The 57671-nt window shown below is 54.6% G+C and carries 53 protein-coding genes and 1 pseudogene (1 of these 54 running past the window's edge); 20 read left to right on the top strand and 34 right to left on the bottom strand.

The genetic code is table 11. The features are described 5' to 3' along the window. From ispD to cysD, 6 genes are all read right to left on the bottom strand, one after another. Positions 1 to 306: the beginning of a 2-C-methyl-D-erythritol 4-phosphate cytidylyltransferase gene (gene ispD / locus V6944_RS10500; RefSeq protein WP_333498903.1), read on the bottom strand. Its footprint begins 390 nt before the window's first position; 306 of the gene's 696 nt are visible here — the first part of the coding sequence; it begins with the start codon at positions 304 to 306; its stop codon lies off the left edge, out of view. 19 nt (positions 307 to 325) lie between these two features. Then, positions 326 to 643: a cell division protein FtsB gene (gene ftsB / locus V6944_RS10495; protein ID WP_185668015.1), complete on the bottom strand. Its 318-nt coding sequence runs from the start codon at positions 641 to 643 to the stop codon at positions 326 to 328. Between the two features lie 161 nt (positions 644 to 804). Then, positions 805 to 1131, bottom strand: coding sequence for a DUF3561 family protein (locus V6944_RS10490; protein WP_333498902.1), 327 nt, complete (start codon positions 1129 to 1131; stop codon positions 805 to 807). A gap of 43 nt (positions 1132 to 1174) precedes the next feature. Continuing rightward, positions 1175 to 1780, bottom strand: a complete 606-nt coding sequence (cysC, locus tag V6944_RS10485; RefSeq protein ID WP_333498901.1) for an adenylyl-sulfate kinase — start codon at positions 1778 to 1780, stop codon at positions 1175 to 1177. Beyond that, positions 1780 to 3207 (bottom strand): sulfate adenylyltransferase subunit CysN, encoded by a 1428-nt coding sequence (gene cysN / locus V6944_RS10480; RefSeq protein ID WP_333498900.1) that lies wholly within the window; start codon positions 3205 to 3207, stop codon positions 1780 to 1782. The genes cysC and cysN overlap by 1 nt, the downstream gene beginning before the upstream one ends. Before the next feature lie 9 nt (positions 3208 to 3216). After that, a complete protein-coding gene (gene cysD, locus V6944_RS10475) occupies positions 3217 to 4125 on the bottom strand; it encodes a sulfate adenylyltransferase subunit CysD (protein ID WP_185668011.1) in 909 nt (302 codons plus the stop codon). Positions 4126 to 4455: 330 nt separating this feature from the next. Here cysD and V6944_RS10470 point away from each other — a divergent pair, with 330 nt between their 5' ends. Next, positions 4456 to 5502 carry an aminopeptidase gene (locus tag V6944_RS10470; RefSeq protein ID WP_333498899.1) on the top strand — a complete coding sequence of 349 codons (1047 nt, stop codon included), beginning with the start codon at positions 4456 to 4458 and terminating at the stop codon, positions 5500 to 5502. A 40-nt stretch (positions 5503 to 5542) separates the two neighbouring features. On the opposite strand, the gene V6944_RS10465 is transcribed toward V6944_RS10470, so the two are convergent. Together V6944_RS10465 and V6944_RS10460 are read right to left on the bottom strand one after the other, a co-directional pair. Further along, on the bottom strand, positions 5543 to 6322 hold the full coding sequence (locus tag V6944_RS10465; RefSeq protein ID WP_333498898.1) for an SDR family oxidoreductase: 780 nt from the start codon (positions 6320 to 6322) through the stop codon (positions 5543 to 5545). Further along, positions 6300 to 6632: a nuclear transport factor 2 family protein gene (locus V6944_RS10460; RefSeq protein ID WP_333498897.1), complete on the bottom strand. Its 333-nt coding sequence runs from the start codon at positions 6630 to 6632 to the stop codon at positions 6300 to 6302. Before V6944_RS10460 ends, V6944_RS10465 begins: the two co-directional genes overlap by 23 nt. A gap of 103 nt (positions 6633 to 6735) precedes the next feature. On the opposite strand from V6944_RS10460, the gene V6944_RS10455 reads away from it, so the two are divergent. After that, positions 6736 to 6882: a helix-turn-helix domain-containing protein gene (locus V6944_RS10455; protein WP_333498896.1), complete on the top strand. Its 147-nt coding sequence runs from the start codon at positions 6736 to 6738 to the stop codon at positions 6880 to 6882. Next, entirely contained in the window at positions 6883 to 7638 is a 756-nt protein-coding gene (locus V6944_RS10450) for a LysR substrate-binding domain-containing protein (RefSeq protein WP_333499048.1), read from the top strand. A 37-nt stretch (positions 7639 to 7675) separates the two neighbouring features. On the opposite strand, the gene cysH is transcribed toward V6944_RS10450, so the two are convergent. The 3 genes from cysH to cysJ form a co-directional block, all read right to left on the bottom strand. After that, positions 7676 to 8410: a phosphoadenosine phosphosulfate reductase gene (cysH, locus tag V6944_RS10445; RefSeq protein WP_333498895.1), complete on the bottom strand. Its 735-nt coding sequence runs from the start codon at positions 8408 to 8410 to the stop codon at positions 7676 to 7678. Positions 8411 to 8490: 80 nt separating this feature from the next. Next, positions 8491 to 10203 carry an assimilatory sulfite reductase (NADPH) hemoprotein subunit gene (gene cysI / locus V6944_RS10440; protein ID WP_333496654.1) on the bottom strand — a complete coding sequence of 571 codons (1713 nt, stop codon included), beginning with the start codon at positions 10201 to 10203 and terminating at the stop codon, positions 8491 to 8493. Beyond that, positions 10203 to 12005 carry an NADPH-dependent assimilatory sulfite reductase flavoprotein subunit gene (gene cysJ, locus V6944_RS10435; protein WP_333498894.1) on the bottom strand — a complete coding sequence of 601 codons (1803 nt, stop codon included), beginning with the start codon at positions 12003 to 12005 and terminating at the stop codon, positions 10203 to 10205. The genes cysI and cysJ overlap by 1 nt, the downstream gene beginning before the upstream one ends. 304 nt (positions 12006 to 12309) lie before the next feature. Between cysJ and queD the strand changes: the two genes are divergently transcribed. Both queD and agp read left to right on the top strand, forming a co-directional pair. Next, positions 12310 to 12675 carry a 6-carboxytetrahydropterin synthase QueD gene (gene queD / locus V6944_RS10430; RefSeq protein WP_163446301.1) on the top strand — a complete coding sequence of 122 codons (366 nt, stop codon included), beginning with the start codon at positions 12310 to 12312 and terminating at the stop codon, positions 12673 to 12675. Between the two features lie 166 nt (positions 12676 to 12841). After that, a complete protein-coding gene (gene agp / locus V6944_RS10425) occupies positions 12842 to 14083 on the top strand; it encodes a bifunctional glucose-1-phosphatase/inositol phosphatase (protein ID WP_220439938.1) in 1242 nt (413 codons plus the stop codon). 85 nt (positions 14084 to 14168) lie between these two features. Here the strand turns inward: agp and queE are convergent, their stop codons facing one another. Beyond that, on the bottom strand, positions 14169 to 14840 hold the full coding sequence (gene queE, locus V6944_RS10420; RefSeq protein ID WP_333499047.1) for a 7-carboxy-7-deazaguanine synthase QueE: 672 nt from the start codon (positions 14838 to 14840) through the stop codon (positions 14169 to 14171). A gap of 292 nt (positions 14841 to 15132) precedes the next feature. On the opposite strand from queE, the gene V6944_RS10415 reads away from it, so the two are divergent. Together V6944_RS10415 and V6944_RS10410 are read left to right on the top strand one after the other, a co-directional pair. Further along, entirely contained in the window at positions 15133 to 16470 is a 1338-nt protein-coding gene (locus tag V6944_RS10415) for a gluconate:H+ symporter (RefSeq protein ID WP_185668002.1), read from the top strand. 338 nt (positions 16471 to 16808) lie between these two features. After that, positions 16809 to 17918, top strand: a complete 1110-nt coding sequence (locus V6944_RS10410; RefSeq protein WP_333498893.1) for an SDR family oxidoreductase — start codon at positions 16809 to 16811, stop codon at positions 17916 to 17918. A 57-nt stretch (positions 17919 to 17975) separates the two neighbouring features. On the opposite strand, the pseudogene V6944_RS10405 reads toward V6944_RS10410, so the two are convergent. From V6944_RS10405 to rlmD, 9 genes and pseudogenes are all read right to left on the bottom strand, one after another. After that, positions 17976 to 18149: pseudogene (locus V6944_RS10405) on the bottom strand (IS256 family transposase); the annotation flags it as partial. Between the two features lie 233 nt (positions 18150 to 18382). Continuing rightward, positions 18383 to 18730 carry a hypothetical protein gene (locus V6944_RS10400; protein ID WP_333498892.1) on the bottom strand — a complete coding sequence of 116 codons (348 nt, stop codon included), beginning with the start codon at positions 18728 to 18730 and terminating at the stop codon, positions 18383 to 18385. Between the two features lie 4 nt (positions 18731 to 18734). Then, positions 18735 to 19502 (bottom strand): DUF4225 domain-containing protein, encoded by a 768-nt coding sequence (locus tag V6944_RS10395; protein ID WP_333498891.1) that lies wholly within the window; start codon positions 19500 to 19502, stop codon positions 18735 to 18737. Positions 19503 to 19531: 29 nt separating this feature from the next. Further along, complete coding sequence (locus V6944_RS10390) at positions 19532 to 19846, bottom strand: hypothetical protein (protein WP_333498890.1); 315 nt, start codon at positions 19844 to 19846, stop codon at positions 19532 to 19534. 198 nt (positions 19847 to 20044) lie between these two features. Then, on the bottom strand, positions 20045 to 21343 hold the full coding sequence (gene eno, locus V6944_RS10385; protein ID WP_035892853.1) for a phosphopyruvate hydratase: 1299 nt from the start codon (positions 21341 to 21343) through the stop codon (positions 20045 to 20047). A 79-nt stretch (positions 21344 to 21422) separates the two neighbouring features. Further along, the gene (gene pyrG / locus V6944_RS10380) at positions 21423 to 23057 is read right to left on the bottom strand and encodes a glutamine hydrolyzing CTP synthase (RefSeq protein ID WP_035892851.1); all 1635 of its coding nucleotides are present in this window, start codon (positions 23055 to 23057) and stop codon (positions 21423 to 21425) included. A gap of 223 nt (positions 23058 to 23280) precedes the next feature. Next, positions 23281 to 24072, bottom strand: a complete 792-nt coding sequence (gene mazG, locus V6944_RS10375) for a nucleoside triphosphate pyrophosphohydrolase (protein ID WP_035892850.1) — start codon at positions 24070 to 24072, stop codon at positions 23281 to 23283. Between the two features lie 60 nt (positions 24073 to 24132). Then, positions 24133 to 26370, bottom strand: a complete 2238-nt coding sequence (gene relA, locus V6944_RS10370; protein WP_185667999.1) for a GTP diphosphokinase — start codon at positions 26368 to 26370, stop codon at positions 24133 to 24135. A 50-nt stretch (positions 26371 to 26420) separates the two neighbouring features. Then, a complete protein-coding gene (gene rlmD / locus V6944_RS10365) occupies positions 26421 to 27719 on the bottom strand; it encodes a 23S rRNA (uracil(1939)-C(5))-methyltransferase RlmD (RefSeq protein ID WP_333498889.1) in 1299 nt (432 codons plus the stop codon). A 56-nt stretch (positions 27720 to 27775) separates the two neighbouring features. On the opposite strand from rlmD, the gene barA reads away from it, so the two are divergent. Beyond that, positions 27776 to 30529: a two-component sensor histidine kinase BarA gene (barA, locus tag V6944_RS10360; protein WP_333498888.1), complete on the top strand. Its 2754-nt coding sequence runs from the start codon at positions 27776 to 27778 to the stop codon at positions 30527 to 30529. Between the two features lie 81 nt (positions 30530 to 30610). Here barA and V6944_RS10355 read toward each other — a convergent pair whose 3' ends face one another. From V6944_RS10355 to syd, 6 genes are all read right to left on the bottom strand, one after another. After that, positions 30611 to 31750, bottom strand: coding sequence for a glycerate kinase (locus tag V6944_RS10355; protein WP_333498887.1), 1140 nt, complete (start codon positions 31748 to 31750; stop codon positions 30611 to 30613). Between the two features lie 33 nt (positions 31751 to 31783). Continuing rightward, positions 31784 to 33124 (bottom strand): glucarate dehydratase, encoded by a 1341-nt coding sequence (gudD, locus tag V6944_RS10350; protein ID WP_333498886.1) that lies wholly within the window; start codon positions 33122 to 33124, stop codon positions 31784 to 31786. Positions 33125 to 33346: 222 nt separating this feature from the next. Then, positions 33347 to 33790 carry a flavodoxin gene (locus tag V6944_RS10345; RefSeq protein ID WP_185667994.1) on the bottom strand — a complete coding sequence of 148 codons (444 nt, stop codon included), beginning with the start codon at positions 33788 to 33790 and terminating at the stop codon, positions 33347 to 33349. Between the two features lie 15 nt (positions 33791 to 33805). After that, positions 33806 to 34588, bottom strand: coding sequence for a tRNA pseudouridine(65) synthase TruC (gene truC / locus V6944_RS10340; protein WP_333498885.1), 783 nt, complete (start codon positions 34586 to 34588; stop codon positions 33806 to 33808). Continuing rightward, the gene (locus V6944_RS10335; protein ID WP_333498884.1) at positions 34588 to 34917 is read right to left on the bottom strand and encodes a YqcC family protein; all 330 of its coding nucleotides are present in this window, start codon (positions 34915 to 34917) and stop codon (positions 34588 to 34590) included. Before V6944_RS10335 ends, truC begins: the two co-directional genes overlap by 1 nt. Positions 34918 to 35550: 633 nt before the next feature. Beyond that, positions 35551 to 36096, bottom strand: coding sequence for a SecY-interacting protein (gene syd, locus V6944_RS10330; RefSeq protein WP_333496643.1), 546 nt, complete (start codon positions 36094 to 36096; stop codon positions 35551 to 35553). A 69-nt stretch (positions 36097 to 36165) separates the two neighbouring features. Here syd and queF point away from each other — a divergent pair, with 69 nt between their 5' ends. The 5 genes from queF to xni all read left to right on the top strand — a co-directional run bounded on the left by queF (position 36166) and on the right by xni (position 42580). Next, positions 36166 to 37011 (top strand): NADPH-dependent 7-cyano-7-deazaguanine reductase QueF, encoded by an 846-nt coding sequence (gene queF, locus V6944_RS10325; protein WP_333498883.1) that lies wholly within the window; start codon positions 36166 to 36168, stop codon positions 37009 to 37011. 115 nt (positions 37012 to 37126) lie between these two features. Then, on the top strand, positions 37127 to 38491 hold the full coding sequence (gene ppnN, locus V6944_RS10320) for a nucleotide 5'-monophosphate nucleosidase PpnN (RefSeq protein WP_035892831.1): 1365 nt from the start codon (positions 37127 to 37129) through the stop codon (positions 38489 to 38491). A gap of 501 nt (positions 38492 to 38992) precedes the next feature. Beyond that, entirely contained in the window at positions 38993 to 40282 is a 1290-nt protein-coding gene (locus tag V6944_RS10315) for an HAAAP family serine/threonine permease (protein ID WP_185667989.1), read from the top strand. 53 nt (positions 40283 to 40335) lie between these two features. Then, positions 40336 to 41703 (top strand): L-serine ammonia-lyase, encoded by a 1368-nt coding sequence (locus tag V6944_RS10310; protein WP_333498882.1) that lies wholly within the window; start codon positions 40336 to 40338, stop codon positions 41701 to 41703. Positions 41704 to 41824: 121 nt separating this feature from the next. Beyond that, on the top strand, positions 41825 to 42580 hold the full coding sequence (gene xni / locus V6944_RS10305) for a flap endonuclease Xni (protein WP_333498881.1): 756 nt from the start codon (positions 41825 to 41827) through the stop codon (positions 42578 to 42580). A 70-nt stretch (positions 42581 to 42650) separates the two neighbouring features. Here the strand turns inward: xni and fucO are convergent, their stop codons facing one another. Next, positions 42651 to 43799, bottom strand: coding sequence for a lactaldehyde reductase (fucO, locus tag V6944_RS10300; RefSeq protein WP_333498880.1), 1149 nt, complete (start codon positions 43797 to 43799; stop codon positions 42651 to 42653). 27 nt (positions 43800 to 43826) lie between these two features. Then, entirely contained in the window at positions 43827 to 44474 is a 648-nt protein-coding gene (fucA, locus tag V6944_RS10295; RefSeq protein ID WP_333498879.1) for an L-fuculose-phosphate aldolase, read from the bottom strand. Positions 44475 to 45006: 532 nt separating this feature from the next. Here fucA and fucP point away from each other — a divergent pair. The 5 genes from fucP (at position 45007) to fucR (ending at position 50844) form a co-directional block, all read left to right on the top strand. Then, positions 45007 to 46317 (top strand): L-fucose:H+ symporter permease, encoded by a 1311-nt coding sequence (gene fucP, locus V6944_RS10290; RefSeq protein WP_333498878.1) that lies wholly within the window; start codon positions 45007 to 45009, stop codon positions 46315 to 46317. A gap of 31 nt (positions 46318 to 46348) precedes the next feature. Next, positions 46349 to 48124, top strand: coding sequence for an L-fucose isomerase (gene fucI, locus V6944_RS10285; RefSeq protein ID WP_333498877.1), 1776 nt, complete (start codon positions 46349 to 46351; stop codon positions 48122 to 48124). 100 nt (positions 48125 to 48224) lie between these two features. Further along, on the top strand, positions 48225 to 49643 hold the full coding sequence (gene fucK / locus V6944_RS10280; RefSeq protein WP_333498876.1) for an L-fuculokinase: 1419 nt from the start codon (positions 48225 to 48227) through the stop codon (positions 49641 to 49643). Position 49644: 1 nt separating this feature from the next. Further along, entirely contained in the window at positions 49645 to 50067 is a 423-nt protein-coding gene (fucU, locus tag V6944_RS10275) for an L-fucose mutarotase (protein ID WP_333498875.1), read from the top strand. Positions 50068 to 50124: 57 nt separating this feature from the next. Next, on the top strand, positions 50125 to 50844 hold the full coding sequence (fucR, locus tag V6944_RS10270) for an L-fucose operon activator (protein WP_333498874.1): 720 nt from the start codon (positions 50125 to 50127) through the stop codon (positions 50842 to 50844). Positions 50845 to 50955: 111 nt separating this feature from the next. Here the strand turns inward: fucR and rlmM are convergent, their stop codons facing one another. From rlmM to gcvA, 3 genes are read right to left on the bottom strand one after another with little or no spacing between them, the layout of a single operon-like run. Further along, positions 50956 to 52056, bottom strand: a complete 1101-nt coding sequence (gene rlmM, locus V6944_RS10265) for a 23S rRNA (cytidine(2498)-2'-O)-methyltransferase RlmM (protein ID WP_333496639.1) — start codon at positions 52054 to 52056, stop codon at positions 50956 to 50958. Further along, positions 52049 to 52444, bottom strand: a complete 396-nt coding sequence (locus V6944_RS10260; RefSeq protein ID WP_123650616.1) for a DUF423 domain-containing protein — start codon at positions 52442 to 52444, stop codon at positions 52049 to 52051. Before V6944_RS10260 ends, rlmM begins: the two co-directional genes overlap by 8 nt. 19 nt (positions 52445 to 52463) lie before the next feature. Beyond that, positions 52464 to 53381 carry a glycine cleavage system transcriptional regulator GcvA gene (gcvA, locus tag V6944_RS10255; RefSeq protein WP_185667985.1) on the bottom strand — a complete coding sequence of 306 codons (918 nt, stop codon included), beginning with the start codon at positions 53379 to 53381 and terminating at the stop codon, positions 52464 to 52466. 419 nt (positions 53382 to 53800) lie between these two features. Between gcvA and csdA the strand changes: the two genes are divergently transcribed. After that, positions 53801 to 55006 (top strand): cysteine desulfurase CsdA, encoded by a 1206-nt coding sequence (gene csdA, locus V6944_RS10250; RefSeq protein WP_333498873.1) that lies wholly within the window; start codon positions 53801 to 53803, stop codon positions 55004 to 55006. Beyond that, the gene (gene csdE / locus V6944_RS10245) at positions 55006 to 55455 is read left to right on the top strand and encodes a cysteine desulfurase sulfur acceptor subunit CsdE (RefSeq protein ID WP_333498872.1); all 450 of its coding nucleotides are present in this window, start codon (positions 55006 to 55008) and stop codon (positions 55453 to 55455) included. The genes csdA and csdE overlap by 1 nt, the downstream gene beginning before the upstream one ends. Here the strand turns inward: csdE and tcdA are convergent. Together tcdA and mltA are read right to left on the bottom strand one after the other, a co-directional pair. Further along, positions 55440 to 56252 (bottom strand): tRNA cyclic N6-threonylcarbamoyladenosine(37) synthase TcdA, encoded by an 813-nt coding sequence (gene tcdA / locus V6944_RS10240; RefSeq protein WP_333496635.1) that lies wholly within the window; start codon positions 56250 to 56252, stop codon positions 55440 to 55442. The two genes, csdE and tcdA, sit on opposite strands and share 16 nt — an antisense overlap. A gap of 64 nt (positions 56253 to 56316) precedes the next feature. After that, positions 56317 to 57414 (bottom strand): murein transglycosylase A, encoded by a 1098-nt coding sequence (gene mltA, locus V6944_RS10235; RefSeq protein WP_333498871.1) that lies wholly within the window; start codon positions 57412 to 57414, stop codon positions 56317 to 56319. Positions 57415 to 57671 lie beyond the last annotated feature (257 nt).

The raw sequence follows: 57671 nt of genomic DNA, 5'->3' as shown, positions 1-57671 counted from the left end.
CACCCATTCGGCGTCATCAATCACCCGCAGACCAGCCAGAACGGAGTCGGCACGTTCGGCGCCGCCTTCAACGACGGTAATCTGTGGATGTTGCGCAAGCGGGAGCTGCTGGAAGCGTTCGTCTCCGGCGGAGACAGCAATGATCACTCGCTGGACGCAGGCATTAGTCAGCAGCGCATCCACCGAGTGTTCGAGAATCGTTTTGTTACCGATTGAGAGATATTGTTTTGGGCAGTCCGTTTGCATGCGGCGGCCAAATCCGGCTGCCGGCACCACGGCGCATACGCCCGGAAAAGTTACGGCCATGTCGTCATCCTGGGACTGTTTATCGATTAGTTTGTGTTTGCCCCGCACCCTGGCTGCGTTTAGACGCATCCGGAACCAGACGATAGAAAGTTTCGCCCGGACGGGTCATGCTGAGTTCGTTACGTGCGCGTTCCTCGATCGCCTCCTGGCCACCATTGAGGTCGTCAATTTCAGCAAAGAGCTGATCGTTGCGCGCTTTTAATTTCGCGTTGGTTGACTGTTGTACGGTCACATCATCACGGACCTTGCTGAAGTCATGAAGACCATTTTTTCCGAACCACAACGAATATTGTAGCCAGACCAGCAAAGCCAGTAATAGCAGCGTTAATTTACCCATCCTGCCCCCTGAAAAACGGCACTATCATCCCATAACTTGCCGTCATACTCCACTCCGGCCGCAGGGGATACCGCATATCGCTGGAAATGTACCATATTTCAAGCACAGAAAGGCACGTCGGGTTATCGCTCACATAACCGGTATATGCTAATACAAAAGCATCAACTCATAATCCATGTGAATAACAAACCACACAGAATAGCGACCGTCACCAGGGTTGCAACAATTGTGTAGCCTAGTTTGCCTTTCACCAATGAGTGAAACGCAACACCGATAACTACCGCAACGGGCATCAGAGCGAGGAAGAAAGGCCAGGTGTACAAAAAGAAGAACAGCGTGTTATTGCCGTAATGCAGATAAGGAATACCCAGCGCCATCAGCCATGCGACAAAGCCGACAAAAGCCCCTGATAAAGACCATGTGGTTTCATCATTGGAAGGGGCGAGTGACTCGGATTCGGCCACGTTGATGTTCTGAGTATTACGCATAAATAATCCTGTTAGGCCGGAGCCAACAAACTCCGGCACGTTTTCAGGATCTGATAATATCGCTCTGCTTGAGTAGATCTAATAATTGCGCAACCAAATTTGTTACTAATTGTTCACCATCAAGGCGGATCGCAGGCTGCTCGGGGGATTCATATGATGAATCAATCCCGGTAAAATTCCGTAGCTCGCCGGCACGCGCTTTTTTGTAGAGCCCTTTCGGATCGCGCGCTTCACAGGTCGCCAACGACGTATCAACAAACACTTCAAAGAAGCGATCATCGCCGACGCGTTCGCGAACCATTTGACGCTCCGCCCGATGTGGCGAAATAAACGCGGTCAGTACCACCAGCCCGGCGTCTACCATCAGTTTCGCCACTTCACCAACGCGACGGATATTTTCCTTACGGTCCGCGTCGGTAAAGCCTAAATCGTTACACAAACCGTGACGCACGTTATCGCCATCCAGCAAATAGGTGCTGACACCGATTTGATGCAGCGCCTCTTCCAGCGCCCCAGCCACGGTGGATTTCCCCGAGCCCGAAAGCCCGGTGAACCACAGCACAACCCCACGGTGACCGTGGAGCTGTTCACGCTGCTGCGCAGTGACGGGATGGGCGTGCCAGACGACGTTTTCGTCATGCTGAGCCATTACTTGCCTCCCAGCAGATCGCGCGCACCCCAGTGTGGGAAGTGTTTACGCACCAGCGCATTCAGCTCCAGCTCGAAGGCGCTGAATTCAGAGGTGGTCACGGTATCCTGGGTATTTGGCTCGTGCACCATACCGGCACCGACAGTGACGTTGGTTAAGCGGTCGATAAAGATAAGACCGCCGGTCACCGGGTTTTCCTGATATTTGTCGAGCACCAGCGGCTCGTCAAAGGTCAGATCCACAAGACCGATGCCGTTCAGCGGCAGTGCATCGACGTTACGCTGGGTCAGGTTGTTGATATCCACCTGATACTGAATGCCGTCCACGCGGGCGCGGGTTTTCTTGCCTGCGACTTTGATGTCGTAGCTCTGCCCTGCCGCCAGCGGCTGTTCGGCCATCCACACCACGTCAACGGCGGCACGCTGTACCGACGGCAGCGCATCCTGTGCATCCAGCAGCAGGTCACCGCGGCTGATATCGATTTCATCTTTCAGCACCAGCGTCACCGCTTCACCAGCGTAGGCTTCCGGCAGGTCGCCATCAAAAGTGACGATACGAGCAACCGTGGACTCCACGCCTGATGGCAGCACTTTAATGCGCTGGCCGACCTTCACGCTGCCCGAGGCAACGGTGCCGGAGAAGCCCCGGAAGTCGAGGTTCGGGCGGTTGACGTACTGTACCGGGAAGCGCATTGGCTGGCTTTCCACCGTACGGCGGATCTCCACGGTTTCCAGCACTTCCAGCAGCGTCGGGCCGCTGTACCATGCGATCTTGTCGCTGCTGCTGGCCACGTTATCGCCTTCCAACGCGGAGAGCGGTACGAAGCGAATATCGAGGTTGCCAGGCAACTGTTCGGCGAAAGTCAGGTACTCTTCGCGAATGCGGTTAAAGGTCTCTTCGCTGTAGTCGACGAGATCCATTTTATTGATCGCCACCACCAGGTGTTTGATCCCCAGCAGCGTCGAGATAAAGCTATGACGACGGGTTTGATCGAGCACGCCTTTACGGGCGTCGATCAGCAGGATCGCCAGGTCGCAGGTGGACGCCCCGGTCGCCATGTTGCGGGTGTACTGCTCGTGACCCGGGGTGTCGGCAATAATAAATTTGCGCTTCTCGGTGGAGAAGTAACGGTATGCCACGTCGATGGTAATACCCTGCTCACGCTCGGCCTGCAGACCGTCCACCAGCAGCGCCAGATCGAGTTTTTCGCCCTGGGTACCGTGACGTTTGCTGTCATTATGCAGCGAGGAGAGCTGGTCTTCATAAATCTGGCGGGTGTCGTGCAGCAGGCGGCCAATCAGCGTACTTTTGCCGTCATCCACGCTGCCGCAGGTCAGGAAGCGCAGCAGGCTTTTGTGCTGCTGGGCGTGCAGATACGCTTCCACTCCGCCTTCATCAGCGATTTGTTGTGCAATAGTGGTGTTCATGGCGGCTCCTTAGAAATAACCCTGACGTTTTTTAAGCTCCATGGAGCCAGCCTGGTCGCGGTCAATCACGCGGCCCTGACGTTCACTGGTGGTCGAGACCAGCATCTCTTCGATAATTTCCGGCAGCGTCTGCGCGTCGGACTCTACCGCGCCGGTCAGCGGCCAGCATCCCAGGGTACGGAAGCGCACCATCCGTTTTTTAATCACTTCACCCGGCTGCAGGTCGATACGGTCGTCATCGATCATCATCAGCATGCCATCGCGTTCCAGCACCGGGCGCTCGGCGGCCAGGTACAGCGGAACAATATCGATGTTTTCCAGGTAGATGTACTGCCAGATATCCAGCTCGGTCCAGTTGGAGAGCGGGAAGACACGGATGCTTTCGCCTTTGTTAATCTGGCCGTTGTAGTTATGCCACAGTTCCGGACGCTGGTTTTTTGGGTCCCAGCGGTGGAAGCGGTCGCGGAAGGAGTAGATACGCTCTTTGGCGCGCGACTTCTCTTCGTCACGGCGCGCGCCGCCGAACGCGGCATCAAAGCCGTATTTGTTCAGCGCCTGCTTCAGCCCTTCGGTTTTCATGATGTCGGTATGCTTAGCGCTGCCGTGCACGAACGGGTTAATCCCCATCGCCACCCCTTCCGGGTTTTTATGCACCAGCAGTTCGCAGCCATAGGCCTTCGCGGTACGGTCACGGAACTCGTACATTTCGCGGAATTTCCAGCCGGTATCGACGTGCAGCAGCGGGAACGGCAGCGTACCAGGATAAAACGCCTTGCGCGCCAGGTGCAGCATTACGCTGGAATCTTTACCGATGGAGTACATCATCACCGGATTAGCGAATTCGGCGGCCACCTCACGGATGATATGGATGCTTTCCGCCTCCAGTTGCCGCAGGTGAGTAAGTCGTTTTTGGTCCATAACCGTTCCTTAAGCCTGATTCATTGCACGTCTGTTGTGTTGATGCCGGATTGTGTCGTGTCGTCGGGCGCTTTTTTTGTTGTTGCGGGTGTCGTGCTACAACTCGCTAACAATCAGCAATAGAGGGACTATAGGGGGTGGTTTAGACCAAATGAAATTACGAAAAGGAATGAGTTGTTACTCAAAGGAATAACGAGCTGAAAAAGCAAATATCAAAAAGTGCTTAACGCCCGCTATTTCCGGCATTTAGGAGGTTTTGAAATTGTGTAATCCCCTTCACGGTTTCATACTACTCCCGACTATTTTTTTGCATCGTTGTAAGGACTTCCTATGTTCTCCGCACTGCGCCACTGTCTGACAGCCATGGCGCTCGGCGTCTGCACTCTTCTTCCAGCACAGGCGGCCACCACGCCTCTGGGAACCATCGCTAACACGCAAGCTCGCTATATCGCCACCTATTTCCCAGGCCGTATCACCGGTACACCAGCCGAAATGCTCTCCGCGGACTACATCCGCCAGCAGTTCTCGCAAATGGGCTACCAGAGCGATATCCGCACCTTTAACGGCCGTTATATCTACACCACCAAAGATAACCGTAAGAACTGGCACAACGTGGTCGGCAGCACTGTGATTGCCGCTCATGAGGGGAAGTCACCGCAGCAGATTATTGTGATGGCGCATCTGGACACCTACGCGCCGCACAACGACAGCGACGTGGAGAAAAACCTTGGCGGCCTGACGCTTCAGGGGATCGACGATAACGCGCTAGGGCTGGGCGTCATGTTAGAGCTGGCTGAACGCTTTAAAGGCGTTCCGACGCAGTACGGCATTCGTTTTATCGCCACCAGTGGCGAAGAGGAAGGCAAGCTCGGCGCAGAGAACCTTCTTAAGCGCATGAGCAGTGAAGAGAAGAAAAACACCCTGCTGGTTATCAATCTCGATAACCTGGTGGTCGGCGATAAAATCTATTTTAACAGCGGCGTGAAAACGCCCGCCTCGGTGCGCAAACTTACCCGCGACCGCGCGCTGACCCTTGCGCATAGCCGCGGTATTGCGGCGGCCACCAACCCCGGCCTGAATGCGCAATACCCGCAGGGAACCGGCTGCTGCAACGACGCGGAGATTTTCGATAAAGCCGGGATTCCGGTGCTGTCCATTGAGGCGACGAACTGGTCGCTCGGTAAAAAAGATGGCTACCAGCAGCGCGCGAAAAGCGCGAGCTTCCCTGACGGCACCAGCTGGCACAACGCCCATATCGACAATCAGCAGTATCTTGATAAAGCGCTGCCGGGGCGTATTGAACGCCGCAGCCGTGAAGTGGTGAGGGTGATGATGCCGCTGATGCGTGAGCTGGCGAAGGCGAAAACGCGTAGCTGATATCATCAAGGTCAGGCGCCTTGCCTGGCCTTTTTTCTCATTACACCGTAGGGATCGTCCCACCATCAATGACGTATTCGCTGCCGGTAATCGAACCGGCTCGCTCAGAGGCCAGGAAGGCGATCAGGTTCGCCACCTCATCCGGCGTTGACGGCCGACCGAGCGCAATGCCGCCCAGTGAATCCATAATGATCTTTTTACTGCCTTCGTAGTCAATCCCCTTCTCAACGGCAAGCCGCTCGGCAAAACGAACCGCAGCCTCGGTTTCAATCCATCCCGGCGACACCGTTACAACACGCACGCCTTTTGGCGACACCTCTTTGGACAGGCTTTTGCTGTAGGTGGATAGCGCCGCTTTCGCCGCCGCGTAGGCCGTGGTGGACTCCGGCAACGGCAGCGTGCGTTGAATAGACGAGACGTGAACCACTACGCCTTTCCCATTAGCGACCATTGCAGGCAGCAGCAGTCGATCCAGACGGACGGCGGGATAGAGGTTCAACGCCAGCTCCTGCTGCCAGATATCGTCGCTGAGCACGGCGTAGCCTCCAGCCGGCGATGACGACCCACCTAGCATATGGACGACAATATCAACGCCGCCAAGCTGCGTCTGTACCGCATCGGCCAGCGTCGCGCAGCCTTCTGCTGTAGTGAGGTCAGCGGCGACAAACAGCGCTTCGCTGTGGGCCTCCGGCTGATGTCTGGCACTGATCATCACCCGTGCCCCCTGCGCTAAAAACAGCGCCGCCGTCGCCGCCCCAGCGCCTTTGGTCCCTGACGTGACCAGCACTCGTTTCCCCTCAAGCCCCAGGAAGCTCGGCATAGCCAATCTCCAGTTCAACAATACGGTTCATCATGAGACGAAAATCGTAGTCCAGCACCACCGGGCTCCCCGGAAAGTTACCGCTGACGTTGGCGCGATTCGTTACGATATCGCCGCGTGAAATCATGTCGAACGGCTCGGAGACAAAATCATATTGTTCTCTTGAGGCAACCCGCCATACGCGGATCGCCGTGCGGCCGGTGTAAGTATTCCCCTCGTCTTTGACCACCGCATATTCGGCAAAGGCGCTCATCGCCGTATCGAGACTCTCTTCATTAAAGAAATGCTGTATTGCCATTGGCATGTTCATGCTGCCGATCCTCTTAAATAAACGTTACGGGTTTACTTTAAGGAGCCGCTATAATTTAAACAATCAGGACAAATATTGATGAAGTAATGAAGGAAACGGGATAATGTCGCGCGTTACGCTCACCGATTTAGAAGCCGTTATGGCCATTGCGCGTCGGGGTACTTTCCGCGCGGCGGCGGTCGATTTAGGCGTCTCCACCACGGCGTTAAGCCACACCATTGCCAAATTTGAGTCCGGGCTTGGCGTCTGACTGTTTAACCGCACCACCCGTAGCGTCAGCCTTACCGATGCAGGCCGCCTGTTTATTGATAACGTCGGCCCGTCGCTACAGGGAGTTTATGACGCCCTAGAGGTCGTCCGCGCCCGTCGCGAAACGCCATCGGGCCTGCTGCGGATTAACACGCCGCCCTTTGCGGCACGCACGATCCTCTCTTCGCTGGTGCTGAAATTTCTGCAGCGCTATCCCGAAATGCAGGTGGATATTGTCACCGATGGCCGCCTGATTGATATCGTGGCGGAGGGCTTTGATATGGGCGTCCGCGTGGCGAAGCTTATCCCCAATGACATGATTGCCATTTCATTAGGCCAGCCGCAGCGTCACGCAATTGTCGCCTCGCCGCATTATCTGGCGCAGCACGGCAGCCCAGAAACGCCCCTCGACCTTCTTCAACACGCCTGTATCCGGGTCAGGCTGCCAGACGGCACGATTTATCGCTGGTTCCTGGAGAACGCCGGAGAGGTGGTTCAGGTGGATGTTCGCGGGCAGCTCACGCTTGATGAAGCCTCTTTAGCGAGGATTGCCGTGCTGGAAGGTTCAGGTATTGGCTGTTTTCTGGAGCAGGATGTGATGGAAGATATTGCAGCAGGCCGCTTGATTCGCCTGCTCAGCGACTGGACGCCACATTTCCCCGGATTGTGTATCTACTACCCCGGACGTCGCAACCCTTCCGCAGGGCTTGCCGCGTTTCTGGCGATGGCGAGAGAGTCAGGCAGCCAGCAGGGTTGATATCACACAGCGGAAAACCCGCTGCGTGATAATGTGATTACCCTTCGTGCAGCCCGCACTCGCGCTTAAGCCCGAAGAAGCGCGTCTCTTCTTCCGCCATACCCGGTTCCCATTTGCGGGTAGTGTGGGTATCGCCCACCGACAGATAGCCCTGGTCCCACAGCGGATGGTACTTCAGACCGTGTTTTTGCAGGTACTGGTAAACCGTACGGTTGTCCCAATCGATGATCGGCAGCACTTTAAAGACTCCGCGCTGAATGGCCAGCACCGGCAACGTCGCGCGACTGCCTGACTGCTCGCGACGCAGGCCAGCAAACCAGGTTTGTGCGTTAAGGTCGCTGAGCGCCCGATTCATCGGCTCCACCTTGTTGATGTCATTGTATTTCTCAATGCCCTCAACGCCCTGCTCCCACAGCTTGCCGTAGCGTGCTTCCTGCCAGGCCGCGCTCTCTTTCGCGCGATAGACCTGAAGGTTGAGTTTGAGTTTGTCCGTTAACTCGTCGATAAACTGATAGGTTTCCGGGAACAGGTAGCCGGTATCGGTGAGGATCACCGGGATATCCGGGCGAATCAGATTCACCAGATGCAGGCTTACCGCCGCCTGAATGCCAAAGCTTGAGGAGAGGACATATTCGCCGGGCAGGTTTTCCAGCGCCCATGCCACGCGCTCCTCGGCACTCAGTTTTTCCAGTTGGGCGTTGGTTTCGGCCAGTGCTAATACGCGATCGACTTTCGGCAGTTCGTTCAGCACGCTTAAAGACAGTACGGACATAGCAACCTCGTTTGTGTGTTTTCCCCTCACCCTAACCCTCTCCCCATGGGGGAGAGGGCCGGGGTGAGGGGGAAACGGTATTATTCCCAGAAATCACGTGCTGGATCGAGCACCGGGCGAATGATGCCCGCACGCACCGTAAAGTCGCCGAAGCCTTCACCCGCTTCACGCTCTTTCGCCCAGCGCCCAACCAGTTCGTCTACGGAAGCGAGAATCTCGGTTTCCGTAATGTTTTCGCGATACATACGCGGAATGCGCGTCCCCATGCGGTTACCGCCCAGATGCACGTTGTAGCGGCCCGGCGCTTTACCCACCAGCCCCAGCTCGGCGAGCATGGCACGGCCACAGCCGTTCGGGCAACCGGTCACGCGCATTACGATGTGCTCTTCAGGAATGCCGTGTTTTTCCAGAATATCTTCCACTTTGTCAGTGAACGATGGCAGGAAACGCTCGGCTTCCGCCATCGCCAGCGGGCAGGTCGGGAACGACACGCAGGCCATGGAGTTTTCACGCTGCGGCTTCACCGCGTTCATCAGACCATGATCGCGCGCCAGTTTCTCGATCTTCGCCTTCTGGCTTTCCGGTACGCCAGCGATGATCAGGTTCTGGTTCGCAGTGATGCGGAAATCGCCTTTATGGATCTTCGCGATCTCCAGCAGTCCGGTTTTCAGCGGACGGCCCGGATAGTCGAGAATACGACCGTTTTCGATAAACAGCGTCAGGTGCCAGTTATCGTCGATCCCTTTTACCCAACCAATGCGATCGCCACGACCGGTGAACTCATAAGGGCGGATCGGTTCAAATTTGATCCCCGCACGGCGCTCAACCTCTTCCTTAAAGGTGTCGACGCCGACGCGCTCAAGGGTGTATTTGGTTTTGGCATTTTTACGGTCGGTACGGTTACCCCAGTCACGCTGGGTCGTCACCACCGCTTCCGCTACCGCCAGCGTATGCTCAAGCGGCAGGAAGCCGAACTCGCTAGCCGTACGGGCGTAGGTTTTCTTGTTGCCGTGCTCGATGGACAAACCACCGCCGACCAGCAGGTTGAAGCCCACCAGCTTGCCATTTTCGGCAATCGCCACGAAGTTCATGTCGTTAGCGTGCAGATCGATATCGTTCTGCGGCGGGATCACCACGGTCGTTTTAAACTTACGCGGCAGATAGGTGGAACCGAGGATCGGCTCTTCGTCCGTCGTTGCCACTTTCTCCTGATCGAGCCAGATCTCAGCATAAGCGCGGGTGCGCGGCAGCAGATGCTCAGAAATTTTCTTCGCCCACTCGTAGGCCTCGGCGTGCAGCTCAGACTCATACGGGTTGGAGGTGCACAGCACGTTGCGGTTCATGTCGTTGGCGGTCGCCAGCGCATCAAGCCCGACGGAGTGCAGCATCTGGTGAACCGGCTTCACGTTCTTCTTCAGAATGCCGTGGAACTGGAAGGTCTGACGGTTGGTCAGACGGATGCTGCCGTAAATGGTGTTATCAGCGGCGAATTTATCGATGGCCTTCCACTGCGTGGTGGTGATCACCCCGCCCGGCAGACGGCAGCGCAGCAGCATCGCATGGCGCGGCTCCAGCTTCTGCTCGGCGCGTTCGGCGCGAATGTCACGGTCATCCTGCTGGTACATACCGTGGAAACGGATCAACAGGAAGTTATCGCCGTGGAAACCGCCGGTCAGACCGTCGTTCAGGTCTTCGGCGATGGTGCCGCGCAGGAAATTACTTTCACGCTTCATGCGCTCGGCGTCAGTCAGTTTGCCTTCGACCACTAAAGGCCCTGGGTATTTTTCGCTCATTAGTAGACATCTCGCTGATAACGGCGCTCAACGCGCAGCTCACTTAAAAATTCATCCGCCGATTCGATGTCCATTGCACCGAATTCAGCAATCACTTCCAGCAATGCCTGCTCAACGTCTTTCGCCATGCGATTCGCGTCGCCGCAGACATAAATGTGGGCACCGTCATTGATCCAGCGCCACAGTTCCGCGCCCTGTTCGCGCAGTTTGTCTTGTACGTAGATTTTTTCTTTTTGGTCACGCGACCAGGCCATATCGATACGGCTTAGCACGCCTTCTTTCACGTAACGCTGCCACTCCACCTGATAGAGGAAATCCTCGGTAAAGTGCGGGTTACCAAAGAACAGCCAGTTCTTCCCTTCGGCGCCGTCGGCCGCACGCTGCTGCATAAAGGCGCGGAACGGCGCGATACCGGTGCCCGGGCCAATCATAATGACCGGCGTCTGCGGGTTAGCAGGCAGACGGAAGTTGTCGTTATGTTCGATGAATACGCGCACTTCGCCCTCTTCTTCCACGCGGTCGGCGAGGAAGCTGGAGGCGCCACCGGCGCGTGCCCGGCCTTCAATCTCGTAGCGTACAACGCCAAGGGTCACGTGAACTTCGCTCTCGACTTCCGCCTGCGACGAGGCAATGGAATAGAGGCGCGGCGTTAACGGACGCAGCAGGCCAATCAGCGCATCGGCATCCAACTGAGCAGGAGAGAAACGCACCATGTCGACAATCGGCGTGGTCGCGGCATACTGCTGCAACTGCGCTTTATCGCCCACCAGCGGCAGTAGAGATTCACTGCGGGTCAGCGTGGCGTAGTTTTCCACGATATTGGCGGTGTTGACCGTCAGCTCGAAGTGCCACTGCAGCGCATCGGCCAGCGGCATCGTTTTGCCCTCAACCGTGACCGACTCGTCACCCTTGAGCCACAGCAGTTCAACCAGCTCTTTGACCAGCTCTGGGTCGTTCTGGTACCAGACGCCCAGCGCATCGCCCGGCTGGTAGCGCAGACCGGAGTCGCCGAGATCGATTTCGATATGGCGAACGTCTTTTTCTGAATCACGGCCGGTGATTTTCTGGTTCACCGACAGCGACGCCGTGAGCGGGGCTTCTTTGGTGTATGGGCTGGAGTGGATGTCGTTAACCGCTCCGCTCGCTACCGCCTGAGCGGAAGGTGCCGCTGGCGCACGTGCCTTCAACACCTCAACCAGACGCGCACGCCATTCGGCGGCGGCCGCCTGATATTCCACGTCGGCATCCACGCGGTCGAGCAGGCGCTCACCGCCAAGCTCGGCCAGCTTGCTATCGAAATCTTTACCGGCCTGGCAGAAGAATTCATAGGACGTGTCACCCAGCCCCAGCACCGCAAAGGCGGTATCGGTGAGCTTCGGCGCTTTCTTCGAGAATAAGAATTTATGCAGCGCTACGGCTTCTTCCGGCGCTTCCCCTTCACCCTGTGTAGACGCTACAACAACCAACAGCTTTTCTGACGCGATTTGTTTGAATTTATAATCCCCGGCGTTCACCAGGTTCACGTTCAGTTTGGCAGCCAGCAGGTCGTCACGCAGCGCTTCCGCCACGCGGCGGGCGTTACCCGTTTGCGACGCAGAGATAAGCGTAATGTTCGGGACTTCAGCGGCGACCGGTGCGGCAGCGACTGCACCCGCACCAGGCTGCTGATTAAGCACGCCCCAAAAATAGCCGGAAACCCAGGCAAGCTGGGTTGGTGATAAATCGGTTGTGGCCGCCTGAAGGCGTGCCATCTGCTCCGGGTTTAGCGGGAGCAACGCTGAAGGGGGGGACTGTGTTGTCATGCGTCGTTATATTCCAGTAGCAAAGCTGTTTCTAATCAGGAAAAACAGAACTGAATGTAAGGTTAACGACGTCGATAATAACAATTAAAGAAGTGATAGAAATATCAAATAACCAAATGGACTAACCTGTTTTCCTGGTAGTTATTAGCGATAAAACAGGTTGAATAACATATTGATATAATTAGAAAATAATCATCATCAAGATTAATACTTGTACTCGTTGTCTATTTGGCCGTTTTAGTTAATGCAGAAAAATGTGCATTCGGGTACTATGCGGCGTTTTTTTCCGCAAGACTGAGAGTTCATGATGTCCACCACACTGTTTAAAGATTTCACCTTCGAAGCCGCCCACCATCTGCCGCACGTGCCGGAAGGCCATAAATGCGGTCGTCTGCACGGCCACTCGTTTATGGTGCGTCTTGAGATCACCGGTGAGGTCGATCCTCATACCGGTTGGATCATGGATTTTGCCGAATTGAAAGCGGCATTCAAACCCACCTACGATCGTCTGGATCACTACTACCTGAACGATATTCCGGGCCTCGAAAACCCAACCAGCGAAGTGCTGTCCCGCTGGATCTGGGAACAGGTAAAGCCGGTCGTTCCGCTGCTTAGCGCAGTCATGGTTAAAGAAACCTGCACGGCGGGCTGCGTTTATCGCGGCGAGTAAGTCAGCCTGCAAGCGGGGAGTCGCTTCACGCCTCCCCCGTTTTCCCTTCAGTAGCGTCCTATCACATTCATTTCCCTAATCTTTCAGAATGCGGCATCTGCCCAGGAAAAATGACGAAGTTCTGTCACACTCATTGGGTTGGTTAATACATTGTGAGGAATAAGGGATGAAGAAAACGCTTCTCGCCGCAGCGATGCCGGCACTGTTATTGTTCTCAGGACTGAGTCAGGCGCAAACCCCACCCGAAGGCTATCAGCTTCAGCAGGTGCTGATGATGAGCCGTCACAACCTGCGTGCGCCGCTGGCGACCAACGGCAGCGTACTGGAACAGTCAACACCGAACGCCTGGCCTGAGTGGGATGTCCCCGGCGGGCAACTGACCACCAAAGGCGGTGTGCTCGAAGTCTATATGGGCCACTATATGCGTGAGTGGCTGGCGCAGCAGGGCATGGTCACCAGTGGTGAATGTCCGGCGCCAGACACGGTATACGCCTATGCTAACAGCCTGCAGCGTACCGTCGCCACCGCGCAGTTCTTTATTAACGGCGCCTTCCCCGGCTGCGACGTGGTGGTCCACCATCAGGAAAAGATGGGCACCATGGACCCCACCTTCAACCCGGTGATCACCGATGACTCTGCCCAATTCCGCGAGCAAGCGGTGCAGGCAATGGAGAAAGCGCGCCAGGCCAAACAGCTCGACGAGAGCTACAAGCTGCTGTCACAGATTGCCCGCTATCAGGATTCTCCATCCTGCAAAGAAAAACAGCAGTGCTCACTGACCGAAGCGAAAGACAGCTTTAGCGCCAATTACCAGAAAGAGCCTGGCGTTAAGGGGCCGCTGGCGATAGGTAACTCGCTGGTTGATGCGTTCACGCTGCAATATTACGAAGGTTTCCCGCTGGACCAGGTGGCCTGGGGTGAAATTAAAACCGACCAGCAGTGGCGCCTGCTTTCACAGCTGAAAAACGGCTATCAGGACAGCCTGTTCACTTCGCCGGAGGTGGCGCGCAACGTGGCGAAACCACTGGTGAAATATATCGATAATGCGCTGGTGACCGAGGCGGCAAAAACGCCAAAAATCACCGTGCTGGTAGGACACGACTCGAATATTGCCTCACTACTGACGGCGCTTGATTTCGACGCCTACACGCTGCCGGGACAGTACGAGCGCACGCCGATTGGCGGGAAAATTGTCTTCCAGCGCTGGCATGATACAAAAGCGAATCGGGAATTGATGAAGATTGAGTATGTTTATCAGAGCGCCGATCAGCTGCGTAACGCCGATACGCTGACGCTGAAGACACCGCCGCAGCGCGTCACGCTGTCGCTGAAAGGCTGCCCGGTGGATGCCAACGGTTTCTGCCCGATGGATACCTTCTCGAAAGTGATGAACGACGCGGCGAAATAACGCTTAACGTCGCCCGGCCGAGCAACGCGACGCAGGGAATTCCCCGGAGTCGGCGCGATGTGCCTCGTCCGGGCTACGAATCTTGTCAGGCAATATTCAGATATTTGTGCGTCTGCATCGACAGGCGCCAGTTGCGCGCAATGCAGGTTTCAATGCACAGGCGGGTGGCATCATCTTTCTGGCTGATTGGCTGCAGCGCAATAATGCGCGGTTTGTCATCGCTCAGCGTTTCCAGCAGCTCGTCCAACGCTTCAATATCACGCACGCGGCCTACCGGATGTTTGATTTCATCGGCACGCTCCAGTGCCTGCGACAGCACGTCATAGCCGCCGCGCATATTCACCTTCGGCGATACGGTCACCCAAGTACCCGGTGTGCAACGCACTTCATGGGTACCGCTGGTTTCAATCTGGCAGCTGTAGCCATTTTGCTCGAACAGCGCCGTAAGCGGCGTTAAATCATGGATGCAGGGTTCACCGCCGGTGATCACCACGTGGCGCGCGGTCCACCCCTGGCGGCCAATAATTGCCAGCAGGTCTTCGCTGCCCGCCGCGCCCCATTTGTCGCTCTCTTTGGTTTTCGCCAGAATACTGAACAGAGAAACTTCCCGATCGCTAAGCTTTTCCCAGGTATGTTTGGTATCACACCAGGCACAGCCTACCGGGCATCCCTGTAAACGAATAAAAATGGCGGGGACGCCAGTAAAATAACCTTCACCCTGCAGGGTCTGGAACATCTCGTTAATCGGGTACTGCATCATCAACTCTTCAGTAGTGGTAAACCGTTATTATTGCATACTTCGCGCCAACTATCCCTCGCACTTATTGCGCAACCACTTCCATACCTTTGGCCTGGATACCACGTCACTCTTTTCTGTGATGAATCAGCTTATTTTTATGAAATTAACAATTTCATTACATCAATCTTTTGCCGGGCTTCACCGTTTAACATGTTGCTATGTCAATCAAATTGGTATGACACATTTGTATAGGTAATATCCTTCGCTGGCTACATATCATACCAATTATAAATTTTGACAAGGAAAATGGATGAACGCGTTTGCTGAAGCCTTGCCGGTGATCTGGGTCGCCCTGGGCGTGGTACTGCTACTTATTCTCAATATGAAATTTAAGATCAATGGCATGCTGGCTCTGTTGCTGGCGGCTATTTTTGTAGGGATCTGCGAAGGGTTGCCGCTGGAAGCGATCGGCAAGTCGATCGAGGCCGGTGTGGGAAGCACTCTGGGGCATCTGGCACTCATCATTCTGTTCGGGGCGATCCTCGGTAAATTGATGGTGGATTCCGGTGCCGCCCAGCGCGTCTCTTCGACGCTGCTCAATAGTTTTGGGCCGAAGAAAGTGCAGTGGGCCATTATGGTTATCGGGCTGATCTTCGGCCTGGCCATGTTCTACGAAGTTGCCTTCCTGATCCTTGCGCCGCTGGTTATCAGCATTGCACGTGAGGCAAAAATCCCGTTCCTGAAACTTGGCATCACCATGGTAGCAGCAGCAACCACCGCGCATAGTCTATTCCCACCGCAGCCGGGCCCAACGGCGCTGGTCGCTGCCTTCCACGCCGATATGGGGATGGTCTATATCTACGGGATTATCGTTGCGATTCCAACGGTGATTTGCTCCGGTATTCTGCTGCCAAAACTGCTGGGCAACCTTGAGCGCCCTATCCCGCAGCTGCTGGAATCACAAAAAGTTTTCCGCGATGACGAAATGCCGTCGTTCGCCACCAGCCTGCTGGTACCACTGATCCCGGCGATTATCATCACCGGCGTTACCGTGATTAAGCTGTTTATTCCGGCCAATGCGGGTATCACCTCTTTCCTGAACTTTATCGGTAGCGCACAGGTCAGCATGCTGATAGCCGTTCTGGTTGCGCTCTACGCCTTTGGTACCGCGCGTGGCAAATCAATGACCGAGGTGATGAGCTCCTACTCAACGGCTATCGAAAAAGTGGCGTTAGTGGTCTTTATCATCGGCGCAGGCGGTGCGTTCAAGCAAATCATCATGGATACCGGCGTGGGTGATTACATCGCTGATATGATGCGAACCTCTTCCGTTTCGCCGTTGATTATGGCGTGGTTTATTACCGTGCTGCTGCGTCTGGCTACCGGTGCGGGCACCGTCTCTGCCATTACCGCTGCAGGTATTGTGGGGCCAATGATTACCACTTTTAATGTTGATCCAGCGCTAATGGTGTTGGCGACCGCTTCAGGGAGCAACACGCTGACCCACGTCAATGATGCCGCCTTCTGGTTATTCAAAGAGTATTTTGGGCTGTCGATTAAAGATACCTTCAAAACCTGGGGGCTTTTAGAATTAACTAACTCCGTTGTCGGTCTGTTAATTGTATTATTACTCGATTTGATTATCTAAGCCTTATTAAAAATATCTTTTATAAATAATCCGTAGTGCAGCCCACTACGGATTATTTTTCTTTCTTTTATCAGCCCATTTTTGATGTAACAAGAAATGTTTATTTTTACAGTTTAGACATAATCATTAGTTTAATATATTCATTAAAAACAACATGATACGCGACACCATAAAATTTATTGAATCTTTTTAAATATCAAATTGTCCAATTTAATCCGCGCTAGCCTGTAACCTTAAAATAAGCTTAAGCCCCTCCATTATTGCTCACTTCTTTATTTAACCGCCGTTTACTTTTCCGATCCTAGAATCCGCAAACCAACCATGACGAGACAGTATTCATGAATACACTATTAATCACAGGCGTTACCGGTTTTCTGGGCGGCGCGGCACTGGAAGCAATCCTCAATAGCCATAGCGGCGTTAATTTACTGCTTTTAGTTCGTGCGGATAACGGTGACGCCGCTGTCGCAAGGGTTAAGGAGAACTTACGTAAATTCAATATCGACGAAGTGAAGCTAGCGAAGATCACCCCGCGCAATATCCTGCTCGGTGACTTAGCCTCCCCGGAGAGTTTTCTCAATGATGCACGCCTGGACAGTGTAACTCACGTGCTGAACTGCGCCGCCGTCGCGTCATTCGGCAGCAACCCGCTGATCTGGAAAGTGAACGTAGAAGGCACACTGCAGTTTGCCCACCGTATGGCGAAGGTCGAGGGGTTACAGCGCTTCCTGCACGTCGGCACGGCCATGTCCTGCTCGCCTGAACCGGATTCTCTGGTGGCTGAAAGCGCAGAGTTCCGTGAACGCGCTGAACATCTGGTGGAGTACACGCACTCCAAATCCACCATCGAACAGCTGATGCAGCAGCAGCTACCCACGTTACCGCTGGTGATTGCCCGCCCTTCTATCGTCGTGGGCCACACCCATCACGGCTGCCAGCCTTCCAGCAGCATTTTCTGGGTCTTCAGCATGGGGTTGATGCTGCAAAAATTCATGTGCTCTATGGAAGACCGCATCGACGTGATCCCGGTAGATTACTGCGCCAGCGCGCTGCTTATGCTGCTGACGGCAACGGTCGCTCAGGGAGAAGTGGTGCATATTTCAGCCGGTGAAGAGAACAGCGTCCGCTTTGCCGATATCGACAACGCCATGGCTTCCGCGCTGGAGCAAGCGCCGGTGGGCGATAAGTACGCCCAGGTGAGCTACGAAACGCTGGTCAAAATGCGCCGCGAGCTGAAAACCATTTTCGGCCCGTGCAATGAACGTCTGATGCTGAAGGCAATGCGTCTGTACGGGGCTTTCGCCACGCTGAACGTGCGCTTTAGTAACGACAAACTGTTGAGTATGGGGATGCCAAAACCCCCTCGCTTTACTGACTATATTGACCGCTGCGTGCAGACCACTCGCGGGCTGACCATCCCGCAGCAGATGGCGGTCGATTTTAAGTAGCCCGAGGGCCGTAATGCCAGCTAGTTAAGCAACTGGCTGGCATTACTTTTTGCCGTAGCCATTTTTACGATTAGCTTTAACATCCTGGGCCAGACAGGAGTAGAATTCAGCGGCCAGAGCAGCTTCGGTTAACTGCTTGATTCGTGCTGTGACAATACCCCACTTACTCGTTAATGCCTGACCCGACTAAAATGCTTTAAGTTCTTTGTTTAAATCGGAGGACTGGGATATGTGTTATTCCTTTTTGTTTTTATATTACTGGATATGACACAGCATTTCTAACGTTCTTCTAATTTTTCTTTATCACTAACTTAAGCAAGAAACGATTATTTCCCCTTTCATTCCAACGTTCACTCGCATTGTATTTATACCGTCATTCATAATAGCCATCAATTGAAATAGTTAAACCATGCAGAAACACTATCCGGCATCCAAACAAAGTAATATAACACAAGACCAATAATTTAAACCCCTCGTAATTTAATATAAACCTTCCAAATCTCAAAATAATCTTTATGGAACCTACAGGTTAATTCCATAGCAAAAAAAACCAACCCGAATATTAAAAAAAATGCCCATAGTTCACTTGGGTCTCTTTTTGAAATTGATAATATAAAAAAAGACATAACAAAAAACAGAATGATATCAATCTTAATGATACTTGCATCCGTTAATAAATAGGCTTTTTGTATATTGATTTTTTTCTCATTGGCAAAATGAATGAGTCTCTGCGCTTTATATTCACTTAAACCCGCAAGTTTAATACTTTCAATTAAAGAAGCATCACTCCGATCATATATTTTGAAAAGCATCGCCTCATTCCCTTAATTCAACCCAATTAGTATTTTCGCCACCAAGAAGTTGATAAATAGTTAATCCACTAACTACATCACCGGTTAACTCACTAGTCCCCCCAACAACCCCCAGTGTTCTCCAGCTACGAATATAATCTTCCTGTATGTTGCGGAATAATTTCCACGAATCTGTTCTCAGCGTAAGCGTTGAGGCTGAGCCGAAAGAAAGAACAAGATCTCCCGCTGAAAAAGCAATATCACCATCCTTGTCATCCCCGCCTAAAAGCTTTGCAGTCTGGCGATAGGTATCGCGCAAAGGCATTTTTTTGGGATCTTCATGATATAATAAATAATAACCATTTTCCCAAACATTCTCACTTCCCTGCATCATTAAAGGAATTCCATAACTTTTACAGGCAGCACCAATGCTTGCTTTACATAAACCAAAGCCACCGATAACTTGCATTCCGCCACTAATAAATCCAACTCGTTTTAATGTTATGGTAAGTGTAGAATGCCTTTCTTTTTCCCGTTCAACTATTGCGTATAATTTCACACTCCCCATTTGTAACTGAGTATGGGACTTACTTAGAATTTGATAGTGCTTTTGTAAACATTGCATTGCTCCAGCAAAATCCAATCTACTATGTTGATAATCGTTAATATAACTATTAACGAGTCGATGTTCCTCTGCCATAAACTCGGAGCGTAGGTGACTATCACGTAAATATAAAAAACCAATTTCAAAAACGAGTTTATATATTTTTTCTTTTTCGCGTTGTAAATTCATTAATCCATAACTACTCAAATAACCCCCTGTTATTTCCCGAACAATTTAGCTTGAATTTTAATACTCCAAATTAAATTTATGAAAAATGGTGTAAAGAAGAGCGAAATAAGAGCTACAACAACACAGAAAAGAATGTTTACTATAAAAAACTCTATACCATCAGAAAATGATGCGAAAATTAATGCTAATAGTAAAGCAACAGTCCAGGCATAATATTTCCAGGCGTAGAGAAAAAATGCCCGACCTAAGCTGATTTTTTTCACTTTTGCGAGCTTAATCAGAATAGCAGCATCCTTTTTTTTCATACCCGCTTTCGCCAGTATGCCTTCCAATTCATTATCCATTCAATAGTCCTATTGCTTATTAAGCATAAATATAAAAAACACATATAACTAAGTAATCACATTATTAAATTACTCCTTGTGAAATAATAACAAAGTGATAAAGATCAAATCGAACATTAGAATATTCAATAAAAAATAAATTAAAGACATAAAAAAACCCGCCGTAGCGGGTTTTTACTTAAGAGTTAAAATACAGGCTTATGCCTGACCTTTGATCTCTTTACGACCGTTGTACGGCGCTTGTTCACCCAGAGCTTCTTCGATACGAATCAGCTGGTTGTACTTAGCAACGCGGTCAGAACGGCTCATAGAACCAGTTTTGATCTGGCCTGCAGCGGTACCAACAGCCAGGTCAGCGATGGTAGCGTCTTCAGTTTCGCCAGAACGGTGAGAGATGACAGCAGTGTAGCCAGCGTCTTTCGCCATTTTGATCGCAGCCAGAGTTTCGGTCAGGGAACCGATCTGGTTGAATTTGATCAGGATGGAGTTAACGATGCCTTTTTCGATGCCTTCTTTCAGGATCTTGGTGTTGGTTACGAACAGATCGTCACCAACCAGCTGGATTTTGTCGCCCAGTACTTTGGTCTGGTATGCGAAACCAGCCCAGTCAGATTCGTCCAGGCCATCTTCGATGGAGACGATTGGGTACTGTTTGGTCAGTTCTTCCAGGAAGTGAGTGAACTCTTCGGAGGTGAATGCTTTGTTGCCTTCGCCAGCCAGAACGTATTTACCGTCTTTGTAGAATTCAGAAGCTGCACAGTCCATCGCCAGAGTGATGTCTTTGCCCAGCTCGTAGCCAGCTGCTTTAACCGCTTCAGCGATAACAGCCAGAGCTTCAGCGTTGGAACCCAGGTTAGGAGCGTAGCCGCCTTCGTCACCCACTGCAGTGTTCATACCTTTAGCTTTCAGAACTTTAGCCAGGTTATGGAACACTTCGGAACCCATACGTACAGCTTCTTTCAGGGATTTCGCGCCAACTGGCTGAATCATGAATTCCTGAATGTCGACGTTGTTGTCAGCGTGCTCGCCGCCGTTGATGATGTTCATCATCGGAACTGGCATGGAGTATTTGCCTGGGGTGCCGTTCAGTTCAGCGATGTGAGCGTACAGTGGCAGACCTTTAGCAGCAGCTGCTGCTTTGGCGTTTGCCAGAGATACGGCCAGGATTGCGTTCGCGCCGAAGTTGGATTTGTTCTCAGTACCGTCCAGATCGATCATGATCTTGTCGATGCCAGCCTGATCTTTAGCATCTTTACCCAGCAGAGCCTGAGCGATTGGGCCGTTTACCGCACCAACAGCTTTCAGTACGCCTTTACCCATGAAGCGAGATTTGTCGCCATCACGCAGTTCCAGTGCTTCGCGGGAACCAGTAGAAGCACCTGACGGCGCTGCTGCCATACCGACGAAACCACCTTCCAGGTGTACTTCTGCTTCAACAGTCGGGTTACCACGGGAGTCGATGATTTCACGACCGATGATTTTAACGATTTTGGACATTAGGTTTTCCTCAGTACAAGTTAAACTAAAACTCCAGACAAACAACGCCCCTCGTGGGGCGTTGCCGTTCTAACTTTTCTTACTTCTGGCGCTTCTGGTACTCGCTTGCGGCTTTCACGAAGCCAGCAAACAGCGGGTGCCCATCACGCGGCGTGGAAGTAAACTCCGGATGGAACTGACAAGCAACGAACCACGGGTGGTTCGGAACTTCGATGATCTCGACCAACTGATCATCCCCGGAACGGCCCGCAACGCGCAGACCTGCAGCTTCAATTGGTTTCAACAACATGTTGTTGACTTCATAGCGGTGACGGTGACGCTCAACGATCGTTGGCTCGCCGTACATCTGGCGGACCAGGCTGTCATCGCTAAGCTGGCACTGCTGCGCACCAAGGCGCATTGTACCGCCGAGATCGCTCTTTTCAGTACGAACTTCGACATTGCCATCTTCATCACGCCATTCGGTAATGAGCGCCACAACCGGGTACTTACAGTCTGGCACAAATTCCGTAGAGTTGGCGTTTTCCATGCCTGCAACGTTACGCGCGAATTCGATCAGCGCAACCTGCATACCCAGGCAGATGCCCAGATAAGGAATTTTGTTTTCACGCGCATAGCGTGCGGTAGCGATCTTACCTTCAACACCACGGTAGCCGAAGCCGCCAGGGATCAGGATAGCATCCAAATCTTTCAGAATTTCGACGCCGCGCGTTTCCACATCCTGCGAATCAATCAGCTTGATGTTAACGGTTACGCGGTTTTTCAGGCCACCGTGTTTCAGCGCTTCAATCACCGATTTATAAGCATCTGGCAGTTCAATGTACTTGCCGACCATACCAATCGTGACTTCGCCTGCCGGGTTCGCTTCTTCGAAGATAACCTGTTCCCATTCGGCCAGGTTTGCTTCCGGGCAGTTCAAGCTGAATCGTTTACAAATATAATCGTCCAGCCCCTGAGATTTCAACAGGCCTGGAATTTTATAAATGGAATCGACGTCTTTCATTGAAATAACGGCTTTTTCTGGCACGTTGCAGAACAATGCAATTTTTGCACGTTCGTTGGCCGGAACCGCACGATCGGAGCGACAGATCAGAATATCTGGCTGAATACCGATGGACAGCAGCTCTTTCACGGAGTGCTGAGTCGGTTTGGTTTTGACTTCGCCCGCGGCTGCCATATATGGCACCAGAGTCAGGTGCATGAACAGCGCGTTTTCACGACCGATATCCACGGCCAGCTGACGAATCGCTTCCAGGAATGGCAGAGATTCGATATCACCAACGGTACCGCCGATTTCAACCAGCACCACATCATGACCTTCGCCACCGGCGAGGACGCGTTCTTTGATCGCGTTAGTGATGTGTGGGATAACCTGCACGGTTGCGCCCAGATAGTCGCCACGGCGCTCTTTGCGCAGGACATCTGAGTAGATACGGCCGGTAGTGAAGTTATTACGGCGAGTCATTTTGGTACGAATGAAGCGCTCATAGTGACCCAGGTCCAGGTCGGTTTCAGCGCCGTCTTCGGTAACGAACACTTCCCCGTGTTGGATCGGGCTCATGGTGCCAGGATCGACGTTAATATACGGATCCAGTTTCATCATGGTCACGTTGAGGCCACGGGCTTCAAGAATGGCTGCCAGGGATGCTGCGGCAATGCCTTTACCCAGAGAGGATACGACCCCGCCGGTCACAAAAATATAGTTCGTTGTCATGCTGGACCTGAGAAGTTAGGGTGAAACGATGGAATAACCAAGACGGGAAAGTAGTATACCCGAACATGGCGAGCGCCACAAACTTTCATTCTCGCTCCTCAATCGCCGCAGAAACAAACATGGGGAGTGAGAAAATAGCCCCTTTGGGGTAAAAGTTTTTGACGCAAATCAAGCGCTTGTCATTTAAGATTTCGCACTTTTCGCCCTTTCCCACAAAAATTCTTTAGAGATCAGATTCCTGCCGTTTTACCTGCTGCCAAACTTCTTCCATCACATCGAGATCCACACCGGTCATTTCCAGGCCACGCGCGGCGACAATCCGCTCAACTTCGCGGAAACGGCGCTCAAATTTTTCGTTCGCCTTCTGCAATGCGGTCTCTGCTTTTACCCCTAAATGGCGAGACAGGTTAACGGTGGCAAACAGCAGGTCGCCCACCTCTTCTTCCAGTTTAGCCTCGTCGACCACCGCCTGCCTGGCTTCGTCCATGACTTCGTCGATCTCTTCGTAGACTTTATCGAGCACCGGGCCAAGCGTGGTCCAGTCAAAGCCAACGGCCGAGCAGCGTTTCTGGATTTTGTGCGCCCGCATCAGCGCCGGGAAAGCACGTGGGATATCGTCCAGCGCGGAGTGCTGCGCTTTCTCTGCCCGTTCAGCGGTTTTGATTTTCTCCCACCGGGTCAACACTTCCTGGCTGTTTTCGGCGCTGGCGTCGCCGAAGATGTGCGGGTGGCGACGCTCCAGCTTGTCGCTGATAGCGGCGCAAATATCGTTGAAATCAAAGCGCCCCTCTTCCTGGGCCATCTGCGCGTAAAACACCACCTGGAACAGCAGGTCGCCCAGTTCGCCGCGCAGGTCGTCAAAATCTTCGCGCGCAATAGCGTCAAGCACTTCGTATGTCTCTTCCAGCGTGTAAGGGGCGATGGTGCTAAACGTCTGCTCTTTATCCCACGGGCAGCCGTTTTCCGGGTCACGCAGGCGCTGCATGATGCCGAGCAGTCGGTCGATTTGAGTCATGATGATTCCTTGCAAAAAGAGAGTGTTACCCTCCCCCATTGGGAGAGGGTAAAAAGAACATTAACCGCCGTGCAGTCGACGGGCGTCGATCACATCCGGCACCTGGTTCAGTTTGCCAAGCACGCGGCCCAGCACCTGCAGGTTGTAGATTTCGATGGTCATGTCGATGGTCGCCATCTGCTGTTTGGTATCGCTACGGCTGGCCACGCCCAGCACGTTCACCTTCTCGTTGGCGAGAATGGTGGTGATATCGCGCAGCAGGCCGCTGCGATCGTTGGCCTGAACGCGCACCACCAGCGAGTAGCCCGCCGAGTAGCTTTCACCCCAGACGGCATCAACGATGCGCTCCGGCGCGTGCGACTGCAGTTCCGCCAGCTGTTCGCAGTCCGCCCGGTGCACGGAAATCCCGCGCCCCTGGGTGATAAAGCCAACAATCTCGTCGCCGGGAATCGGCTGACAGCAGCGCGCAATGTGGTGCATCAGGTTACCGACACCTTCCACCACGACGCGGCCGTTATCTTTGCTGCGGTTCTGCGGCGTATACGTCTTCTGCTGAAGCTGTTTCAGCGCGGCGGCGTCCTGCTCGGCGGCGCTCGGCTTATTGAACTGCGCCTGCAGGAAATTCACCATCTGGTTGAGGCGAATGTCACCGCCGCCGATGGCCGCCAGCAGCTCTTCCACGTCGTTAAAGTTGTAGCGCGGCAGCAGGTGCTTCTCGGCTTCCTTGAGGCTGATGCCCAGATGCTCCAGCTCATCGTCGAGGATCTGCCGCCCGGCCAGCACGTTCTTGTCCTTGTCCTGTTTACGGAACCAGGCGTGGATTTTCGAACGTCCGCGACTGGTCGTCACGTAACCGAGGTTCGGATTCAGCCAGTCGCGGCTCGGGTTTGGCTGCTTCTGGGTGATGATTTCAATCTGGTCGCCCATCTGCAGCTGATAGGTGAACGGCACAATGCGCCCGCCAATCTTGGCGCCGATGCAGCGGTGGCCGACGTCGCTGTGAATGTGATAGGCGAAGTCCAGCGGCGTAGAGCCTGCCGGAAGGTCCACCACGTCGCCTTTTGGCGTAAACACATACACGCGGTCGTCGAAGACCTGGCTGCGCACCTCGTCGAGCATTTCGCCGGAGTCGGCCATCTCTTCCTGCCACGCAATCAGCTTACGCAGCCAGGCGATACGATCTTCGTGTCCGGAGCGTGGGCCGCTCGCCGTGCCAGTACCCTCTTTGTATTTCCAGTGCGCGGCGACGCCCAGCTCGGCGTCTTCGTGCATCTGTTTGGTACGAATCTGGATTTCAACCGTTTTGCCGCCCGGCCCTAATACCACCGTATGGATGGACTGGTAGCCGTTTGGTTTCGGGTTTGCGACGTAGTCATCGAACTCATCTGGCAGGTGGCGATAGTGAGTGTGCACTATCCCCAGCGCGGCGTAGCAGTCCTGCAAACGCTCCGCGACGATACGCACCGCACGCACGTCAAACAGCTCGTCAAAAGCGAGGTGTTTTTTCTGCATTTTGCGCCAGATGCTGTAGATGTGTTTCGGGCGACCGTACACTTCGGCCTTCACGCCTTCGGTCTTCATTTCGCTGCGCAGATGGCCGACGAAATCGGAAATGTAGTGCTCGCGGTCAATACGACGCTCATGCAGCAGCTTCGCGATACGCTTGTACTCTGCCGGGTGCAGATAACGGAAGCAGTAATCTTCCAGCTCCCATTTGAGCTGGCCGATGCCTAAGCGGTTAGCCAGCGGCGCATAGATGTTGGTACATTCTTTAGCCGCCAGCACGCGTTCATCTTCCGGCGCATCCTTCACTTCGCGCAGGTGGGCAATACGTTCGGCAAGCTTGATAACCACGCAGCGGAAATCATCCACCATCGCCAGCAGCATGCGGCGGACGTTATCCACCTGCTCGGAGGAGACCGCATCGGTATGGGTGGCTTTCAGTTGGCGAATAGCCGCCATGTCGCGCACGCCGTGAATCAGAGTCACGACGGATTGACCGGCGCTTTCGCTCAGCACTTCTTCACTGACAACGTTAGCGTCTACTAACGGAAACAGCAGCGCGGCTCTCAGCGTGTCGTTATCCATACTCAGCGTAGAGAGGATTTCAACCATCTCCACGCCGCGCCACAGCATCAGTTCGGCGTCATCATGTCCTACGGTCTGGCGGCGACAATAATCCCAGGTCTCGGCTAAGCGTTCACACGACTGCTGGCTGGAAATTCCCAGACTTGCGATCCATTTTTGTGGGTCAAATTCACCAGCTTTATTGAGATGTGCACTTCTTACCGCAACCATTGTCCTCTCCTTTCAGGGACCGGCCTGTCGAAGTCGACAAGCCACCGTTATTACCTACGCTCAAACAGCACCATAGATTCCTGGTGCCCAGTGTGCGGGAACATATCAAGCATTGCCATACGCTGAATTTGGTACCCCGCATTCAACAACGCCTCGCTATCGCGCGCCAGCGTCGCCGGGTTACAGGAAACGTATACCACCCGCGTTGGCGCTAATTTTATAACATGCTGCATCACGCCCGGTGCGCCAGCACGGGCAGGATCGAGTAAAACTTTGTCAAAACCGTGTTTCGCCCACGCCTGAAGTGTTACATCATCTTCCAGATTCTCGTGGAAGAAGGTGACATTCTCCAGGTGGTTCAGCGCGGCGTTTTCCCGCCCTTTCGCCACCAGCGCCGGGACGCCTTCAACGCCGACGACGCTTTGCGCGCGGGTGGCCAGTGGCAGGGTAAAATTCCCCATTCCGCAGAACAGATCCAGTACACGGTCGGTTGACTGTATATCGAGCCACGACAACGCCGTTGCAACCATCTGCTGATTCACACCGTCGTTTACCTGAATAAAATCGCGCGGGCTGAAGGTTAAGCGTAGCCCGTCTGACGAATACCAGGGCTCCTCGCCGGTCACGCGTTCAAGTATCTCGCTTTCCGGCGCCAGATAAAGCGCAACGCCGGAAGAATGCGAAAAGCGTTCCAGTTTTTCTTTATCTTCATCCGAGAGCGCCGCCGTATGGCGCAGCACCATCAGCGGACCGTTGTCGGCACTGACCAGTTCAACGTGTCCGAGCTGGCGTTTTCCCTTCAGGCTCTCCAGGCATTCCCGTACACCGGGCAACAGCGCCTCAAGATTGGGCACCAAAACAGGGCATTGCACCACATCGACAATGTCGTTCGAATTCGCTTTGCGAAAACCCATCTGCAATTTTTGCGTTTTAGGCTGATAATTCACGCTCAGCCGCGCCCGACGGCGGTATCCCCAGGGGTCGCCCGAGATAACTTCATCCACGTCGTGCTTCATTAACCGGTTCAACGCCTCGCGCTTGCTGCGCTGTTGTAGTGCAACGGCAGCATGCTGCTGCTGACAGCCACCGCAGACGCCAAAATGCGGGCAGCGCGGGGTTTCACGCTCGGAACTGGTGGTCAGACGGCGTTTTACCTGCCCGCGCGCGTACTGTTTTTTATCTTCCGTCAGGGTCACTTCCGCGCTTTCATCTGGCAATAACCCATTGATGAATAATGCTTTACCGTTGTGGCGCGCCACTCCTTGCCCGAAGGGGTCAAGACTGCTGACTGTCACGGTTATGATCTGGCGCGTCGTCACGCGCCGTTTTGCAGAGTAGAATTGCGCCATCGTAGAGATTGTTCTCAATCAAAAATATTGCCCTGATTCTCCCACAACGGACCTCCATGACCAACTACAGCCTGCGTGCAAGAATGATGATTTTGATCCTGGCGCCGACCGTACTCATCGGTTTATTGCTCAGTATCTTCTTCGTCGTACACCGCTATAACGACCTGCAGCGTCAGCTGGAAGACGCCGGTGCCAGCATTATTGAACCGCTCGCCGTCTCCAGTGAATATGGTATGAATTTGCAAAATCGCGAGTCGATCGGCCAATTGATCAGCTTGCTGCATCGCCGTCATTCCGATATTGTGCGCGCCATTTCCGTTTACGATGAGCACAACAAGCTGTTCGTCACCTCGAACTATCAGCTGGATCCCAGCGAGCTGCAGCTACCGCACGGCACGGCGTTTCCCCGAAGGCTAAGCGTCACGCGGCTTGGCGATATCATGATTCTGCGCACGCCGATAATCTCCGAGCATTATTCGCCGGACGAGTCGCCGCAGTCGGATGCCAAAACGCCGATCAACATGTTGGGCTACGTCGCGCTGGAACTGGATCTAAAATCGGTGCGGCTCCAGCAGTACAAAGAGATTTTCATCTCCAGCGTGATGATGCTGTTCTGTATTGGTATTGCGCTGATCTTCGGCTGGCGGCTGATGCAGGACGTCACGGGGCCAATTCGCAACATGGTGAATACCGTTGACCGTATCCGACGAGGGCAGCTCGACAGCCGCGTTGAAGGCTTTATGCTTGGCGAGCTGGATATGCTGAAAAATGGCATCAACTCGATGGCCATGTCGCTCGCCGCCTATCACGAGGAGATGCAGCATAACGTCGACCAGGCCACTTCTGACCTACGAGAAACGCTGGAGCAGATGGAGATCCAGAACGTGGAGCTGGACCTGGCGAAAAAGCGCGCGCAGGAAGCCGCGCGTATCAAGTCCGAGTTCCTGGCCAACATGTCGCATGAGCTGCGTACGCCGCTTAACGGGGTGATCGGCTTTACCCGCCTGACGCTCAAAACCGAGCTAAACCCAACCCAGCGCGACCACCTCAACACCATCGAGCGTTCGGCCAACAACCTGCTGGCCATCATCAACGACGTGCTCGACTTCTCGAAGCTGGAAGCCGGTAAGCTGCTGCTGGAAAGCATTCCCTTCCCGCTGCGTAACTCTCTTGATGAAGTGGTCACCCTGCTGGCACACTCGGCCCACGATAAAGGGCTGGAGCTGACGCTCAATATTAAGAACGACGTACCGGATAACGTCATCGGCGACCCGCTGCGTCTGCAGCAGGTGATCACCAACCTGGTGGGGAACGCCATCAAGTTTACCGAAAACGGTAATATCGACGTGCTGGTTGAGCAGCGCGCCGTTAGCAATAACAAAGTGCAGATTGAAGTGCAGATCCGCGATACCGGGATTGGTATTCCAGAGCGCGATCAGTCCCGTCTGTTCCAGGCCTTCCGTCAGGCGGATGCCAGTATCTCCCGACGCCATGGGGGCACCGGGCTGGGGCTGGTTATCACCCAGAAACTGGTGCGCGAGATGGGGGGAGATATCTCCTTCCATAGCCAGCCAAATCGCGGTTCCACGTTCTGGTTTAATATCAACCTCGATCTGAACCCGAACGTGATTACCGATGGGCCTGATACCAGCAGCCTGAAGGGCAAACGCATTGCCTACGTGGAGGCTAACGCCGCCGCGGCGCAAGCCACGCTGGACATGCTCGCCTCTACCCCGCTGGAGGTGGTCTACGCCGTCAGCATTGCCGCGCTGCCAGCCGAGTTTTACGACATTCTGCTGGTTGCCGTGCCGGTCTCCGTTCGCGACCTGACTATTCACCGCGAGAAGCTGAGCATGGCGCTGAATATGACCGATCACCTGGTGCTGGCGCTGCCGTGCCACGCGCAGGTCGATGCAGAAGCGCTGAAGAAGGACGGGGCATCAGCCTGTCTGTTGAAGCCGCTGACCATTACCCGACTGATGCCGGTGCTGCTGGAATTTAGCCTCAGCACGTCTTCTCAGATTGCCGTTCCACATACCGAACATCGCCTGCCGATGACGGTCATGGCGGTGGACGATAACCCGGCCAACCTGAAGCTGATTGGCGCGCTGTTAGACGATCAGGTGCAGCACGTAGAGCTTTGCGAAAGCGGCCACCAGGCCGTTGAGTGCGCCAAGCAGATGAAGTTCGATCTGATTCTGATGGATATTCAGATGCCAGATATCGACGGCATTCGCGCCTGCGAGCTGATACGCCAGCTTCCTCACCAGCAGCAAACGCCGGTGATTGCCGTCACCGCCCACGCCCTTGCTGGGCAACGCGAGAAACTGCTGACCGCCGGTATGAACGACTATCTGGCGAAGCCGATTGAAGAGAACCGGTTACATGATTTACTGCTGCGCTATAAGCCCGGCGTGAACGTGGTCCCTCGTCCGGTGAACGCCGAACCCATTGAACCGCCGGTCGATCTGAACGCCACGCTCGACTGGCAGCTGGCGCTGCGTCAGGCGGCCTATAAGCCCGACCTGGCGCGCGAAATGCTGCAAATGCTGGTCGCCTTCCTGCCGGAAGTGCGTAACAAAGTGGAAGAACAGCTGGTTGGCGAGCAGCCAGAAAATCTGGTCGATACGATTCATAAACTGCACGGTAGCTGCGGCTACAGCGGCGTGCCGCGTCTTAAGCATTTGTGTCATCTGATAGAGAGCCAGCTGCGCAGCGGCACGGTGGCGGAAGAGCTGGAACCGGAGCTGCTGGAGCTGTTAGATGAGATGGACAATGTGACCCGGGAAACCCGGAAAATGTTGGGGTAGGTGCAGATCCCGGCGGCGCTTCGCTTGGCCGGGCTACATTTGATTGGTAGCCCGGGCGAGCGCAAGCGACCCCGGGGCAACCTACAGCGCCTGCCCTAGCTTAATGACCGCCGCAATATTCCGCGCCGCCATTCGTACGTTCTCCCCCGCTTCCGCTAGCGCCTCCTCCAGCGTGCAAATGCGATACATCACGCTGAATACCGCACCAATCCCGTGCTGATGCACCACGCCGACGTCCGGCGTCAGGCTGCCAGCAATGCCAATCACCGGGATACCGTAGCGTTTCGCCACCTTCGCCACGCCCACTGGCACTTTGCCGTGAATCGTCTGGCTATCCATCCGCCCTTCACCGGTAATCACCAGACTGGCATCCGCCACCAGCGCATCAAGATGCAATGCCTCGGTGACAATCTCAATGCCGGGCCGCAGCGTTGCGCCGCAGAACGCGGACAACGCGGCCCCCATTCCTCCCGCCGCGCCGCCGCCCTCTAGCGTCAGTACGTCGCAGCCTAAATCTCGTTGGATACATGTCGCATAGTGCGCCAGAGCCCGATCCAGGAACGCCACCATCTCCGGCGTCGCCCCCTTTTGCGGCCCAAATACCGCCGAGGCGCCCTCTTCCCCGGTAAGTGGATTCGTGACATCGCAGGCAACATCAATCTGACAGCCCGACAGCCGGCTATCCAGCCCGCTGATATCAATACTCGCCAGCGTCTCCAGCCCGGCACCGCCAGGTTGAATCGGCTGTCCGTCTACCGCCAACAGCTTTGCTCCCAGCGCTTGCACCATCCCTGCGCCGCCATCATTAGTGGCGCTGCCGCCAAGGCCAATAATAATGCGGCTCACGCCACGGTCCAGCGCGTGGCGAATAAGCTCTCCCGTTCCCCTGGAGGTGGTGTGAAGCGGGTTGCGCAGCGCGAGCGGCACGCTTTCCAGGCCGCTGGCCGCCGCCATCTCAATAAACGCGCATTGCTCATCGCCGGAAATACCGAAGAAGCCTGACACGGGAGAACCCAACGGGCCGGTCACTTCAACCTCAATCACTTGCCCCTGTGTTGCCGCCACCATGGCTTCTACCGTCCCCTCGCCGCCGTCAGCAACCGGCAGCTTGACGTACTCAGCGTCGGGGAAAATCTCGCGAAAACCCTCTTCTATCGCACCGGCAACATCGAGCGCGCTCAGGCTTTCCTTGTAGGAATCAGGGGCAATCACAATCTTCATAGGCTGTCCTTATACGAGTTTGCGGCAATCAGCTTAGCGCACCATGCAGGGACGTTTGTTATCAAATGTCCAGTTTGGGATCAGGTACTGCATTCCCATCGCGTCGTCGCGTGCGCCGAGGCCATGCTTTTTGTACAGCTCGTTAGCCTTCATCACCTGGTCCATATCCAGCTCTACGCCCAGACCCGGTTTGTTCGGCACTTGCACCATGCCGCCTTTGATTTCAAACGGTTCTTTGGTCAGACGCTGATTACCTTCCTGCCAGATCCAGTGAGTATCAATCGCGGTAATTTTCCCCGGTGCGGCGGCAGCGACATGGGTGAACATCGCCAGCGAAATATCGAAGTGGTTATTGGAGTGCGAGCCCCAGGTCAGGCCGAACTCATGGCACATCTGCGCCACGCGAACCGAGCCCTGCATGGTCCAGAAATGCGGATCCGCCAGCGGAATATCCACCGACTGCAGCGCCAACGTATGACCCATCTGTCTCCAGTCGGTAGCAATCATGTTGGTCGCCGTCGGCAGCCCCGTCGCACGGCGGAATTCGGCCATTATTTCGCGCCCGGAGAAGCCCTGCTCCGCCCCGCACGGATCCTCGGCGTAGGCGAGCGTTCCCTTAAGGTATTTGCCAATCTTAATCGCTTCGTCCAGCGACCATGCCCCATTCGGGTCGAGGGTCACGCGCGCCTGCGGGAAGCGTTTTGCCAGCGCCACGATAGACTCTGCTTCCTCTTCACCTGCCAGCACGCCGCCTTTCAACTTAAAGTCGTTGAAGCCGTACTTTTCATACGCCGCTTCCGCCAGGCGCACCACCGCATCCGGAGTCATCGCTTCGTCATGACGTAGCCGATACCAGTCACATTTCTCGTCCGGCTGGCTTTGATACGGCAGCGGAGTTGCGTGGCGGTTCCCGATAAAGAACAGGTAGCCCAACATTTCGACTTCACTACGCTGCTGCCCTTCCCCCAGCAGCGATGCCACATTCACGCCCAAATATTGGCCTAACAGATCCAGCATTGCCGCTTCGATACCAGTCACCACGTGAATAGTGGTACGCAGGTCAAAGGTTTGCAGGCCGCGGCCGGTGGCATCACGGTCGGCGAAGGTGTTGCGCACGGCGTTCAGTACGTTTTTGTACTCGCCCAACGTTTTCCCCACTACCAGCGGAATGGCGTCTTCAAGAGTCAGGCGGATCTTCTCACCGCCGGGGATCTCCCCTACTCCCGTATGACCCGCGCTATCTTTGATAACCACAATATTACGAGTAAAGAACGGCGCATGAGCGCCACTCAGGTTCATCAGCATACTGTCATGCCCGGCAACCGGGATAACCTGCATAGACGTCACGACGGGCGTAGAAGCGTGAATTGACATGGTGCAATCCTTGTTAACAGTGGCGATAGCGAGAACGGCGTGCACAACTTTGCGCTTCTCACTATCAAAAAGAGGGAATGGCTTAACGCAGTATAGGAAGCGGCGAGCGGCAGCTCATCGTGCAAATGCACAATTTTATTAGGGGATATTGTCAGATGATATGGCTAACGTACAAATAGCAGCCGGTACGACACTGTCGTACCGGTGCCTGAAGCAAAGCGTTTATTTCAACAGCGTTGCCCACTGCTCAACCCACGGATTGGAGATGCTCTCCGGCTCCGGGTCTTCGGACGCATCGATCATCAGCATGTCGCCAATGCGCTGCGCGCCTTGTTCTTGCAGCAACGCGTCGAACCGCTTACCGCCGCCGCAGAAATTGGCGTAGGTGCTATCACCCAGCGCAATAATGCCGTAGCGCAGATGGGGCTGATACATATCCTGCAGATCGTTAAACAGCGGCACGATGCTATCCGGCAAATCGCCCTGACCGGTGGTGGACGTCACCACCAGCACGTACTTTCCGGTATAGCTTTCCCAGTCGGAGACCATCGGGTCTTCAAATACCTTCGCCTGATGGCCAAGACCGCTCAGAATGGTTTCCGCTTCTTCGGCCACCAACAGCGAATTGCCGTACATGGTGCCGACAAAAATCCCTACTTCAGCCATGATTTAACTCCCTGTTTACTTCTCGATAGCTTCATCCTGACCGGAGTCGGCCACAAACTCAACCCTTTCATTCTCGGGGAGAAGTCCGCGCCAGCCGAAATGTGATAGCGCCTGCATCCAGACGTCATCCAGCCCGGCGCGAATGGTCAGCGGCTCGCCGGTAAACGGGTGGGTTAACGAGAGCTGGCTGGCGTGCAGCATCAGGCGATGGCAGCCAAAATGCTCTGCGGCGCTGCGGTTCTGGCGCAGGTCGCCGTGCTTACTGTCGCCAAGAATCGGGTGGCGAAGATGCGCCAGATGGCGACGCAGTTGATGCTTGCGGCCAGTTTTCGGCTCCAGCTCTACCAGCCCGTAACGGGTGGTCGGGTAGCGCCCGGTAGCGACCGGCATTTCCACCGTCGCCAGGCCGCGATAGTGGGTTACCGCTGGCTGCGGGTCTTTATTTTCGCGGGCAAACTTATCGGCGATTTTATCGAGCTCTTCCACCAGCGGGTAGTCGAGCACCGCGTTGTCGGTCAGCCAGCCACGCACGATGGCGTGATAGCGCTTCTGCATCTGGTGCTGCTCGAACTGCTGCGACAGCAGGCGGCCTGCTTCGCTGGAGAGCCCCATCAGCAGTACGCCGGAGGTTGGGCGGTCAAGGCGATGGGCAGTGAAGACGTGCTGACCAATCTGGTCACGCACCGTTTGCATCACCACCACTTTTTCATCGCGATCGAGCCAGCTACGGTGAACCAGCCAACCGGAGGGCTTATTCACCGCCACCAGCCACTCATCCTGGTAAATAATTTCCAGCATCAGTGCGCATCGCTCACGAAGAAGGCATCCAGCTGTTCCAGCGGCGGCAGAATGATAGCGCGCAGCGGATGGGCGGCATCCAGCGCCATTTCATAGTACGGAGCGATAGCAAAACCGGTTGGCAGCGGCATGCCACCGTCGAGAAGCTGGTGCATCTTTGGGATCAGTACCCATTGCAGCCACTCTAGCGGCTCCAGCGTATCCATACAGAACGGCTGGTCGCTGGCAAATGCGCTCTCATGCGGTGCCGTCTCCTGCCAGTGTTCATGCTGACGCAGCAGAGTTTCAATAAGCAGTAGTTGGTCGCGTAAGTTGTCGTGGCGTGTCATGGAAACCTCAGAGGAAACAAAATCGGGCGCAGGATATCACTAGTTGGCGGGAAACAAAAAAAGGGAGCACTGTAAAAACAGTGCTCCCGGTTCGTTTCGCAGCAATCCAGCTACTTTTGGTGCTCCCTGCTCGTCCGTGACAACTTTTCCTGTGGTCTCCTGACCATGTTCATCCATAAACGGTTGCATCCTGCATCACACCACCCCGATGTGATTTCACCCAATCCGTGAGTGTATCCTGATCTTCCTGATCCACCAGATATCCTGTCTGGCTCTCATTCTCCGTCCTGGAGGTGTCCTTTAACGCGTACCTGCGTTATCCTCTTGCTTCATCCTGAAGCCTTTCCTTGAATCACCTTCCCGGTGTGTCCTATGAAGCGTCATCATCCTGATGTTCACTTCATTGTGCGACTCCCTGTCGACGTAGATAGAATCCGCTATTCCGCCCTGTCTTACAAGTGCCTGTCAGGCAAACACTTAAGGCTTACATGAGAGATTAAGCGTGAAAGATTCAGTTATCTTATTGATATACAACAAAATGACTAATCAAATGGGATGAGTGTCTTACTTATATTCTGGCGATCTCTCACAAGGCGTGTAAGAGATCTCTCACAAGGTGATGGGCAAATTGTCTTACAGGAGAGGCTCAAGTTGAGTCAGGAAACTCGCAAGAGAGGAGGCAAGCGGCAGACGATTACGGGTTCCGAGCGTCTCTTTGACCACTTCACCGGTCACGTTGCACACGGAAATTACGTCCAGCTCACTGTCCAGCGTGGCGATAAAAAGCGTCGGTGAAAGCTTCAGGCGCTTTTGCGTGACCAGGTGACCAATCAGGTTTTCCTGCACGCGGCGGAAATCGTCGGGACTCCACACCTGCAGTAACGTCAGGGTTTCGCCCATGAACATCGCGCGCATATCACCCGCATACTGAGTGGTATAATAGGTGTGAATGGGTTGTTGTACCACAATCTCCATTGCGCGTTCAACGCCATTTACATTCTGCTCGCCGTCGAACGGCTGAGGCTGCCAGAGCACCTCATCATCGGTCGTCGAAACCTGGCACGGGGACGGAATGCCGTAAAGTTCCTCGCTGCGCGGCAGGCTGTTGTGCTCACGCTGCCAGGCATCGCAATAGCGTTGGGTGAAAGCGTGTAATGCGTCTGCGGTCTGCTGATCCACGAATTTCTCTCTTCTGGTTAGCTAAGATACACTAGAAACAATAGTGTACCTGCTTTGTAACGGTGAAACATGTCTTCTTATGAGAACCACCAGGCGCTGTCTGGCCTGACCCTGGGTAAAACCACAGATTATCGCGATACTTACGATGCCTCTCTGCTTCAGGGCGTACCGCGCAGTTTAAACCGCGATCCTCTGGGGCTGCACGCCGATACCCTGCCGTTCCACGGCGCGGATATCTGGACGCTGTACGAACTCTCCTGGCTTAACGCCAAAGGGCTGCCGCAGGTGGCCGTTGGCCACGTCGAGCTGAGCCACGCGACGGTCAATCTGGTGGAGTCCAAAAGCTTCAAACTGTACCTCAACAGCTTCAACCAGACGCGCTTTGACAGCTGGGAAGTGGTGCAGCAAACGTTGGAGCGCGATTTAAGCGCCTGCGCGCAGGGCGTGGTGACCGTCGCGCTGTACCGTATCGATGAGCTGGAAGGCCAGCCTATTGCCCATTTCCACGGCAACTGCATCGATGATCAGGATATCGAGATTGAAAGCTACGAGTTTAATGCCGACTATCTCGACGGCGCCGCCGGGCAAAAAGTGGTGCAGGAGACGCTGGTTAGCCATCTTCTGAAGTCCAACTGCCTGATCACCCATCAACCAGACTGGGGCTCCGTGCAGATCCAATACCGCGGCACGCAAATCGACCGCGAGAAGCTGCTGCGTTATCTGGTCTCCTTCCGTCATCACAACGAATTCCACGAGCAGTGCGTTGAACGTATCTTCAATGACATTCTACGTTTCTGCGCGCCGGAGAGCCTGAGCGTTTACGCCCGCTACACCCGTCGCGGCGGTCTGGATATCAACCCATGGCGCTCAAACAGCGAGTTTGTCCCGGCTATTGGACGACTGGTACGTCAGTAAGCTTAACAAAATCTCAATTTTGCGCGCTTTGTTCCGCGCTGAGGTTGTAGTAAACGGGCCAGCGAGGCTATTGTAATCATCAAGGAAGACGATTTTCGTCCCGTAAGGAGTTCACTTGATTACACATATTAGCCCGCTTGGCTCAATGGATATGTTGTCGCAGCTGGAAGTTGACATGCTTAAACGCACGGCCAGCAGCGACCTGTATCAATTGTTCCGCAACTGTTCCCTGGCCGTACTGAACTCAGGCAGCCTGACCGATAACAGCAAAGAGCTGCTGTCCCGTTTTGAAAGCTTCGACATTAACGTGCTGCGCCGCGAGCGCGGCGTGAAGCTTGAACTGATTAATCCCCCGGAAGATGCCTTCGTTGACGGGCGTATTATCCGCTCGCTGCAGGCCAACCTGTTTGCCGTCCTGCGCGATATTCTGTTTGTCTACGGGCAGATCCATAACACCGTCCGCTTCCCGAACCTCGATCTGGAAAGCTCGACCCACATTACCAACCTGGTTTTCTCTATTCTGCGTAACGCCCGCGCGCTGCACGTCGGGGAAGCACCGAGCATGGTGGTGTGCTGGGGCGGTCACTCCATTAATGAAAACGAATACCTGTACGCTCGCCGCGTCGGTAACCAGCTTGGTCTGCGTGAGTTGAACATCTGCACCGGCTGCGGCCCAGGCGCGATGGAAGCACCAATGAAAGGCGCCGCGGTGGGTCACGCACAGCAGCGCTATAAAGAAGGTCGCTTTATCGGCATGACCGAACCGTCGATTATTGCCGCTGAGCCGCCTAACCCGCTGGTGAACGAACTGATCATCATGCCGGATATCGAAAAGCGTCTGGAAGCGTTTGTCCGTATCGCCCACGGGATCATCATCTTCCCGGGTGGCGTCGGTACGGCGGAAGAGCTGCTGTATCTGTTGGGCATTCTGATGAACCCGGCAAACAAAGACCAGGTGCTGCCGCTTATCCTCACCGGTCCGAAAGAGAGCGCCGACTACTTCCGCGTGCTGGACGATTTTGTCGTGCATACGCTGGGTGAAGGCGCGCGCCGTCATTACAAAATCATCATTGATGATGAAGTCGAAGTGGCGCGTCAGATGAAGAAAGCGATGCCGCTGGTGAAAGAGAACCGCCGTGATACCGGTGATGCCTACAGCTTCAACTGGTCGATTCGCATTGCGCCAGACCTGCAAATGCCGTTCGAGCCGTCGCACGAAAACATGGCTAGCCTGAAGCTCTATCCAGACCAGCCGGTTGAAGTGCTGGCCGCCGACCTGCGTCGCGCCTTCTCCGGCATCGTGGCAGGTAACGTGAAGGAAGTGGGCATTCGCGCTATCGAAGAGTTTGGGCCGTACAAGATCCACGGTGATAAAGAGATGATGCGCCGCATGGATGAACTGCTGCAGGGCTTCGTGGCCCAGCACCGTATGAAACTGCCAGGCTCTGCCTACATTCCCTGCTACGAAATCTGCGCTTGAGTCTGACCTCAGCGTAATTCACTCCCCCTTCCGGCGGTCTTTTCCGCCGGAATCTCCCTCAGAACCGTCCGTCTGACACGCCTATTCATTCATAGCCAATCGTTTGCGTTCGTTAATCAACCGCACATTATTAGCCATAGTTATGATTAAGCGCTAATAAACGCCATTTTCACCATTTTTATCAGCAAAAACATCGTATTTACCCCCTCAACCATTTACCACACATACTGCGAATGGTAGCCTTCGCGACCATTAATTTCTGTATATATTGCAATTACAGTAAAAACACCTGCAATACCCCACACGAAAAGTGGATTATTACATTTGCGATCATGATCACTGATACATTTACCAGTTAAATGTACATTTGCGCTCGTCTAAAACGGTATCGGGTAAAAATCACAAAAAAGCCGGTACTTATAAAATTTAATCTTGGTTTTAACGTTCTTTTTATTTTATTTGACTAAAAAATTAGCATTTTCCTTCCTCCAGGAGATACAGATGGAAAACACTCAAACCAGCACTATCGTCACAGCAGAATCTGCTAGCGGATGGCGCAAAACAGATACAATGTGGATGCTGGGTCTTTACGGCACCGCAATCGGTGCAGGCGTACTGTTCCTGCCAATCAACGCCGGCGTTGGTGGCATGATCCCGCTGATCATCATGGCTATCCTTGCTTTCCCGATGACCTTCTTCGCACACCGCGGTCTGACTCGCTTCGTGCTGTCCGGTAAAAACCCGGGCGAAGACATCACTGAAGTCGTTGAAGAGCACTTCGGTATCGGCGCAGGTAAACTGATTACCCTGCTCTACTTCTTCGCTATCTACCCAATCCTGCTGGTTTACAGCGTGGCTATCACCAACACCGTCGAAAGCTTCTTGGCTCACCAGTTGCACATCACGCCGCCACCGCGCGCGCTGCTGTCGCTGATTCTGATCGTCGGTATGATGACCATCGTCCGCTTCGGTGAGCAGATGATTGTTAAAGCGATGAGCATCCTGGTGTTCCCGTTTGTCGCCGCCCTGATGGTTCTGGCTCTGTACCTGATCCCACAGTGGAGCGGTGCAGCGCTGGAAACGCTGTCCTTCAGCAGCGCAGCCTCTACCGGCAACGGCCTGTGGATGACCCTGTGGCTGGCAATCCCGGTGATGGTGTTCTCCTTCAACCACTCACCAATCATCTCCTCCTTCGCGGTCGCGAAGCGTGAAGAATACGGCCAGGGCGCAGAGAAAAAATGCTCCTCTATTCTGGCTCGTGCCCACGTGATGATGGTGCTGACCGTAATGTTCTTCGTCTTCAGCTGCGTATTGAGCCTGTCCCCTGCGGACCTGGCGGCGGCAAAAGAGCAGAACATCTCCATCCTGTCTTACCTGGCGAACCACTTTAACGCGCCGGTTATCGCCTGGATGGCACCGATTATCGCGATTATCGCTATCACCAAATCCTTCCTGGGCCACTACCTGGGCGCACGTGAAGGCTTTAACGGTATGGTTATTAAGTCTCTGCGTAGCAAAGGCAAAACCATCGAAATCAACAAACTGAACAAAATCACTGCGCTGTTCATGCTGATTACCACCTGGATTGTGGCAACCATGAACCCAAGCATCCTGGGGATGATTGAAACCCTGGGCGGCCCAATCATCGCGATGATTCTGTTCCTGATGCCGATGTATGCTATCCAGAAAGTACCGGCAATGCGTAAGTACAGCGGTCACATCAGCAACGTCTTCGTTGTCCTGATGGGTCTCATCGCTATCTCCGCTATCTCCTACTCTCTGTTTAGTTAATCACCCTGCGCCGTCCCTCGGGGCGGCGCTCTTCAATACCATAGGGACGCCTCATGATTAGCGTATTCGATATTTTCAAAATCGGCATTGGTCCTTCCAGCTCACACACCGTTGGGCCAATGAAAGCAGGCAAACAGTTCACGGACGACTTGATTGCGCGTGGGATCCTCAATGATATTACTCGCGTAGTCGTCGATGTTTACGGCTCACTCTCTCTGACCGGTAAAGGTCACCATACGGATATCGCCATCATTATGGGTCTGGCAGGAAATCTGCCTGATACGGTCGATATCGAGTCTATCCCGGCGTTTATCCAGGATGTGAACACCCACGGTCGCCTGATGCTGGCTAACGGTCAGCACGAAGTGGAGTTCCCGGTTGACCAGTGCATGAACTTCCATGCTGACAACCTCTCTCTGCATGAAAACGGCATGCGTATCACCGCACTGGCGGGCGACAACGCCGTTTACAGCAAAACCTATTATTCCATCGGCGGTGGCTTTATCGTCGATGAAGAGCACTTCGGTCAGCAGACTGAAGCGCCGGTGACCGTACCTTACCCGTACAAAAATGCCGCCGATTTACAGCGTCATTGTAACGAAACCGGGCTGTCACTCTCTGGCCTGATGATGCAAAACGAACTCGCGCTGCACAGCAAAGAAGAGCTGGAAAAGCACTTCGCTGACGTCTGGGCAGTGATGAAGGGCGGTATCGAACACGGCACCACCACTGAAGGCGTCCTGCCGGGCAAACTGCGCGTTCCGCGCCGTGCCGCAGCGCTGCGCCGCATGCTGGTGAGCCAGGATAAAATCAGCAGCGACCCAATGGCGGTGGTGGACTGGATCAACATGTTCGCGCTGGCTGTTAACGAAGAAAACGCCGCCGGTGGCCGCGTAGTGACGGCGCCAACCAACGGTGCCTGCGGGATTGTTCCTGCGGTGCTGGCGTACTACGACAAGTTTATCCGTGAAGTGAACGCTAACTCGCTGGCACGCTACATGCTGGTCGCGAGCGCGATTGGCTCACTGTATAAGATGAACGCCTCTATCTCCGGCGCCGAAGTGGGCTGCCAGGGTGAAGTGGGCGTGGCCTGCTCAATGGCGGCTGCCGGTCTGGCAGAGCTGCTGGGCGCAAGCCCGGCGCAGGTGTGCATCGCCGCGGAAATCGGCATGGAACATAACCTCGGACTGACCTGTGACCCGGTCGCAGGCCAGGTTCAGGTACCGTGCATCGAGCGTAACGCCATTGCCTCGGTGAAAGCGGTAAACGCCGCGCGTATGGCGCTGCGCCGTACCAGCGAGCCGCGCGTGTGCCTCGATAAGGTTATCGAGACCATGTACGAAACCGGTAAAGACATGAACGCCAAGTATCGCGAAACCTCTCGCGGCGGCCTGGCGATGAAAGTGGTTGCCTGCGACTAACGTCATCCCCCCAGAGGCCTCGTGCAGTTTTGCGAGGCCTCTTCCCGTTTTATCCCCCGCCAATAGCCTCACTCTGTCGTGAATGTTACCCTTACCGCTCGAATCGTTAGGGAGAACACCTGTGGCCGTCCATTTGCTGATTGTTGATGCACTCAACCTGATACGCCGTATTCATGCCGTTCAGGGTACCCCCTGTGTGGAAACCTGCCAGCATGCGCTGGATCTGCTGATTGCCCATAGCCAGCCGACTCACGCGGTGGCGGTGTTTGACGATGAAGCGCGCAACAGCGGCTGGCGACACCAGCGTCTTCCTGACTACAAGGCGGGCCGCCCACCGATGCCGGAAGACCTCCACGCTGAGATGCCCGCGCTGCGCGCCGCCTTCGAGCTACGCGGGGTTCGCTGCTGGGTCTCCAGCGGTAACGAGGCCGACGATTTAGCGGCAACGCTGGCGGTGAAAGTCGCTGGCGCGGGCCATCAGGCCACCATCGTCTCCACCGATAAAGGCTACTGCCAGTTGCTCTCGCCAAACCTGCGCATTCGCGACTATTTTCAGAAGCGCTGGCTCGACGTGCCGTTTATCGAAAAAGAGTTCGGCGTTCAGCCGCATCAGTTGCCGGACTATTGGGGGCTGGCGGGCATCAGTAGCTCGAAGGTGCCGGGTGTGGCGGGCATTGGCCCGAAGAGCGCCACCCAGCTGTTAACGCAGTTTCCCACGCTGGAAGCGCTGTATGAGCATCTGGATGAGGTGCCGGAGAAGTGGCGCAAGAAGCTGGTAGAACATCGGGAGATGGCGTTTTTATGCAGGGATATCGCACGGCTGGATACGGATTTGCATATCGATGGGAATTTGCAGCAGCTCAGGCTGAATAGATAACGCCGCCCCCCGGATAGGCTCGGAGCTAACCCCGGCGTCGCTGCGCTCGGCCGGGCTACAGAGAAGGCAATCACCACGCGGTATGATACAGCTCGACGATATCCGCCACACTCGCTTCACGGGGGTTCCCGCCCGTACATACATCATCAAAGGCAGCCTGTGCTAACGCCGGGATATCCTCTTTCTGAACGCCCACATCGCGTAAATGCAGCGGGATACCGACATCGCGATTAAGCGCAAATACGGCATTAACGGCCGCGTTCCGTGCTTGCGCCAGGCTCAGCGTTTCCACTTTCTCACCCATTGCTCGCGCGATATCACGGAACTTCTCGCCGGTATACTCGGCGTTGTAACGCATGATATGCGGCAGCAAAATGGCATTTGCGACGCCGTGAGGAGTGTTATAAAACGCCCCCAGCGGGTGCGCCATCCCATGAACAAGCCCCAGACCTACGTTGGAAAACCCCATTCCTGCGACATACTGCCCCAACGCCATAGCCTCACCGGCTTCACGTTCCCCCGCCACCGAACCGCGTAAGGCACCGGCGATGATCTCAATGGCCTTAATATGCAGAGCATCCGTCAACGCCCACGCACCGCGAGTAATGTAGCCTTCAATGGCGTGGGTCAGCGCATCGACGCCGGTCGCGGCCTTCAGTGCGGGTGGCATGCCATCCATCATATCGGCATCAATAAACGCCGCCTGTGGAATATCATGCGGGTCGACACAGACAAACTTACGCCGCTTCTCTTCGTCCGTTATCACATAATTAATGGTCACTTCCGCCGCCGTACCTGCCGTCGTGGGAATTGCCATCACCGGCACGCTTGGCCTGCGCGTTGGCGATAGCCCTTCCAGGCTACGCACATCCGCAAACTCTGGATTGTTGCTGATAATGCCAATGGCTTTACAGGTGTCCTGAGGTGAACCGCCACCAATCGCCACCAGATAATCAGCCCCACTTTGCTGGAACGCCTTCAGCCCTTCCTTCACGACGTGAATGGTCGGATTAGGGATCACGCCATCGAACATCTCCCACGCCAGCCCCACCGCGTCCATTTTCGTCGTCACTTTCGCCACTACGCCACATTGCACCAACGTTTTATCTGTCACAATCAGCGCTTTATGATAGCCACGGCGCGTCACCTCATCGGTTAACACCGCCACGGCTCCCCGGCCAAACCACGCCGTTTCATTCAGAATCATTCTGTTCGCCATCGCCCATCTCCTTCTCGCTTCGCGCGATTATTCTTCGATACGTAAGCCGTAGGTTTTGAATTTTTCCAGCACAATGGCTATTGCATCATCGTCAAGCGCCGGAACCGGGTCGACAATCGCTAGCGTACTGAGATAAAGCTGCGCCAGCACCTCAACCTCATGCGCCAGCCATAGCGCCTTTTCCAGGTTTTCTTCGCAGGCAATCAACCCATGATGCTGTAACAGCGTCGCTTTACGGTTTTTGAGGGCGACCGCAACATATTCAGACAGCTCGCGCGTGCCAAACGTCGCGTAAGGGGCGCAGGGAATGGAATTTCCTCCCGCTGCCGCAATCATGTAATGAATCGCGGGGATAGGTCGGTTCAGTATTGAGACTGCCGTACAGTGGACAGCATGGTTATGCACTACCGCATGAGCGTCCGGGCGAGTCTGGTAAGCAGCCATATGAAAACGCCATTCGCTGGAGGGCAGTTTCCCCTCTTCATGCTGGCCATCGGCATCAATATAAACAATGTGCGATTCGGTCAGCTTCTCGTAAGGGATCCCGGTCGGCGTAATCAGCATCCCACCTTGATAGCGCACGCTAACGTTACCAGCGGTTCCCTGATTCAGACCCAATCGAGTCATCTCCAGACAAGTATCAATAATTTGCCGCGCCAAAGTATTTCGTTCCATTCTTTACCTCTCTTAATGATTCAAACACGTCAACCGTTATTCTGTTGAATTAAGCCTGTATTTGCTCACTATCTTCATACTGGCGAGTAATAAAGAAATTCAGACGCGCTTATTTTGTGACTCCTATCAATTAATCAATGCGGTTATCTCCCCATGTACACTCATTGCCGCCATAGAAAATGACCGTAATAAGTAACATTTATCAAAACGGTCATTTTATTTTTCCGCGCTACAAATGACCGTTTCCGTCACAATAAATTAAATCGGTCATTCGCGCTGTGGTTTTTATTAATTTCCATCTCAAACGGGCATCGTTTTTTATAAATTAAAGTGACAGCAATCACATAAAGATATTCTCTAATAGTTAAGTGTGACCGCCATCATATTAAACAGCTTCATTTATCCGAAAATGCATCCATGAGTTCATTTCTGACCGCCAGATTAATACCGGCAAGCGTAGCGAACTCTTCTTTTTTAGGGTCTGAAAGCAACAATGACCACACTCTGACGCTTCTGAATCAACGAGGATGTTATGGGCAATACAACAATACAAACGCAGAGCTTTCGCGCGGTGGATGCAGGACAAAGCCGACGTTACATTATTCCTTTCGCTTTACTATGCTCACTCTTTTTTCTTTGGGCTGTCGCTAATAATCTTAATGACATTTTATTACCACAGTTCCAGCAAGCCTTTACGCTTTCGAACTTTCAGGCAGGCCTGATTCAATCCGCATTTTATTTCGGCTACTTTGTCATTCCCATCCCTGCCGGGATACTGATGAAGAAACTAAGTTATAAAGCTGGCATCATAACCGGACTATTCTTATATGCTATCGGCGCAGCATTATTCTGGCCCGCTGCTGAAATAATGAACTACACATTATTTTTGATTGGCCTATTTATTATCGCAGCTGGTTTAGGTTGTCTTGAGACGGCAGCAAACCCTTTCGTGACCGTACTCGGGCCAGAAAGTGGTGGTCATTTCCGTCTTAATCTGGCGCAAACCTTTAATTCTTTCGGGGCTATTATTGCAGTTGTCTTTGGACAAAGTCTTATTTTGTCTAACGTGCCACATCAATCTCAGGATGTGCTCGATAAGATGTCGCCAGAGCAGTTGACAACCTATAAGCACAGTCTGGTGCTTTCGGTGCAAACGCCTTACATGATCATTGTCGCCATTGTCTTAATCGTTGCGCTGCTGATCATGCTGACCAAATTCCCGGCGCTACAGAGTGATGATCACAGTGACAGTACCCAAAGCTCATTCTCCGCTTCACTTTCCCGCCTGATGCGGATTCGTCACTGGCGCTGGGCCGTACTGGCGCAGTTTTGTTATGTCGGCGCGCAAACGGCCTGCTGGAGCTATCTGATTCGTTACGCTATCGAAGAGATCCCCGGCATGACGCCCGGCTTCGCCGCCAACTATCTGACCGGCACGATGGTGTGCTTCTTTATCGGTCGCTTCTCCGGTACCTGGCTTATCAGCCGTTTCTCCCCGCACAAAGTGCTGGCGGCCTATGCACTGCTCGCCATGGTGCTGTGCCTGATCTCCGCTTTCACAGGAGGACATTTAGGCCTGCTGGCGCTGACGCTGTGTAGTGCATTTATGTCAATTCAGTACCCAACCATCTTCTCTCTGGGTATCAAAAATTTGGGTCAGGACACCAAATACGGTTCCTCTTTCATCGTCATGACCATCATCGGTGGCGGTATCGTCACGCCGGTCATGGGCTTTGTCAGCGACGCCGCAGGCAATATCCCCACCGCGGAGTTGGTTCCAGCAATCTGCTTCGCCGTTATCTTCATTTTTGCCCGTTTCCGTTCACAAACGGCAGCGAATTAAACACTTTTCCGAATAATGTGAGGAGTCTGTAATGAAAAAAATCAGCTTACCGAAAATTGGTATCCGCCCGGTGATTGATGGTCGTCGCATGGGCGTTCGAGAGTCACTGGAAGAGCAAACCATGAACATGGCGAAAGCCACCGCCGCGCTGCTGAGTGAGAAACTTCGCCACGCCTGCGGCGCACAAATTGAATGCGTGATCGCCGATAGTTGCATCGCGGGGATGGCAGAATCCGCCGCCTGTGAAGAGAAATTCAGCAGCCAGAACGTTGGCGTCACCATCACCGTTACGCCGTGCTGGTGCTACGGCAGCGAAACCATCGATATGGACCCGATGCGCCCGAAAGCTATCTGGGGCTTTAACGGTACAGAACGCCCTGGTGCCGTTTACCTCGCCGCGGCTCTGGCTGCGCACAGCCAGAAAGGTATCCCCGCCTTCTCCATTTACGGCCACGACGTACAGGATGCCGATGACACATCCATTCCTGCGGACGTCGAAGAAAAACTGTTGCGCTTCGCCCGGGCAGGCTTAGCCGTAGCCACCATGAAAGGCAAAAGCTACCTCTCCGTCGGCGGGGTATCAATGGGGATTGCAGGCTCCATCGTCGATCATAACTTCTTTGAATCCTGGCTCGGCATGAAAGTGCAGGCGGTGGATATGACCGAACTCCGCCGTCGTATCGACCAGAAAATTTATGATGAAACCGAGCTGGAAATGGCGCTGGCGTGGGCGGATAAAAACTTCCGCTATGGCGAAGACCAGAACGCGAAGCAGTACAAGCGCAATGAAGAGCAAAGCCGCGCGGTGCTGAAAGAGAGCCTGCTGATGGCGATGTGCATCCGCGACATGATGCAGGGTAACAACGCGCTGGCGGCAAAAGGGTTGGTTGAGGAGTCACTAGGCTACAATGCCATCGCGGCAGGCTTCCAGGGCCAGCGTCACTGGACCGATCAATACCCTAACGGCGATACCGCCGAAGCGCTGCTGAACAGCTCTTTTGACTGGAATGGCGTGCGTGAACCCTTTGTTGTCGCTACCGAAAATGACAGCCTGAACGGCGTTGCCATGTTGATGGGGCATCAGTTAACCGGCACCGCCCAGGTATTTGCTGACGTCCGTACCTACTGGTCGCCGGATGCCGTGAAACGCGTCACTGGCAAACCACTTACTGGCCTCGCCGAGCACGGCATCATCCACCTGATTAACTCGGGTTCTGCAGCGCTGGATGGCTCGTGTAAACAGCGTGACAGCAACGGCAAGCCAACGATGAAACCACACTGGGAGATCAGCCAGCAGGAGGCAGACGATTGCCTGGCTGCCACCGAGTGGTGCCCGGCTATCCATGAATATTTCCGTGGGGGCGGCTTCTCTTCCCGCTTCCTGACCGAAGGAGGTGTACCGTTCACCATGACCCGCGTGAATATCATCAAAGGTATTGGTCCGGTACTTCAAATCGCCGAAGGCTGGAGCGTTGAGCTGCCAAAAGAGATGCACGACCAGCTTGATGCCAGAACCAACTCCACCTGGCCTACCACCTGGTTTGCCCCACGCCTTACCGGCAAGGGTCCATTCTCAGACGTCTATTCCGTGATGGCGAACTGGGGCGCTAACCACGGCGTACTGACCATCGGCCACGTAGGCGCAGATTTTATTACCCTGGCGTCCATGCTGCGCATTCCGGTGTGCATGCATAACGTTGAAGAGGCGAAAATTTACCGTCCTTCCACCTGGTCTGCACACGGTATGGATATTGAAGGTCAGGATTATCGCGCCTGTCAGAACTATGGCCCGCTGTATAAACGTTAATTCGGCTTTGCCCGGTGGCACAAGCTTACCGGGCCTACGGGTGCGTGAACCGTAGGCCGGATAAGCGCTGCGCCATCCGGCGACGTTTATGGAGTTATATATGAAACAAGACGTTATCCTGGTTCTCGACTGCGGTGCCACCAACGTTCGGGCGATTGCCGTCAACAGGCAGGGAAAAATTGTCGCCCGCGCCGCCACCGCGAACGCCAGTGAGATGGCCGTCGAGAACAGCGCCTGGCACCAGTGGTCGCTGGAAGCCATTCTGCAGCGCTTTGCGGATTGCACGCAAAAGCTGAAAGCGGAACTATCTTCATGTCAGGTTCGGGGAATTACGGTCACCACCTTCGGCGTGGACGGCGCGCTGGTTGATGAACACGGCAAGCTACTCTACCCGGTGATCAGTTGGAAATGCCCGCGGACTGCAGCGGTCATGGAAAATATCGGTCGTTTAATACCTGCCCAACGGCTTCAGGCCATCTCTGGCGTTGGCGCGTTCTCGTTCAACACGCTGTACAAAATGGTCTGGATAAAAGAAAACCATCCACAGCTACTCGAACAAGCCCACGCCTGGCTATTTATTTCGTCGCTGATAAACCATCGCCTGACGGGCGAGTTCACCACCGATATCACCATGGCGGGAACCAGTCAGATGCTGGATATCCACCAGCAGGATTTCAGTGCGGAAATCCTTCAGGCAACCGGCCTGCCGCGTCGTCTGTTTCCACGGCTGGTTGAAGCGGGAGAGTATATTGGCACGCTGCAATCCGATGCGGCAAACCAGCTTGGTCTTCCCGCCGGTATTCCGGTTATCTCTGCCGGCCATGACACCCAATTTGCCCTGTTTGGCGCAGGCGCCGAGCAGGATGAACCGGTACTCTCGTCCGGTACCTGGGAAATCCTGATGGTCCGTAGCGCACAGGTGAATACGACGTTGCTCAGCCAGTACACGGGCTCAACCTGTGAGCTGGACAGTCGCCCCGGATTGTACAATCCCGGAATGCAGTGGCTGGCTTCCGGCGTCCTTGAATGGGTCCGCAAACTGCTGTGGACGGAAGATACGCCGTGGCAAACGCTCATTGAAGAGGCGCGATTCATTCCTGAAGGGGCAGAAGGCGTCACCATGCAGTGCGACCTGCTAGCTTGTCAAAATGCAGGCTGGCAGGGCGTCACCCTCAATACCACCCGCGGGCATTTTTACCGCGCTGCGCTGGAAGGTTTAACGCAGCAGCTTGCATGTAATCTCCAGACGCTGGAAAAAATTGGCCATTTCAATGCGACGGAGCTGCTGCTGGTCGGTGGCGGTAGCCGCAATACGCTGTGGAATCAGATTAAGGCCAACGTGCTCGATATTCCCATCAAGGTATTGGATGACGCTGAGACCACCGTAGCCGGTGCAGCCATGTTTGGCTGGTATGGCGTTGGGGAGTTTAGCAGCCCGGAACAGGCGAGAGCGCAGGTGAACTATCAATACCGTTATTTCTATCCACAAACAGAACCGGAACTTATGGAGAGAGTTTGAGATGCTAAAGACAATTTCACCGTTAATATCTCCTGAATTACTGAAGGTGATGGCTGAGATGGGGCACGGCGACGAGATTATTTTTTCCGATGCCCATTTCCCGGCGCACAGTATGGGGCCACAGGTGATTCGAGCCGATGGCCTGAAGGTTAGCGATCTTTTGGCGGCGATAATCCCGCTATTTGAACTCGACAGCTACGCGCCGCCGCTGGTGATGATGGCAGCCGTAGAAGGCGATTCCCTCGACCCAAGCGTTGAAGCGCGTTACCGCGACGCCCTTTCCCGGCAAACCCCTTGCCCGGAAATCTGCCGCATTGACCGCTTCGCGTTTTACGAACGGGCGCAAAAAGCCTTTGCGATCGTTATCACAGGTGAGTGCGCTAAGTACGGGAATATTCTTTTAAAAAAAGGGGTAACACCGTAATCTCATGCCGGGACGCCCGCCCGTTGCGGGCGTTTACCGAATGATGGGGTGAGAAAAATGAAAGCGGCACGCCAGCAAGCGATAATCGACCTGCTAATTCACCATAAGAGCCTGACGACTGAAGCATTATCGCTGGAACTTAACGTCAGCAAAGAGACCATCCGTCGCGACCTCAGCGATCTTCAGGCGCAAGGAAAGGTGTTGCGCAACCATGGCCGTGCAAAGTACATCCATCGTGAAAATCAGGACAGCGGCGATCCGTTTCATATCAGATTAAAGAGCCACTATGCGCATAAAGCAGATATCGCACGCGGCGCACTGGCCTGGATTGAAGAAGGAATGGTGATCGCGCTCGATGCCAGCTCAACCTGCTGGTATCTGGCTCGCCAGCTACCGGATATTAATATTCAGGTGTTTACCAACAGTCACCCAATCTGCCAGGAGCTTGGCAAACGAGAGCATATCCAGCTCATCAGTTCCGGCGGACAGCTTGAACGTAAATATGGCTGCTATGTGAATCCCTCACTCATCTCGCAGCTCAAACCCCTTGATATCGACCTGTTTATTTTTTCCTGTGAAGGCATCGACAGCACCGGCGCGCTGTGGGACTCAAATACCCTTAACGCCGATTTTAAATCGGTGCTGCTTAATCGCGCATCGCAGTCTTTGTTGCTGATTGATAAGAGTAAGTTTAATCGCTCGGGGGAAGCCCGAATTGGGCATCTGGATGATGTCACGCACATTGTGTCGGACAAAGATAGCGCGGAAACCTGGTAACGGTGTGGATGGTTTGAATCGATAACATAGCCCGGACAAGGCGTTTACGCCGCCCCCCGGGACAGACTTGAAGCTAACCCGGCGTCGCTGCGCTCGGCCGGGCTACAAACATTAACGTTCGTCGCGACGACCACCGACGGCGGCCCACAGACGACGCACGTGAACGGTCACCTCTTCACGGTCATGGTACAGCTGACGTGCCTGGATCTGGGCGTTAATCCCGTTCTCATCAAGCCTTGCCTGGATGTGCGCCAGGTTCTGCGACAGCTCTTCATAGCGCTTTTTCATCGGCAGCTTGAGGTTGAAGATGGTCTCACGACACCAGCCGTTCACCAGCCAATCGGCCATCAGAGACGCCACTTTAGCGGGCTTCTCAACCATGTCACACACCATCCACGAGATGTTGCTACGGGTTGGGCGATAGCGGAAGCCATCTTCGCGCAGCCAGGTCACCTGCCCGGTATCCATCAGGCTCTGCGCCATTGGGCCGTTATCCACGGAGGAGACCCACATGTTGCGCTTCACCAGCTGATAGGTCCAGCCGCCAGGGCAGGCCCCGAGATCGACCGCATACATACCGTTCGCCAGACGCTCGTCCCACTCGTCGGCAGGGATAAAGACGTGGAACGCCTCTTCCAGCTTCAGGGTTGAGCGGCTTGGGGCATCGGCCGGGAATTTCAGGCGCGGAATCCCCATGTAGAACGGCGAGTTGTTGTTGCTATAGGAGTACCCGGTATAGCAACAGCCGGGCGCGATAAAGAACACATGCACCACCGGGCGCTTGGTGGTCTCGTAAGGCGCCAGCACGTTGGCTTCACGCAGCGCAGCGCGCAGCGGCACGGTGAATTTGCGACAGAACTTCATCAGCTCTTTGCTTTCGTTGGTGTCTGCCACTTCAACGCGCAGATCGCCACCTTTCTCCACTACGCCCTGCAGCATGCCGACAACCGGGGTCACGCGGTCTTCGGCCGGTAAATCTTTCAGCAGTTCGCCCACCACAATCATCTGACGCGCAAACACCAGCGAGCTAAACGGCAGCTCGCGCGCCAGCTTGTCAGCGTCCCCTTCCTGATAGCATTCGAAAATCACATAGCCGGAGTTATCTTTAACGCGCGCAAAGCCAAACACTTCGCGGCGACCGGCTTTATCGGTAATTTCCGCAGCACACTCTTTCTCAAACCCAGGGCGGCAATACAGCACAACCTTATTCATGAACAACACCCTTACGCTTAAGTCGAATCGCACCAATCAACATCAAAACCCAACCGGCAAGGAAGCTGACGCCGCCTACCGGGGTAACATACGCCCACAGGCGTAAATGGGAGAGCGCGAGGCAGTACAGGCTACCGCTGAACATCACGGTGCCTAGCGCCAGAAACACGCTGCTCCAGTAGAACCAGATACTAATGCGGCGCTGCATCGCCACCGCCAGTCCGAAAATCGCCAGGGTGTGGAACGCCTGATACTCCAGGCCGGTCTGGATCCAGCCCATTTCCACAACGCCCAACGATTTACTCAGCACGTGTGCGCCAAACGCGCCCAGTGCGACAAAGATAAAGCCGCTGATAGCGGCAAAAATCAGCATAAAACGGCTGGTCATGGTATTACCCTAAATTCATTTATTGTTCGTAACGGAAACGGAACGTTTCTTGTTCATGGGCCGCTTTCGCCAGTATCCACTGTCGAAAGGCCGCTATTTTACCCAGTTCAGCCTGACTGTCATGACAAACCAGATAAAACGCATTCTTACTGACCAGAACATCATTAAACGGGCACACCAGACGGCCTGCCTCAATTTCAGACTGCGCCATCACGTTATTCGCGAGCGCAACCCCCTGTCCGTGGATGGCAGCCTGTAGCACCATGGCGCTATGGCTGAAGATCGGTCCCTGTTGTACGTTGATATGGGTGAGCCCCAGCTGGCGCGTATACGTTTGCCAGTCGCGGCGGGAAGCATCGTGCAGCAGCGTGTGCTTGGCCAGATCGGCGGGCGTTTTTAACGCTTTCTCACCGGTCAGCAGCAGCGGGGAACAGACGGGGAGCAGATACTCGGCGTACAGCTTTTCCACGCGTAACCCCGGCCAGTTGCCGCGACCATAAAAAATCGCGACGTCTACGTCGTCCGCAAGCTTATCTTCCTGGCGGTCTACGGCCTGGATTCTGACATCAATTCCCGGATAAGCTGAGTTAAAGCTTGAGAGACGCGGCACCAGCCACTGAATCGCAAAACTGGGCAATAAACTGACGGTTAACGCCCCTTTCGCGCTTCGTGCCTGTAGTTTACGCGTTGCCTCTGTTAATTGCGAAAAGATCTCTTTGATATCCTGAAAATAGCTCTGTCCTTCTTCGGTCAGAAGCAGAGAACGGTTGCGCCGCCGGAACAGCTTCAGCCCCAGGAAATCCTCAAGAGACTTGATTTGGTGGCTTACTGCGGCCTGCGTCACAAAAAGCTCATCGGCCGCGCGCGTGAAGCTTAAATGGCGTGCGGCAGCATCAAATACACGTAATGCATTAAGAGGTGGCAAACGCTTTGACATGGTCCCAGAACTCAATTGTTAACTGAATTTAACAAATAGGAAACAACAGTTAACCTATTAGTTTTTTTTATCTGAGCCATTATAATTTGTCCGTTGAGCTTCTACCAGCAAATACCTATCATGGCGGCACTTCCTGAGCCGGAACGAGAAGCTTTTTTTGGAATGCGTGTTCTGAAGGGCTTTTGGCTTACGGTTGTGATGTTGTGTTGTTGTGTTTGCAATTGGTCTGCAATTCAGATCACGGTAGCAAAGCTACCCTTTTTCACTTCCTGTACATTTACCCTGTCTGTCCATAGTGATTAATGTAGCACCGCCTATTTGCGGTGCTTTTTTTTGCCTCAAATTCCCCCGAACCGCTCGTCAAAGTTGAAAGCCGGGCAAAATTGCGCGACGATCTCCTTATTGATATGAGGAATTTCATGAACGCCTTCTCCCCCGCGCACTTTTGCGCCCAGTTTCCCGCCCTGCACGATGCCGGGGTGTACCTTGATAGCGCCGCCACCGCGTTAAAACCGCAGGCGGTTATTGAGGCGACGACAAATTTCTACTCGCTGAGCGCGGGTAACGTCCATCGCAGCCAGTTTGCCGAAGCACAGCGCCTGACCGCGCGCTATGAGGCCGCCCGCGACCAGGTCGCCGGTTGGCTCAATGCGCCGAGCGGCAAGGATATCGTCTGGACGCGCGGTACCACCGAAGCCATTAATATGGTGGCCCAGTGCTACGCGCGCCCACGCCTGCAGCCGGGCGATGAAATCATCGTCAGCACCGCCGAGCATCACGCCAACCTGGTGCCATGGCTGATGGTCGCCCAACAGACCGGCGCGAACATCGTCCAGCTACCGCTGGGCGCTGACCGTCTACCCGACGTTGAACAACTCACCGCGCTGATTAGCCCACGCAGCCGCATTCTGGCGCTGGGGCAGATGTCCAACGTCACCGGCGGTTGTCCGAATCTGGCCCGTGCCATCACCCTCGCCCATCAGGCGAATATGGTGGTAATGGTCGATGGCGCACAGGGTGCCGTCCACTTCCCGGCGGACGTGCAGGCGCTGGATATCGACTTCTACGCCTTCTCCGGCCATAAGCTTTACGGGCCAACCGGTATCGGTGCGCTGTATGGTAAAAGCGAACTGCTCGATGCCATGACCCCGTGGCTCGGCGGCGGCAAGATGATAAGCGAGGTGACTTTCGATGGCTTCACCACGCAGTCGGTGCCCTACCGCCTGGAAGCGGGGACACCAAACGTTGCCGGGGTAATTGGCCTGAGCGCAGCGCTGGAGTGGCTGTCCGAAATTGACATGGTACAGGCCGAATCCTGGAGTCGTGGCCTGGCGACGCTTGCGGAGGAAGAACTGGCAAAACGACCGGGCTTCCGCTCCTTCCGCTGCCAGGACTCCAGCCTGCTGGCCTTTGATTTTGCGGGCGTTCACCACAGCGATATGGTGACGCTGCTGGCGGAATACGGTATTGCGCTACGCGCCGGTCAGCACTGCGCTCAGCCGCTGCTCGCGGCGATGGGCGTGAGCGGCACGCTGCGCGCCTCGTTTGCCCCTTACAATACGCAGGACGACGTACAGGCACTGGTCAGCGCCGTCGATCGTGCGCTCGAACTTCTGGTGGATTAATGACGACGACTTCACTCTCCGAGCACCCGTTCGGCACCCGCGTAACGCCTGAGACGTTGCGCCAGCAGTTCGCGGCGCTGTCGCAATGGGAAGAGAAATACCGCCAGCTGATCCTGTTAGGGAAACAGCTTCCGGCACTGTCGGACGAGCTTAAAGCGCAGGCACGCGAGATCCCCGGCTGCGAAAACCGCGTCTGGCTGGGCTACACTCAGGCGTCAGACGGGGCGCTGCATTTCTTTGGCGATAGCGAAGGAAGGATTGTACGCGGCCTGCTGGCGGTGCTGCTGACGGCAGCGGAAGGCAAGCAGCCGGCAGAGATTCTGGCAAACGATCCGCTCAACCTGTTCGATGAACTGGGGCTGCGCGGTCAACTTAGCGCCTCGCGCACCCAGGGCCTGACGGCCCTAAGTGAGGCGATGGTGGAAGCCGCGCGTCAGGCGCTGGCCTGACGCTCCGCCTTCGCGAGCATTTTCTTCAACGCATGGGACACCGCCACGAAGCCAAAGGTGGCGGTGACCATAGTCGCTGCGCCAAACCCGGCGGCACAGTCCATGCGCTTCGGCCCTTCCGCCGTGCTTTTCATCGCACAGACCGAACCGTCCGCCTGCGGGTACACCAGCGCTTCGGTTGAGAAGACGCAGTCCACGCCGAGCTTGCCTTTGCTGTTCTTCACCACGCCAAAATCGCTTTTCAGCCGCTCGCGCAGCTTCGCCGCCAGCGGGTCCTGAATGGTTTTCGCGAGGTCACTCACCTGAATCTGCGTCGGGTCAATCTGCCCGCCCGCGCCGCCGGTGGTAATCAGCGGTACCTTATAACGACGACAGTAGGCAATCAGCGCCGCTTTCGGGCGAATGCTGTCGATAGCATCCACCACGTAGCTGTAGCCCGCGCCCATGTACTCAGCGACGTTATCCGGCGTGACGAAATCGTCCACCACGGTGACGCGACATTCGGGGTTAATCTGCCGGATACGTTCGGCCATCACTTCCGCTTTCGCCAGCCCGACGTTACCACCAAGGGCGTGAATCTGACGGTTGGTGTTGGTAACGCAGACGTCATCCATATCGATAAGCGTGATCGCACCAATACCGGTACGCGCCAACGCTTCCGCCGCCCAGCTACCTACGCCGCCGATACCGACCACGCACACGTGCGCGTCAGCAAAAACCTGCAGCGCTTTTTCACCGTACAAACGTGCCGTGCCGCCAAAACGCTGGCGCCAGGCGTCACTGATAACCACAGACATAAAACCTCAAATTCATTGATATCGAGCATTCCCGGCGTCGCGTTGCTCGGCCGGGCTACAAGACTTAACCGCTAAACACATTCCCGCCGTTGGACGCTGTTTTCAGCACCCATACGCGGCCGTAGTGATTATACCAGCCTGCGCGATGCCCGGCATCCGGGCCGATGCCCTGGTAGATGTCGAAGTGCTGGCCTTTAATCGCGCCGCCGACGTCCAGCGCCACCATCAGGCGCAGCTCGTACTGGCCGTTAAACTTACCGTTATTGTCGAGCTGCGGCACTTCAGCCAGCAGCGTGGTGCCCGGCGGAATAATGCTGCGGTCAGACGCCACGGAGGCGCGGCCAATCAGCGGTACGGCGCTAGCGCCTTTCACCGGGGCAAACGACTGCGGTTTAAAGAAGACAAACGACGGGTTCTGCTCCAGCAGTTCACGGACTTCCGCTTCGCTGTGGGTTTCGCCCCAGTGGCGGATCGCTTGCATCGACATATCTTCGCGCTTCACTTCGCCGCGGTCGATCAGCACCTTACCGATGCTTTTATATGCCCAGCCGTTTTTGCCCGCGTAGCTAAAGAAGTTCAGCGGAGAACCATCACCGAAATCAATATAACCGCTGCCCTGCACGTCCATGATGAAGTTATCCATCAGTGAATTGCTGTAGGCCAGGATGTAGTTATCGCTCAGCCCACCGGCATAAATACTGGCACGAGACGGCAGCTTGCCGCGTTTTGGTGGCATGCGGTAGATAGGGTACTGGAATTCGCCCTGACGCGTATGGCGCGCCTGGACAACCGGCGTGTAGTAACCGGTAAACTGCACGTTGCCGTAGTTGTCGGTCCCTTCCATCTGCCAGGCATCAATGCCGTACTGGCGCATGGTACGGGTATCGCCACCGGCCAGCAGCCACTGCTGCACGGCGCTATAAAGGTTGCTCTGGTTGCCGTAAAGGCGCGGAGAGGCGTTACGAATCTCATTTAACTGCTGCGCAAAGTCGCCCGCGTTAATTGGCGCGCCGACGGCATCAGGTTGATTCACGAGTGAGAAAGGCTGGGTGAGTTTCCCGTCTTTATACTGTTGACCGCGATCGGTCGGTTTTGACGAACAGGCGGCTAGCATTGCCAGCAGTGCGCCCGTTGCCACATATTTGGCCCAACGTCCTTTCATGGTATTTTGTATTCCGCATAGTCGAAAGTGCCCGGTGAAGATAACAAACCCCCAGGGGTATTGAAATGCGAACACGACCCACGGTAACCAATTCGCACAAAAAAAGCGCAAATTGCGTCGTATGCGTACAAGTTATAAAAAAATGAGTGATTTGCCACAAAAATGGTTGCAACAAATGCTCAGCAGAGTATAGTGCGCATCCACGGACGCGGGGTGGAGCAGCCTGGTAGCTCGTCGGGCTCATAACCCGAAGGTCG

The sequence above is a fragment of the Kluyvera sp. CHPC 1.2972 genome, assembly GCF_036759925.1.
Classification (GTDB): Bacteria; Pseudomonadota; Gammaproteobacteria; order Enterobacterales; family Enterobacteriaceae; genus Kluyvera.
Note: the sequence above shows the minus strand (reverse complement) of the source record. Positions and strands in the feature narration are given on the sequence as shown.

Bases quoted from the DNA above. Each gene is read 5' to 3' on its own strand.
- V6944_RS10400 (WP_333498892.1), bottom strand. From the start codon at position 18,730: ATGCTTTTCAAAATATATGATCGGAGTGATGCTTCTTTAATTGAAAGT.
- cysN (WP_333498900.1), bottom strand. From the start codon at position 3,207: ATGAACACCACTATTGCACAACAAATCGCTGATGAAGGCGGAGTGGAA.
- rlmD (WP_333498889.1), bottom strand. From the start codon at position 27,719: ATGGCGCAATTCTACTCTGCAAAACGGCGCGTGACGACGCGCCAGATC.
- fucI (WP_333498877.1), top strand. From the start codon at position 46,349: ATGAAAAAAATCAGCTTACCGAAAATTGGTATCCGCCCGGTGATTGAT.
- relA (WP_185667999.1), bottom strand. From the start codon at position 26,370: ATGGTTGCGGTAAGAAGTGCACATCTCAATAAAGCTGGTGAATTTGAC.
- V6944_RS10460 (WP_333498897.1), bottom strand. From the start codon at position 6,632: ATGAACATGCCAATGGCAATACAGCATTTCTTTAATGAAGAGAGTCTC.
- V6944_RS10315 (WP_185667989.1), top strand. From the start codon at position 38,993: ATGGAAAACACTCAAACCAGCACTATCGTCACAGCAGAATCTGCTAGC.
- V6944_RS10260 (WP_123650616.1), bottom strand. From the start codon at position 52,444: ATGACCAGCCGTTTTATGCTGATTTTTGCCGCTATCAGCGGCTTTATC.
- fucA (WP_333498879.1), bottom strand. From the start codon at position 44,474: ATGGAACGAAATACTTTGGCGCGGCAAATTATTGATACTTGTCTGGAG.
- V6944_RS10410 (WP_333498893.1), top strand. From the start codon at position 16,809: ATGAATACACTATTAATCACAGGCGTTACCGGTTTTCTGGGCGGCGCG.
- barA (WP_333498888.1), top strand. From the start codon at position 27,776: ATGACCAACTACAGCCTGCGTGCAAGAATGATGATTTTGATCCTGGCG.
- fucK (WP_333498876.1), top strand. From the start codon at position 48,225: ATGAAACAAGACGTTATCCTGGTTCTCGACTGCGGTGCCACCAACGTT.
- mazG (WP_035892850.1), bottom strand. From the start codon at position 24,072: ATGACTCAAATCGACCGACTGCTCGGCATCATGCAGCGCCTGCGTGAC.
- V6944_RS10390 (WP_333498890.1), bottom strand. From the start codon at position 19,846: ATGGATAATGAATTGGAAGGCATACTGGCGAAAGCGGGTATGAAAAAA.
- V6944_RS10355 (WP_333498887.1), bottom strand. From the start codon at position 31,750: ATGAAGATTGTGATTGCCCCTGATTCCTACAAGGAAAGCCTGAGCGCG.
- ftsB (WP_185668015.1), bottom strand. From the start codon at position 643: ATGGGTAAATTAACGCTGCTATTACTGGCTTTGCTGGTCTGGCTACAA.
- queD (WP_163446301.1), top strand. From the start codon at position 12,310: ATGATGTCCACCACACTGTTTAAAGATTTCACCTTCGAAGCCGCCCAC.
- cysJ (WP_333498894.1), bottom strand. From the start codon at position 12,005: ATGACAACACAGTCCCCCCCTTCAGCGTTGCTCCCGCTAAACCCGGAG.
- cysD (WP_185668011.1), bottom strand. From the start codon at position 4,125: ATGGACCAAAAACGACTTACTCACCTGCGGCAACTGGAGGCGGAAAGC.
- fucP (WP_333498878.1), top strand. From the start codon at position 45,007: ATGGGCAATACAACAATACAAACGCAGAGCTTTCGCGCGGTGGATGCA.
- V6944_RS10470 (WP_333498899.1), top strand. From the start codon at position 4,456: ATGTTCTCCGCACTGCGCCACTGTCTGACAGCCATGGCGCTCGGCGTC.
- V6944_RS10465 (WP_333498898.1), bottom strand. From the start codon at position 6,322: ATGCCGAGCTTCCTGGGGCTTGAGGGGAAACGAGTGCTGGTCACGTCA.
- V6944_RS10395 (WP_333498891.1), bottom strand. From the start codon at position 19,502: ATGAATTTACAACGCGAAAAAGAAAAAATATATAAACTCGTTTTTGAA.
- mltA (WP_333498871.1), bottom strand. From the start codon at position 57,414: ATGAAAGGACGTTGGGCCAAATATGTGGCAACGGGCGCACTGCTGGCA.
- fucU (WP_333498875.1), top strand. From the start codon at position 49,645: ATGCTAAAGACAATTTCACCGTTAATATCTCCTGAATTACTGAAGGTG.
- fucR (WP_333498874.1), top strand. From the start codon at position 50,125: ATGAAAGCGGCACGCCAGCAAGCGATAATCGACCTGCTAATTCACCAT.
- pyrG (WP_035892851.1), bottom strand. From the start codon at position 23,057: ATGACAACGAACTATATTTTTGTGACCGGCGGGGTCGTATCCTCTCTG.
- agp (WP_220439938.1), top strand. From the start codon at position 12,842: ATGAAGAAAACGCTTCTCGCCGCAGCGATGCCGGCACTGTTATTGTTC.
- V6944_RS10345 (WP_185667994.1), bottom strand. From the start codon at position 33,790: ATGGCTGAAGTAGGGATTTTTGTCGGCACCATGTACGGCAATTCGCTG.
- fucO (WP_333498880.1), bottom strand. From the start codon at position 43,799: ATGGCGAACAGAATGATTCTGAATGAAACGGCGTGGTTTGGCCGGGGA.
- eno (WP_035892853.1), bottom strand. From the start codon at position 21,343: ATGTCCAAAATCGTTAAAATCATCGGTCGTGAAATCATCGACTCCCGT.
- csdA (WP_333498873.1), top strand. From the start codon at position 53,801: ATGAACGCCTTCTCCCCCGCGCACTTTTGCGCCCAGTTTCCCGCCCTG.
- cysI (WP_333496654.1), bottom strand. From the start codon at position 10,203: ATGAGCGAAAAATACCCAGGGCCTTTAGTGGTCGAAGGCAAACTGACT.
- cysH (WP_333498895.1), bottom strand. From the start codon at position 8,410: ATGTCCGTACTGTCTTTAAGCGTGCTGAACGAACTGCCGAAAGTCGAT.
- V6944_RS10490 (WP_333498902.1), bottom strand. From the start codon at position 1,131: ATGCGTAATACTCAGAACATCAACGTGGCCGAATCCGAGTCACTCGCC.
- truC (WP_333498885.1), bottom strand. From the start codon at position 34,588: ATGCTGGAAATTATTTACCAGGATGAGTGGCTGGTGGCGGTGAATAAG.
- gudD (WP_333498886.1), bottom strand. From the start codon at position 33,124: ATGTCAATTCACGCTTCTACGCCCGTCGTGACGTCTATGCAGGTTATC.
- V6944_RS10310 (WP_333498882.1), top strand. From the start codon at position 40,336: ATGATTAGCGTATTCGATATTTTCAAAATCGGCATTGGTCCTTCCAGC.
- V6944_RS10335 (WP_333498884.1), bottom strand. From the start codon at position 34,917: ATGACACGCCACGACAACTTACGCGACCAACTACTGCTTATTGAAACT.
- V6944_RS10455 (WP_333498896.1), top strand. From the start codon at position 6,736: ATGTCGCGCGTTACGCTCACCGATTTAGAAGCCGTTATGGCCATTGCG.
- tcdA (WP_333496635.1), bottom strand. From the start codon at position 56,252: ATGTCTGTGGTTATCAGTGACGCCTGGCGCCAGCGTTTTGGCGGCACG.
- rlmM (WP_333496639.1), bottom strand. From the start codon at position 52,056: ATGAATAAGGTTGTGCTGTATTGCCGCCCTGGGTTTGAGAAAGAGTGT.
- gcvA (WP_185667985.1), bottom strand. From the start codon at position 53,381: ATGTCAAAGCGTTTGCCACCTCTTAATGCATTACGTGTATTTGATGCT.
- V6944_RS10415 (WP_185668002.1), top strand. From the start codon at position 15,133: ATGAACGCGTTTGCTGAAGCCTTGCCGGTGATCTGGGTCGCCCTGGGC.
- queE (WP_333499047.1), bottom strand. From the start codon at position 14,840: ATGCAGTACCCGATTAACGAGATGTTCCAGACCCTGCAGGGTGAAGGT.
- queF (WP_333498883.1), top strand. From the start codon at position 36,166: ATGTCTTCTTATGAGAACCACCAGGCGCTGTCTGGCCTGACCCTGGGT.
- csdE (WP_333498872.1), top strand. From the start codon at position 55,006: ATGACGACGACTTCACTCTCCGAGCACCCGTTCGGCACCCGCGTAACG.
- cysC (WP_333498901.1), bottom strand. From the start codon at position 1,780: ATGGCTCAGCATGACGAAAACGTCGTCTGGCACGCCCATCCCGTCACT.